The organism is Cupriavidus sp. GW822-FHT03E04 (genome assembly GCF_058801495.1).
The window spans coordinates 283742-341412 of the sequence record NZ_JBXANI010000004.1 but is presented as its reverse complement, the minus strand read 5'-3'; the positions used below and the strand labels follow the sequence as shown (position 1 = coordinate 341412).

Sequence of the window (57671 nt, the reverse complement as noted above, 5' to 3'; positions counted from 1 at the left end):
CGAGCGCACCACCCGCTTCGTCCGCCCTACCCGCGCTGCCATGGTGCTGGCGCGCCACTGGCGCGAGGCGCTGGTCAGCTATCAAGCGGGGCTTGCGGAGATTGGCGCAACGGACGCGGACCTGGCCGGCTCGCTGTTGATTGGCGTTAGCGCCACCTCCCGGTTTGGCGAGTGGCAGAAGTTCAGCGACCTGTTCTTTCAGACCTTTCCCAGCGTGAATGGCCGCATCGAGTCGATGCCTTCGCAAGACGTGGTGTTCTATGTGCGCAACGGCGATCTGGACGTCGGTTTTTGCGGCGGCCCGATCGAGGACGACAGCCTGGGGGTCATCCAGATAGAGCAGATCCGCTACCGCGCGCTCCTGCCTGACGATCATCCGCTGGCACAGCGCGCGTCGCTGGCCATGGCGGACCTGGAGGGGGAGGGGCTGAGCCTGGTGAACGCCAAGACCTGGCCGCGGGTGCGCGAGAACCTGGATGCGTTGCTGGCGCAACGCGGCCTGCTCGGCGCGGTCGCCTACGAGTCCAACTTCATCGATCTGGTCCTGCGGGACATCATCGACAACCGCCGCGTCGGCATCCACCCGCTGGCCGAGAACTACCTGCTGCCCAGAGGCGTGACGTTGCGCGAGATCGATGACCTGACGCTCTGCCTGGAGAATATGTTCGTGTGGCGAAAATCCACCACGTCGCCCCTGGTTCGCAGCATGGTCAGCATGCTCACGCGGTACTGCGACGGCGCTGCGGCGAAGGCGTGAGTGCAGGCCTTCGCCCGCACCCACGGCTCCTATCGTCCTACGAAATTCGCCTTGCGTTTCTCCGTGATGCTGCCCATGCCCTCCTTCAGGTCATCGCTTTCCAGCATGAAGGACAGCTCTTTCTGCAGGCGATAGGCCTGCACGGCTGGGCTGTCTGGCACCACCGCACTGACCAGCCGCCGCAGCCGCGCGATGACCAGCGGCGAGTTGTCCGCCAATGCCCTCGCATACTCGAGCGCTGCGTTCAGCTGTTCGCCTTCGGGCACCAGCCGGTTGACCAGCCCGACCTCATAAGCGCGCCGGGCCGGCAGCACGCCGCCGAGCAGCATCACCTCCATCGCCACCTTGTGCGGAATCCGCGCGGCCAGACCGGCGATCATGCCCATCGACACGCCCAGCTTGGCTTCCGGGTACATAAACCTGGTCGTCTCCGTGGCCACGCACAGATCGCACATCTGGACCAGTGTCATCGCTGCACCGAGGCACCAGCCGTTGACAGCGACCACGAGCGGCTTGCCAGACGGTGCGCCCGCGCCGGGAATGCTGCGAGCGATATCTTTGGGGAAGGCCCGGAGATCGGCGCCCATCGTGAAGTTCTCGCCGTTGGCGCAAATGACGCCTGCCCGCGCACTGCCTTCGTTGAGCCGGCAAAGCGAGTCGTGCAGCCCCTGCACGACCTCATCACTGAACAGGTTCTTGCCTGGACGGTTCAGCGTGATGATCGCGACCCGATCCCGCTCCTCATACAACACGACCTGATCTGACATATGCCTCCTTGGGATGGGTCAAACTAGTAGAACTAGCGTCTCGCGTACCGCTGTTGCAGCGGCAGCTTGTAGAGTTTCCCGTTGGGCTCACGGGGCAGCGCGGGATCGAAATCGATCGTCTTGGGGCATTTGATCGCCGAGAGCTTGCTGCGGCACCATGAGATCAGCTCCCGACCAAGCTCGGGGCCCGCGTCGTGCGGCGTGACGGTCTGCACCACCGCCTTGACCTGCTCGCCGAGGTCCTCGTCCGGAATGCCAAACACCGCGCAGTCCGCAACCGCCGGATGGGCACCCAGCACATCCTCCACTTCCTGTGGATACACGTTGACCCCGCCCGTAATGATCGTGAATGACTTGCGGCCCGTCAGGTACAGATAGCCTTCAGCGTCGACGTAACCCAGGTCGCCATAGGTCCGCCAGCCTTGCGGGCTCGTCACCTTCTCGGTCTTTGCGGCGTCACCGTGATAACTGAAATTGCCCGTGCCCTCGAAGAAGATCATGCCGACCTGCCCCACCGGCAACTCATGCCATTCGTCGTCAAGGATGTGGATGGGTGCCTGCGTGGAGCGCCCGACCGAGCCCTTGTGCAGCAGCCACTCCTCGGACGTGATGCCGCATGCGCCGACGCCTTCGGTGCCCGCATACACCTCGTAGAGAACCGGGCCCCACCACGCGATCATGGCCTCCTTCACGTAGACCGGACAAGGCGCGGCGCCATGGACCGCGAAGGTCATCGACAAGAGCTGGTAGCGCCGTTTCACGGCATCGGGCAGGCGCAACATGCGGGAGAACATGGTTGGCACCCACAAGCTGGCCGTGCATTGGTATCGTTCGATCAGTGCCAGCGCCTGCTCCGGGTCGAAACGCTTCATCACGATCAGCGTTCCCCCCGTTGCCAGGATGGCGCACGCATACCGGAACGGCGCGCTGTGGTAGAGCGGCGACGTGGAGAGGAAGACCGTGTCGCGGGTGCAGGTCTGCATCAGCGCTGCCAGGCGAGGATCGGCGCTGTCGTACGGGCGGGTCATCGTGGCACGCTTGACGCCCTTGGGCTTGCCCGTGGTGCCGGACGAATACAGCAACACCTCCCCGCAGGCCGGGTCGGAGAGTTCGCTGTCGTCAAATCCCGCGGCGGCGCGGTCCCAGTCCAGGTAACCTGCCACTTCTCCCGCGCAGGCAATGCGGTGTACACCGGGATCGAGCAGGCCAGGCAGGCCCGGCATTGCCGCAACCTTGCTGGCCGCGATGACCAGCACGCTGGCACCGCTATCCGCCACGATGTACGCAAGTTCTTCCGCCGTCGCCCGTGTCGAAACCGGCGTGAAGTAGACGCCGATGCGTTGCGCTGCGAGACAGACCGCCAGGAACGCTGCGTCGTTTTCCAGGCAGAAGACCAGCGTATCACCCGCACGAAGTCCCTGGCTCATCAACAAGCGTGCGCCGCGATTGGCTCTGCGCTCCAGCTCGCCATACGTCAACGAAGAATTGTCGTCTGCAAAAATGGCGCACACGTCTTCCGGCGCGGTCTTTCCAAAAAGGGATGGATGCATGATTCAGTTGGCTAGTCGGCTTGGTGCCTTTGCGGATTGCATGGCTTCTATTCTTCGATCGAGATGCCGGAATGGCGAACCGCGTCCGACCAGAATTTCAGCTCCGTCTGGAAGTACCGCGCGGATTCCTCCACGCTGAGGTTGAGCGGCTGGAGGTTGTAAGCCAGCGACTTCGCCTTGATCTCTTCGTCGACCGCTTCGCGAAACGCCAGGTTCAGCTTGCGCAGGACCGCCACCGGCGTACCTGCCGGCGCGTACAGGCCTACGTGGAATTTCAGGGAGAACTTCTCCATGCCCGGTGTTTCGGAGGCCAGTGGTATGTCTGGCATGGAAGGACTGCGGTGCGGGCCCGTTTGCGCGATCACCTTGACCCTGCCGGTAGGCAGCAGCGACGCCATCCCGGTGTAGCCGTCGAAGGTCATGTCGATGACGCCGGAACCCAGGTCGTTGAGCAGGGTCGGCCCACCTTTGTAGGAAACCTGCATCAGCTTGATCCCCGCCATCTGTTCGAGCAGCACCGGGCCCAGGTGCGTCGTGCCGCCTACCGTCGATGTCCCGTAGGTGAGGCCACCCGGCTTGGTCCTGGCCAGGGCGAGAAAGCCCGCGAGGTTCGTCACGGGCAGCGTGCCGCTGACGGCCACCGCGAAGCCGTCTTCGCCCAGGTAGGTGACGGGAACCAGATCGGTTGCCGTGTTGTAGGGCAGCTTGCGGTAGAGCGCGGAGTTGGTCAGCAGCGTGTTGACGGCGATCAACAGGGTGTAGCCATCGGCGGGGCTCTTCGCCAAGGCGCTGGTCGCAATGATCGTGTTGCCGCCCGGCCGGGGCTCGATCACGACGGGCTGGCCCAGGATCCTGGCGACCCGGATGGCAAGCGGGCGAAGAAAATTGTCGGTGGACCCGCCCGCGGGGAACGGCGTGATGACACGGACGGGACGCGATGGAAATGCATCGGGCTGCTGCGCCGACGCACCTGGGCCCAGGGCCGCAAGCCCCAGCAAGACGGCAGGCGCTGCCGCAAGCCGCGCACGGCGCGTCCATGACAAAGCTGGGAACCGGCTATTCGTGATCATATTCATACACTCCTCTTGGGATGCGCGCAGCATCAGAATTTGTGACGGATGCCGACGGCCGCGCCCAGCATGCTGTCCTTGCCCGCGCCCAGGAAGTAGCCATTGGCGAAGCTGATCGCCGAGGTATCGAAATCCAGGCCGGCGTTCTTGGCATAGGCCGTGGTCAGGTACACATCCGTGCGCTTGGACAGGTTGTAGTCCACCATGAATGAGACCTGCCACGGGTTCTTGATGTTCGCGCCGCCCAGGCTCTTTACGTCGTCGTAGTAGTAGGCCAGCGTGAGGCCAAGCGCCGGCGTGGCCTGATAGTTGGTGCCGAGCCAGTAGTAGTCGTCGCGCAGGATCGCAGCGCCGCTGGCGTCGGTGTTCTTGCCCCAGCGGTAGCCGCCCATGAGCTTTGCGGCACCCACGGTATAACTAGCGGCGGCGCCGACCTTCTTGAACGTGCCGGTGCCGCCCGCCGCGTTCAGCGTGGGGTTGAACTGGTCATAGGCAAGGCTCGCGCCGAACGGGCCGGCTGCGTAGGACACGCCCGCCCCGTAGCCGGTATCGCGGCGGAATTGCCCTGGCACCTCGCCACCACCGGCAACGCCGTTGCCGAAGCTCCAGTGCGCGATGGCCGTGACAGGTCCAAAGACACCGTTGTACTTGACCGCGTTGTCCGACCTGACGTTAAGGCCAAGCAACGCCACGAATGGCTCGTACTGGCTCGCGTAGCCCGTGGGGGAGAAATCAGCGAGCATGCTGAACAGCGTGGAGTACTGGCGGCCGAAGGTAACGCGGCCGAAGCGCGCGCTCTCCAGGCCCACGTAGGCCTGCCGCCCGAACAGGCGGCCACCTTGCTGCAGCTTGCCATCGTCGGAGCCAAAGCCGTTCTCCAGCACGAACAAGGCTTTCATGCCGCCGCCGAGCTCCTCCACGCCGCGCAGGCCCCAGCGCGAGCCGGACAACCCACCTGCCGTCATCCGTGCCACGTTGCTGGCCGGGCCGGCGGCAAAGCCATTGGCTGCGGACGGCGTGACGCCGGAAAGATTGGTGACGTACTCGATATTGGTATCCACGACGCCGTACAAGGTCACACTGGAATCGGCCTGCGCCACACCAGCGAACAGGCTGAATGCAGCCAACGCGAAAAGCGATTGCTTCATGCTCGAAATCTCCTCCTGCCATCGTTATTGTTCTGATCCGTGGGAGCATCGCGTCCGGCGAGATGTCCTGCCGCAAACTATTTCATATCGACCCGGGAGCGTCCAATGACGGTTCCGGGTTTATTGATGTGAGAGTGGAATCAATGCGAAAGAGACGGGGCAGACGGCATGGAGCGTTTCATGCGAGGTTCGCATCATTAAAGCCCGAACGCGCATTGGACGCGGCCGGCGCACGGCTCGTATAGTTTTTTGAAGCACGCTCCCCCTCCATCCCACAAGGAAATTCCATGGCCATTCCGTCGGCGCTGAACAATGCGCTTCGCCTGCCAATCATCGGGTCACCCATGTTCATCAGCTCGGGCATCGAACTGGTGGTCCAGCAATGCATAAACGGCATCGTGGGGGCCTTCCCGGCGCTCAACGCGCGCCCGCAGGCGCAGCTTGCCGACTGGATCGCGGAGATTCGCGAGCGCCTGGCTACCGCGCGGCGGGCTGACCCGGCGCGCAAGGTCGCGCCCTTCGCCGTGAACCAGGTCATGAGCAAGCTCAACACACGCTGGGAGCAAGACCTCGTCACCATCGTTGAGCACCAGGTTCCCATTATCATCACCAGCCTGAAGGCCCCCCCAATGGAAGTCATCCAGGAAGTGCATGCCTACGGTGGCCTGGTCTTGCATGACGTGACCAATGTGCGGCATGCCAGGAAAGCCGCGTCGATGGGCGTGGATGGCCTGATCCTGGTGGCCGCCGGCGCCGGCGGCCAGGGCGGGGACCGCAGCCCGTTCGCCCTGATCAACGAGGTGCGGCGCTTCTTCGATGGCGCCGTCGTGCTGGGCGGCGCCATATCCACGGGCGGCGACGTGCTGGCCGCGCAGGCCATGGGCGCTGATCTCGCGTACATGGGCACGCGCTTCCTCGCCGCGCAGGAGTCATGCGTAAGCGATGTCTACAAGGAAGAGCTCATCCAGAGCACGGCGGCCGACATCGTCTACAGCAACACCTTTACCGGGGTGTACGGCAACTACCTGCGGGCAAGCCTGGTCAAGGCAAACCTGGACCCCGACAACCTGCCGCCGTTCAGCGAGGAAACCAGCAAGTACCGCAGTGCCGGGGACGGCAACGTAAAGGTCTGGCGCGATGTTCGCGGCGCCGGCCACGGATGCGGCTCCATCGATGCGAGCGAGCACGTGGCGGACATCATCGCCACGCTTGAGGCCGGGTATCACCGCGCTGCCGATGAGATGCTGCGCAAGCGCTTCGCCCCGGCGGCCAGGGCGGCCGCGTCAATGTCCTGAAGTTTGACATACGGCTGCCGTGGTCCGTATAAAAGAGGGGCGCGCGCAACCCGGCGCGTCCCGACAACCTCCACGGATCCCTATGCGGACGCCTTCCCTTGCCGATGCCTGGCCCACCATCCGCGCGCTGATCGAGCGCGGACAGCGATCCTCCCTTTATTGCGCCCTTGCCACCGTCGGCGCCGACGGCATGCCTACGGTCACGCCCATCGGGACCGTGTTCGCGCGCGCGGACCAGACGGCATTCTTCTTCGACCGCTACACCAGCACGCTGGCCGCCAACCTTGCGCACAACGACCACGTTTGCCTGATGGCCATCGACTCTGGCAAAGGATTCTGGTTGCGTTCGCTGCTGCGCGGCCGCTTTCACCAGCCGCCTGGGGTACGCCTCTATGGCACTGTCGGTCCGCTGCGCCCGGCAACGGCCGCAGAGCTTCAGTTGATCGAAGCCAGGGTTAAGGGGTCTCGCTGGCTCAAGGGGACGCGGCTGTTGTGGTCGAGCTTCACCCACGTGCGGGATATCCAGTTCTCTGCCTTCAGGCCAGTGGCCTACCCGGTCATGATGGAGGGGCTGTGGGAGACCGCGCGCAAGCCCTGACCTCGCCCGCCAGCGAAACCCAGCCTTTGCCATATCCAGATTGACAGCGCTTGCGCTCGGACTTACCCTCGGCCGGGTTATCCGATCGGCCCGCATACCGATATCCCTATCGATATCACTTCACGGCTGCGTGACTTCACGGCTGCCCGTAGTGTGACAATCAGGTCACGACAAAGAAGAAAACAATAACAACAATACAAAGACAGAGACCGTTCCACCGTGCCCCCTCGCCTGTCCGACCTCCGCCCCGTCCTGCCGATCCTGATTGGCGCTTCCGTCATGCTGAGCCTGGCCATGGGCCTGCGCCAGAGCCTTGGCATCTTCATGCCCCCGCTGACCAGGGACATCGGCATCTCGGTGTCGGATTTCACGATTGCGATTGCGGTGCAGAACCTGGCCTGGGGACTGCTCCAGCCCATGGCCGGCGCCTGGGCCACGCGGGTGGGGTTCCGGCCGTTGATGATGAGCGGCTCGCTGCTCTATGTGCTGGGGCTGGCGCTGCTGGCCACGGCGCACGGCATCGCAGGCGTGACGCTCGGCGCGGGCGTGGCGATCGGCGCATCGATGGCTTGCACGGGCAGCGCCATTGCCATGGCGGTGGCCGCGCGGCCGGTGCCGGCGGCGTTGCGCAGCGCGGTGCTTGGCATTGTGTCCGGCGCCGGCTCGCTCGGGGCTCTGGTGGCGGCGCCGATCGGGCAGGTGGTGGCGCAGTCGTTCGGCTGGCGCGTGGGGCTGGCGGCCTTTATCCTGCTTGCGCTGGTCATGCTGCCCGCCGCGTGGTACGCGGGCAAGGTGGATCGCCTGCCGCTGCCCACGTTGCCCGGCGCCGTGCAGCAGAATGCGCGCGAGGCGCTTGGCGCGGCGCTGCGGAACAAGGCGTTCCTGGTGATGGGCGCCGCGTATTTCGTGTGCGGCATGCAACTGGTCTTCCTCACTACGCACCTGCCTTCGTATCTCGACATCTGCGGCATGGACCCGATGCTCAGCGCCAAGGCACTCGGCGTGATCGGCGGCTTCAATGTGCTGGGCAGCCTGTTCTTCGGCTGGGCCGGCGGGCGGGTCAACAAGCTCGTGCTGCTCGGCATCATCTACAGCGTGCGCTCGCTCGCGCTGGCCTGGTACTTCTCATCGGCGCCCACGCCGGGCAGCACGCTGGTGTTTGCCGCCATAATGGGCTTCCTGTGGCTGGGCGTGGCGCCGCTGGTGGCGGGCTGGATCGCGCAGACCTTCGGCCTGCGCTGGCAGGCCATGCTGGGCGGCGTGGCGTTCTTCAGCCACCAGATCGGCAGCTTCGTCGGCGCGTTTGGGGGTGGCCTGGTCTACGATGCGCTGGGTTCCTACACCCTGGCGTGGCAGACCGGAGTGACACTTGGGCTGGCCGCCGGGCTGGCGCAGATTGCCTTTGCGGTGGCCACGCGCCCGCGGCCGCCGCAGCTGATGACCACGTAGGCGGGCGCTACGGCAAGGAGCAACCATCATGGCACTGACTCTCCACTACCATCCGCTGTCTTCGTTCTGCCACAAGGTGCTGATCGCGCTCTACGAAAACCAGACGCCATTTTCCGGCGTTGTGGTGAACCTTGGCGAAAAGGACTCGCGCGCCGCGTTCCTGGCGCTCTGGCCCATCGGCAAGATGCCGGTGCTGCGCGACGACAGCCGCGACGTGACGCTCCCGGAAACCACGATCATCATCGACTACCTCAACCGGCACTACCCCGGCGCGCGCGCGCTGCTGCCGACCGATGATGACGAGCGCCGCGAGGCGCGGCTGTGGGATCGCATCTTCGATCTCTACGTGCACCTGCCGATGCAGAAGATCGTAGGCGACCGGCTGCGGGCGGAGGCAGAGCGCGACCCGCGCGGCGTGGCGGACGCGCAAGCCGCCCTGCGCACCGCCTACGACATGATCGAGCAGCGCATGGCCAGCCGCACCTGGATGGTCGGCGAGCACTTCACGCTGGCGGACTGCGCCGCGGAACCGGCGCTGTTTTACGCGGCAGCGGTAGTGCCTTTCGCGCCGACGCATCCGCGCCTGGCCGCCTATTTCGAACGGCTGGTGGCCCGTCCCGCGGTTGCGCAGGTGCTGGCCGAGGCCCGCCCCTACTTCTCCATGTTCCCGATCAAGGACGCCATCCCGGCGCGCTTTCTCCAGGACCAGCCGCCGGTTGCCTGACCCCTTCACATCATGCAGGCCGTCGCCGCCGGCAACGGCGACACGCCGGACCAATGGGTTGCGCCCGTGGTTGCCCGGCGACAGATCTTCCTGGCCGGCCTGGCAGAGTGAATGACTGCACATTGAAAATGCATGACGGCGATGTGCGCGATGTATCACGAATTGACACTTCATCCCGCTGCCGGGTGATGCACGCGGCAGTTCTTGCGCCCATGGCGGGCCCGCTTCGTTCCTAAAGCCGGGATAAGGCCGCAATGGCCCTGCTCCTCTTCGCATTGATCCCCCTTCCCGCTGCTTAATATTCCGCCGCACCTTACGAAACACGACGAGGTGCGGCTGAACCCGAAACGCTGAGGAATTGAAGATTTGCTGGCCCGGCCGCGCCCATGCGGGTGTTGCCAAGTCGTCCTGGTCGCCCCGCGTGTGCTCCCGCCGCGCGGGGTGCTTTTTTTTGCGCGCCGCGGCAATGCGGCGCGCGGCCCGGGGAGGAACATCAACCGGCCGCGTGCGCGGTCTCGGCGACCAGCGCATCGATCAGCGCCGCCATGGACGCGCGCTTGAGCGACGACTGCCTGACCAGCACGCCGATCTCGCGGAATATGGGTTCGCCGGGCAACGGTATCTCCACAACGTGACGCGCGGCCCGCAGCGGCACCAGCGCGGCCGGAATGATCGCGCAGCCCAGTCCTTCATCGACCATCCGCAGGATCACGGCGGGCTCGTCCAGCTCCATCCCCTCCTCGACCCACAGCCGGTGCCGGCGCAGATAGCGGTCCACCAGTTGCCCGCCCATGGAATGCCGGTTGTAGCGGATGAAGGGCATGGCCGCCAGCACCGCCTTCAAGTCGCGCGGCGAGCCCGCCGGCGCAACGCCGACAAAGCGCTCGCGCATCAGCGGTACCCATTTGAGTTCCTGCGGAATGCCTAGCCTTGGCTTGATCAGCACCGCCACGTCGAGCTCGCGGGCATCGACCTGGGTCAGCAATTGGGTAGATGTGCCGGGGACGATGTTGACGTGTGTCTTGGGAAATCCGGCGCGAAAGCGCTTCATGGCCCCGGGCAGCAGCGCGGCCTGCACGGTGGAGACGGCGCCAAGATCCAGCGGCGTGGTGTCGGAGGCGGAATGCGCGCGGCCCTTCATGGACTCGTATAGCTCGACGAAGCGCATGGCTTCAGGCAGCAGCTTGCGGCCCTCCTGGCTCAGCGCGACCGATTTGCCGGCCCGGTCGAACAACGTGCAGCCAAGGTCTTCCTCCAGCCGGCGTATCTGGGTGCTCACCGCTGACTGGGTGAGGGCAAGGCGTGCGCCGGCGGCGGAAAAGGACGAGGTCTCCGCCGCAACAAGGAAGGTGCGGAAATAACGGATCATGTGGGGGTCATGTGGGGGTCATGTGGGGGTCATTTGGGGGTCATTTGGGGGTCATGTGCGAATCACAGGCGGGATGGCGTGACTCATATTGAAATTTTCGATGCTGAGCACAGAAATCATTCGTTTCATATTACGACTTCTGCTGATTACAATCAAACACGGCAACACACCGACAACCCCCACGCACAAGAGACAAGAGCCCCTTTGATGAGCGCAACCCCGTTGTTCCACCTGGCCTTCCCCGTCAACGACCTGGAAGAAGCCCGCCGCTTCTACGGCGAGCTCCTCGGCTGCCCCGAAGGCCGCAGCTCAAATGCCTGGATCGATTTCAATTTCTATGGCCACCAGGTCGTCGCCCACCTCGCGCCGGAAGAGTGCGGCCACCGTGCCACCAGCGCCGTCGACGGCGACGAGGTGCCGGTGCGCCACTTCGGCGCGATCCTCTCCATGGATGCCTGGGAAGCGCTGGCCGAGAAGCTGCGCGCTGCTAATACGCAGTTTGTGATCGAGCCCCATGTGCGCTTCAAGGGGCAGGTCGGCGAGCAGGCGACGATGTTCTTCCTGGATCCGTCGGGCAACGCGCTGGAGTTCAAGGCTTTTGGCGACATCAGCCAGGTCTTCGCAAAGTAATCCCTCCACGCTTTCGTCACAGAAGGACCCAGACATGACCGAATTCGTAATCCAGCCCGCCGAACAGGCAAGCGTCGCCGTGGCCGGCAGCAGCGCCCGCTTTCCCATCCGCCGCGTGTTTTGCGTGGGCCGCAACTACGCCGCGCACGCCCGCGAGATGGGCAATGACCCGGACCGCGATCCGCCGTTCTTCTTCACCAAGCCGGCCGATGCCGTGGTGGCCGCCGAGGGCACGGTGCCATATCCGCCGCTCACGGAAAACCTGCACCACGAGGTCGAACTGGTGGTGGCGATCGGCAAGGGCGGTGCGAACATCAAGCCCGAACAAGCACTCGACCTGGTGTGGGGCTATGCCGTAGGCGTGGACCTGACCCGCCGCGACCTGCAGGACACCGCCAAGAAGATGAGCCGTCCGTGGGACTGGTCCAAGGGCTTCGACGCCTCCGGCCCTTGCGGCCCGCTGCACCCCGTGGCCAGCATCGGCCATCCCGGCGCAGGCCACGTGTGGCTCAAGGTCAATGGCGAGACGCGCCAGGAAGGCGACCTGAACGAGCTGATCTGGCCCGTGGCCGACGTCATTGCCTATGTGTCGCAAAGCGTGACCCTGGCACCTGGCGACCTGATCTTCACGGGCACGCCGGCCGGCGTCGGCGCGCTGCAGCCCGGCGACGAAGTGACCGCCGGTGTGGCTGGTGTCGGCGAGATCGCTTTCCGCGTGGGCAAGCGTTAAGACGCATTGCACTGGCAAGACATACGATGACATGGCTCACCGCGAGCCATGTCATGGCCTCAGCACGATTCCCGCCTGCCTCGGGCCACGCCGAGCGCACTAACTTTCCTCAAACCGGCCTTAACCTTGCTGCTTCGCTTGACGACGTGCCTGCGCGGGTTATACTTGCCCCATGTTGTACGATAACTTATAAGTCAAGCCACAGGAGACACAATGCGCGAGAACCGGATACGGAACATGTGGGCGAACGGGCAAGCCGTCGTCAATGGCTGGCTGTCCATCCCCAGCAGCTTTGCCGCGGAGACCATGGCCCACCAGGGCTGGGACTCGCTCACGGTGGACCTGCAGCACGGCGCGCTGGACTACCGCGACGCCCTTAGCCTGTTCACGGCGATCTCCACCACCGACACCATGCCGGTGGCGCGCGTGCCCTGGAATGAGCCAGGCATCCTGATGAAGGTGCTCGACGCCGGCGCGTACGGTGTGATCTGCCCGATGATCAACACGCGCGAAGACGCGGAGCGCCTAGTCGCCGCCACCCACTACCCGCCGATGGGCACGCGCAGCTTCGGGCCGATCCGCGGCATGCTGTATGGCGGCCCCGACTATCCCGAGCGCGCCAACGAAACCATCGTCGTCTTCGCGATGATCGAGACGAGGCAGGGGCTGGATAACCTGGACGACATCCTGTCGGTCAAAGGGCTCGATGCGGTTTATATCGGCCCGTCCGACTTGTCGCTCGCGCTCGGCTGCCGCCCGACATTCGACGATGTCGACCCACCCGTCGCGGAGGCGATCGCGCACGTGGTGGCCCGCGCCAAGGCGCACGGCGTGGTCGCCGGCATCCACAACGGTGCGCCGGAAGCGGCATTGCGCAGGATCGAGCAAGGCTTCCAGTTCGTCACCGTTGGCTCCGATGCGCGCCTGATGGCGGCCGGTGCCCGGCAGGTGGTGACGCAGATGCGCGACGGGCAGGCGGCAGGCGGCGAAACATCGGGATACTGAGCCGGTACTGAGCCGGCCCCGTTTCGGGACAAGCATTTCAGACAAGATCGAGACAAGAGATTTGAGGCACCGGCATCGCGGTGCCCGCTGCGCAGGCGTCCGGCGGCAAGCGATGCCATTGAGATCGACTAACGGAGAACGAAAGTGAAGCTTGGATTTATTGGCCTTGGCATCATGGGCACCCCGATGGCCGCCAACCTGATCGCCGGGGGGCACGAAGTGAGCCTGTCCAGCCGCAGCGGCGTGCCGCAATCCCTGCTGGACAGCGGTGGCGTGGCTTGCAGCTCCGGCAAGGAAGTGGCCGAACGCGCGGACGTGATCTTCCTGATGGTGCCGGACACGCCCCATGTGGAGGCCGCGCTGTTCAATGACGGCGGCATTGCCGCCGGGCTGAGCGCCGGCAAGATCGTGGTCGACATGAGCTCGATCTCGCCCATCGCCACCAAGGGCTTCGCCGAGCGCGTGAATGCGCTTGGCTGCCAGTACCTGGATGCGCCGGTGTCCGGCGGCGAGGTCGGCGCGCGCAACGCCACGCTGTCGATCATGGTCGGCGGCCCGCAAGCGACGTTCGAGACCGTGCGCCCGCTGTTCGAGCTAATGGGCAAGAACATCACGCTGGTGGGTGACAACGGCGCGGGGCAGACCGCCAAGGTGGCCAACCAGATCATCGTGGCACTGAACATCGAGGCGGTTGCCGAGGCCCTGCTGTTCGCCTCCAAGGCCGGCGCGGATCCGGCGCGCGTGCGCCAGGCGCTGATGGGCGGCTTTGCGTCGTCCAAGGTGCTGGAAGTGCACGGCGAACGCATGATCAAGCGGACGTTCGACCCGGGCTTTCGCATCGGGCTGCACCAGAAGGACCTGAACCTTGCGCTGTCGAACGCGCGCGAGATGGGCGTGTCGCTGCCGAACACGGCCACCTGCCAGGAGTTGTTCAATGCCTGCGCAAGCCATGGCGGCTCGGACTGGGATCACTCCGCGCTGGTCCGCGCGCTTGAGCTGATGGCCAACTATGAAGTCGCGGCCAAGAAGGATTGAGGGCACGACTTAGCCAGCAGTCTTTGCCATCGGGCAGCACCCGCTGCCGCCCGATGGCCTTTCCCCACTTTTCCCCTTTCCTCGGTATGGCGTTTGCCCTGCGGTGAGCGCCGTTCACCCCCGCCTCGCCCTATGCCTAGCCTTCCCGATCCCCTTATCGTCATTGCCCCCGATTCATTCAAGGGCTCCCTTGCGGCCGACCAGGTCGCCGCCGCCATCGCCGCCGGGATCCAGCGCGCGCTGCCCGGGGCGACGATCCGGCAACGCCCGATGGCGGACGGCGGCGAAGGCACCATCGACGCAATGCTGGCCGCAGGCGGCCAGCGCGCCGGCATCGAGGTACGCGGCGCGGACGGCGCCGCGCGCATCGCCACGGTAGCGCTGCTCGCGGGCGACCGCGCCGTGATCGAATCCGCGGAAATCGTCGGCATCACCGATCCGGCAGGCATGGCATGCCCCGTGGCGCAGCGCTCGACGACCGGTCTCGGCGATGCCATCAAGGCCATGCTCGACCTGGGCATGCGCGAGATCTTCGTCGGCCTTGGCGGCAGCAGCACGAACGATGGCGGCGCCGGCCTGCTGCATGGCCTGGGGCTGCGCTTGCTGGATGCGCAGGGCCGCGACATCCCGCCAACGCCCGCCGCGCTGCCCCAGCTGGCGGCAATCGATGCCAGCCAGCTCGACCCGCGGCTGGCTTCCACCAGGCTGGTAGCGATGTGCGATGTCACCAACCCGCTGACCGGGCCGCAAGGCGCCACTGCCGTGTTCGGCCCGCAAAAGGGCGTGCAAGCGCAGGATGTGCAGGCCATCGATGCCGCGCTCGCCGGCTATGCGAGCTTGCTGGAGCCGGCGCTCGGGCGCCACGCCGTGGACGCCGCGGGTGCGGGCGCGGCCGGTGGCCTGGGCTACGCCTTGCTGATGCTTGGCGCGCAGATGCGCCCGGGCGCCGACATCGTGGCGGACTGCGTAGACCTCGATGGCGCGCTCGCGGGCGCCGACTGGCTGATCACCGGCGAGGGACGCAGCGATGTGCAGACGCTAAGCGGCAAGGCGCCGTTGATCGCCTGCCAGCGCGCCCATGCCTGCGGAGTGCCCGCCTCATTGCTTTGCGGCGCCATCGACCCCGCCGCGCTGCCGGCCCTGGGGACGCATTTCACGGGCTGCTTTTCCCTGGCGCCCGGCCCGATCACTGTCGAGCAAGCCATGGCCAACGCGAGCGCTTTGCTATCGGATGCGGCGGAACAGATGGCAAGACTGCGTTTCACCAGCACTCATCCGCTCGAACATGGGCGCCCCCGCCAGGCGGGCGAGGCCTTGCACTGAGCGCCACGGCGCGCCCTGCCTGAAAATCCAGAAATTTCTTAAAGGTGAGCGACCGCGGAAGCAGTATGCTTTTACGAGTCCGCCACGCTCGCGTTGAAGCAGGCGGCCTGGTCTTGCCCCCATAGCCTCCCCCTCTTTAAGGAGCTTGCATGCATCCTAGCGCCCGAGCCGGCCCCAATTCGATCACGCGCGGCGGCAGTCCCGCCGACCCGCTCCTCGCCATCAGCAGGCAAGGCGATCTCATCGCCGAGCTGATCGGCATGACGCGTCCCGCCAATGCCGAGGAACAGCCCCTCGTATCCGCACTGATCGACCGGATCGAAACGCTGGATCGCGGCCTGCGCGAACGCATCGCCAACGGTTGCGCGGAGTTGCAAAGCGTCAGCGCCGGGATGGATAGCCTGCTGCAACTGGCGGAGCTTCAGAGCGAGAAGACGGAGGCGGCTTACGGCTTGTACTGCTTGCTCAAGCTGCTGAAGCTGCAACTGGATGACGCTGTGGAGGACGTGGCTCGGCTGGTCTGAGACGCCGGCGGCCGGGCTGCGGCCGCGACGGCCGTTACACAAGGCGCGGCCTCAACGTTGAAGACATTGCAAACCGTGCCGCTACGCCGGCGTGTCATGCGAATTGGATTTGATTCAAATAGAATTCTTTAAAGAATTCTGATAGATGGTATTTTCCCGGCGGGAGTTTCCCATAGGCCTTTTGGCGCCGCATCCCATATTCATGGGATAAATCCTTCCCCGCCGTGGAGCCGCAAGCCCCCTTAGCCAGCAGCGGCAAGCCACCTTGGGGATTCAAAGAGCCAACGTCACGGCATCTCTCACCCGTTCGGAGGTGGGCACCTTATTTCCCGGTCGATACAATCGCCATCACGGGAAAAGCCAACGTGTGATGCGTCGGTAGTCAATCAAGAATGCACAAATTATTTCGCACCGCCATCGGCGTGAGCGCGTTGGCACTGGTCCTGCCGGCGCACGCCGTCGTCACCAGCTATCGCATCTCCGGCGATCGCTACATCCTGCGCGTGCTCGCCCAGACCAACGATCCGGTCGACTGCCAGCTCGACTGGCAGGTCCGCACCACGGCAGGCTTTACGCGCCAGGGCTCCGTCTTCATCAACAACGTCCCTGGCAATAGCTGGAACGAGGCACTTGGCCCGTTGGTGCAGGACGCGGACCCGCCGGCTATCGGCGCCCGTTGCCAGCTGTCCGACATCGAGCGAACGCGGCGCGCGCAGGAGCAGGCGCAAGAGCAGGAACGCCAGGCGCGGGCACGCCGGCTCGAAGAGGAACGCCGCCTGGCGGCGCAACGGCAAGCCGAGCTGCGGCAGCAGGCAGCGTTGCAGCAACAGTTGCAACAGCAGCAGGCGCAACAAGCCCGCGAGCGGGAGGCAGAGCGCAAGGCCGAAGCGGCATCGCAGGACCTGAGCCGGGGCAATGCGCAGCAGGCGGCCCGCGAGCGCGAGCAACAGGAGCGCGTCGCCGCGCAGCAGCGCCAAGCGATGCTGGAGGAACAGCGCCGGGTCGAGCTGCAGCGCCGCACCGAACAGCAGCGCCGGGCGGAACAGGAGGCCCAGGAGCGCGAACGCCTCGCCCGCCAGAAGGCGGCGGAGCTGCAGCAGCGCCGCGCCGCGCTAGGGCAATCCGCCATGGCGATGAGCGGGTCCATGAGCCAGCAGGCCGCGACGATGGGCGCGGACATCGCGCAGATCGCCGGGGCAGGGCAGGGGCGCGTTGCCGAGATGGCGCGGGAGGCCCCCCAGGGCGATGCGCTCGCGCCGGTGTCCGGCGAGGCGATGCGCAGCTTCTTGCTGGGCCAGGTCGACCTGCCCGCCGGCGTGCGTGCCGAAGCGGCCGGCGCCGGCATCCCGGGTTGCCGGGCGCGCGCCGCGCAAGCCGCCAGCGCGGCACAGGCGTCTTGCCCACCCATCACCAAATTGCCCGCCACAGAGGCGAACCCAGCCACGACGAGGAAACTGCCTTGAGCCAAACCAACCGAACCCTGCTGCGCGGCGTCGCCGTCGCAGCCGCCGCGCTTTGCCTGGGCGCTTGCAGCACGACAAACTTCTCCAGCATGGATGCCGCGTACAAGCAGCAAGGCACCGTAGCCGCCGTGCAGCCGCTGACGGGCAGCGCGCTAGTGGTCGTACGCTGGCCGCAGGCCATCACGGAGTCCGCGCAGGCGCTCCTCAAGCCGAACTGGGTCAGCCGCTATAACGATCTCGTGTGGAACAACCCGGTGTCCATCATGGGCTTCGACGGCATCCACGACGCCTACCAGGGCATCCCCGCCGGCTCGATCTACTACGCGGCGGAGTTCACCCGCCTGCTTGGCCACTACATCCCGTCCGCCGACATCGCACTGGAGCCGCTGATACTCGATGCCGAGAACGGCAAGCTGGTCTATCGTCCGCTGGTGCGCAATCGCTTCCCGGCGCGCATGGTCGTGGACCTGTGGGATGTCCCGCTGACCCACAAGGGCAGCACGCATGGCTCGGCCCAGGTCATCGCCAGCGTGTCCACGGGCGGGCTAGCGTCGGCCAAGACCTGCGGGGTACTGGCCTACAAGCCGGCGCTGAACATCATGCCGGCCTTCGATGCCGCAGCATGCCCCGCGCTGGAGGCCCGCGACGTGCCCCATCCAGATGTGATCTACGGCTTTGCGGGCGACTCCTGGGACTACAGTACCCCCATCCCGACCAAGGCGGGCGTGCCACTCGCGCCGGATGCAGCCGTGGCGTTCCCGCAGACCTATGAGCCGTTCAGCAAGGCGTACTACGAAGCCTCCGCGGCACCGGATTTCGATGCCGACGGCAAGCTGCGCAACGAAACGCTGGACAACCTGGCGCGCGTGGTGGCCGACGGACTCACGCGGATCGATGCAGCGCAGGCAACCCGCGTGGCATTCGACGCCTATGTCGCGCGCTACGACAAGCCGCTGGCCGAGCGCCTGGCGGCACGCACACCGGCCCCCGGCGATGAGGCCAAGCTGAAGCTGATCTCGCAGCTTGCCGATGCCGAACGCAAATGGGTCGCCGCGCAGGACCGCGCCCTGGTGGCCAAGCTGCTCGACGGCGCCTATGGCAAGAGCTTTCGCGCGATGCGGCTAGCCAAGGAAAAGCAGGGGGCACGCCAACAGATGATGTCCATGGCCGGCGCCTTCGCCATGGCCGGGGCGGGCATGGCCAGCGGCGCGTTCTCGGGCGCGGGCGCGTTCAATGCCCAGATGGGCAACACCATGGCGCTGCAGGCCGCCATGCAGTACTACAGCGTATCGGGCCAGGCCACCACGGCGTTCTACGAGCAGTTCGGCGCGGAGATGGCCGCGCAGGACAGGCTGGTCCAGATCGAGATCGGCGGCAAGCAGATCGGGCTGCAGGCGGACAATCGCGCGCGCTTGTATGAGGAGGCTGGCAAGATCTATCAAACGGCTTTTGGCGGCGCCACCGAGGCGCCAAAGCCCAAGCCGGCCATGGCGCGGCGCGCGGGGGGCGCGGCGAAGTAAGGCGGCGAAGTGAGGCGGCGAAGTGAGGCGGCGAAGCAAGGCGGCGAAGCAAGGCGGCGAAGCAAAGGGGCGAAGCAAAGGGGCGCCGGGGTAGAGCACTTCAGGGATTTGGATGGGCTTGCTGCCCGCCGTCAACGATCGACGATCGTGCCCAGGTTTTGCCGCACGCGCTGGAGCAGGCCGATCAGTTGCTCGCGCTCCGGCTCGCTGAGGCCGGCCAGCGCCTCCGCCGCAACCTCGTCGCCGACCCGCCGGGCCTTGTCCAGTGCGCTTTCCGCCTTGGGCGTCATGCGCACCACGCGCTCGCGGCGGTCTTCCGGGTTGGGCACGCGCTCGATCCAGCCGCCCTCTTCCATCCGGTCAAGCAGGCGTCCCGCCGAAATCGGCGCGACTTCCAGCAGCTCGGCGAGCCGCACCTGGTTGACTTCACCATAGTGCGACAGGTAGGCGAGTGCGCGGCATTGCGCCCGGGTGAGATCGAGGGACGACTTGGCCAGCTCATCGAACCGCTTGCCGTTGAGGCGGCCAACGTCCGAGACCAGGAAGCCAAAGCGCTTTTCCAGTTTCGTTTCCATGGCGCGATTGTACAAAGATCTCCCTCAGGCACGCCGCCACGCCAGCAAGAAGCGGCTTGCCATGCTTTGGCGCGACCGTATAATAAGCATGCTTATTATTCAACCCCACCCCTCCAGGTTGTTCAAACCATGTCCTCCGATGCGGTAGCCGGGCGCGTAGAAATGCCGCTCAACCGGCCCATGATCACCATCGCGATCATGGCCGCGACCTTGATCCAGACACTCGACAGCACCATCGCCAACGTGGCGCTGCCCCACATGCAAGGCAGCCTGTCGGCATCGCAGGACGAGATCACCTGGGTGCTGACCTCGTACATCGTCGCTGCCGCGATCGCCACGCCGCTCACCGGCTGGCTGTCCGACCGGCTCAGCGTCAAGCGCCTGCTGGCCATCTCGATCACCGGCTTCACCATTGCCTCGGCGTTCTGCGGGATGTCCGACACGCTGGCGCAGATCGTGGCGTCGCGGCTGCTGCAGGGCATATTCGGGGCGTCGCTGGTGCCGCTGTCGCAATCCATCCTGCTGGATATCAACCCCCGCGAGAAGCAGGGACAGGCGATGGCGGTGTGGGGCATGGGCGTGATGGTGGGGCCCATCCTGGGCCCGACGCTGGGCGGCTGGCTGACCGATAGCTACAACTGGCGATGGGTGTTTTTCATCAATGTGCCGATTGGCGCATTCGCGTTGTTCGGCGTGCTGTCCTTCCTGCCCAACCGGGCGCCGGCACGGGCCTTGAAGTTCGATGCGTTCGGCTTCATCACGCTTGGCCTGGCCATCGGCGCGCTCCAGGCCATGCTCGACCGCGGCGAACAGCTCGACTGGTTCGGCTCGCTGGAGATCCGCATCGAGGCCATCCTGGCGGGGGTCAGCTTTCTGTATTTCCTGGCGCACACCGCCACGGCCGGGCCCAGGTCATTCTTCCGGTACCAGTTGCTCAAGGACCGCAACTTTGCCACCGGTGCCTGCTTCATCTTCGTGATCGGCGCGGTCATGTACGCCACCCGCGCCTTACTGCCGCCGATGCTGCAAAACCTGATGGGCTATCCGGTGGCCACCACCGGGCTGGTCACCGCGCCAAGCGGCGCCGGCACCATGCTCTCCATGCTGCTGGCCGGGCGCCTGCTCAAGCGCATCGACGCGCGGGTGCTGCTGTTTGCGGGCTTCCTGATTTCCGCTTTCGCGCTGTGGCAGATGATGCAGTACACCGTGGTGCTGTCGGTATCCGATATCGTGTGGCCCGGCATCGTCCAGGGCTTTGGCCTGGGACTGGTGTTCGTGCCGCTGAGCGCGCTGACGTTCTCCACGCTCGCGCCGGAACTGCGCGCGGACGGCACGGCCACCTACAGCCTGATGCGCAATATCGGCAGCAGCATCGGCATCTCCGTGATCCAGACCTTGATGACGCGCAACACGCAGGTGGCCCACGCCGACCTGGCGGCCAATGTGAGCGTGTACAACCCGGCCCTGCAATCCTTGCTGGCAAGCGGCTCGCGCTATGACCTGGCCATGCTCAACCAGTCGATCAACCAGCAGGCCGCGATGATCGCCTACCTCAACGATTTCAAGGTCATGTTCCTTGCGACGCTGCTGGTGGTGCCGCTCATCCTGCTGATCAAGCCCACGCGCCACGTCGAGGACGATGCCGTGGCGCATGCGGCCATGGATTGACGCGCTTTTAGCCGAGATTGTTCATTAGCGATGTGCCTGCGAGAGGTCGACTGGCTCATCGGCATTGCCCCACAAGCCCTCAAACCACGGTCTTCGTTTTCGCGCCACGGCCAGGCGCAAGACTGGCTTGACATTTCCTGCATCGTCATCCCGCAGGGCGCCCACGGCCAGTACCCGATGGTGAAGCGTGCAGAGGGTGTGATGCACCTTCTGACGCATCACTGCATGGCGAAACACGCTCATCAGGTTGTAAGCGAGCATCGCCACGCCCAGCGCTGCCTCCGTGGCCCAAAAGTCGCGTAACACAAAGCGACTCAAACCAAAGTCGGCCTTGAGCTCCTCGATGCGGCTCTCGCAATCGGCCCTGCCCCGGTACAGGCGCCAGACTTCCAGCGCGGGAAGTTGCAGATCGGTGAGCATGGCCTTCTAGCGCCAGCCCTGCAAATCGGCGTCATCGGCAAACAGCGGCAGCGTCTTGCCCCCAACGGTGGCGTTCTCGGCGCCGTCCTTGCGGCCGATGTGCTGGCGAATTTGTTTGTAACCAACCCTGAAATGGCTCTTGGATTTCTGTGCCCACCTCTCATCGCAAAATCATCGATTTTTTGAAATCACACCACTCATGTATTGATTTAAATCGCGCAGATCCTTAATCCTCCAAGGGTACGGCGATAGCTTTACACCATTCTCTTGCAAAGTTTTGGGAATCAAGTCTCCGTTTGGACGAAGTATTATCGAGGATACAATAACACCAGGATAATCATTTAGTCGTTTTTTGAAAGCGGATGTTGTAAGATCAGGTGTAGGAGGATTGCTTTTATTAGCCAATGGTCCCGTTCCTTTGATATCCATTCCGTGGCACATGGCACATCTCTGTAAATAGAGATTTTTCCCATTGAAATTATCCGCGAAGGATAGTGATGTTTGAACTAGCGACAAGATTCCTAGCGAAGCGATGAATAATATTTTCATTTTTCATTTCCAAAAGATGCTGGCGTCGTTGCGCAGCCTTGGCCGATCCACTTGTACTGTCTGCGGCCGCGCGCCTAGCCAGAACCGCTTCGCTTCATTTTGAAACAACCTCTTAGCTAATCTTTAGCTGGCGGCCCCGGCGATTCGCTGCCGGACATCAAGGTACTCCGCCACGGCGCGCTGGAACACCGGCAACTTGCCGGTGAAAAAATGGTTAGCGCCGGGCACCACCACGACCGGCAGCTCCTGCGGGCGCGCCCAGTCGAACACCGCTTGCAGCGGCACATTGGCGTCGTTCTCGCCATGGATGACAAAAGCTTCGGCCGGCACCGTGGGCGTGTCGTAGGTGCGCCCGCCGGCCGCTGGCCCGGCCGGCATGCCGGCCAGGATCAGGTACGCGACGGGCTCGCCGCTCTGCAGCAAGCGCTGCGCCACGCGCGTCTGCACATAGGCGCCGAACGAGAATCCCGCCAGCGCCAGCGGCAGGCCCGGGTGCGCTGCCTGGATCTGCCGGACCACGGCAAGCACATCGTCCGTCTCGCCCGCCCCCGCATCGTGGCCGCCTTGCGTGCCGCCCACGCCCCGGAAATTCGGCCGCACGGCAAGGAAGCCTCGCGCCTGGAAGATCCTGGCCAGCGCCACCGGGATCTTGTGTTCCGCGCTGCCGCCCAGCAGCGGATGCGGGTGCGCCACGACAGCGATCGCGCGGATCGGGCCTTGCGGCGCATCCGCCAGGGCTTCGATGCTACCGGCAGCGCCATCGAACCAGATGCGATTGCCTGAGGGGGGAAGCGAGGACATAAGGAGGTAGGGGATTAGGCGTAGGAAAAAACAGACCGGCCAGCCTTGCGGGCAACGCGGCGGCTTTGCAGCCGCATTGTAATGCCCGCAAGGGTGGATGACAGCAACGGATGGTCGGATACAGAGGTCAGGCGGGAGCGTTCGCGCCGCGACCCGCGCCCGGCCGGTGCCTATACTCGTTGCATCACTTCCATGGCCTTGCGGCACCAATCAGGAGGACAGCCCATGACCGCCTCGCAAGCCGATCCCGATCCTGGCCCCGCGGCCCCGCCGCCGCCCGTCCCCAAGGCGGCAGGCGCACCGCCGCAGGTCGTGCCGGCCGGCTACCGGCAAGGCATCATCACCGCTATCACGGTCCTGCTGGGCTTCTCGCTGGCGTTCTGGCGCTTCTGGGGCTTCGAGAGTCCCGGCCACTGGAGTGTCCAGGCGCTGTTCGCCGCCACCTCCCTGGTGGCGGCGGTGTGCCTGCAGATCGTCGCCCTGTTCCGCTCGCTGCGGGTGGAGGACGACCAGGTGCCCGAGTACCGCAAGACGGTGCGCTGGTTCATCGCCTCGGCCATCGCGCTGCTGATCGGGTTGTTCGGCGCCATGCTGGATGCGGCCGTGGCGGGATAGGCGCCCGGAGGGCACGCCCTGCAGCCTGCATCGCAGCCAAGTAGAATGCACCCCGCCATTCAGGAAACACAAACAACAGGAGATAACGCCTATGCAGATTCCCGCTACGTTGGAGTGCCTTTGCGGCCAGGTGCAGCTGCGCATCGCCGGAGAACCGGTGGCGAGAGCCAATTGCCATTGCCAGGCCTGCCGGGATTTCTATGCCACGCCGGTGTTCGCCGCCACGGCCTGGGAGCCGGCCAACGTGGTGGTGGCGCGCGGCGCGCAGCACCTGGCCACCTATCATCATGCGACCCGGCAGCTCCAACGCCAGTTTTGCCCGCAGTGCGGCGAGACGCTCTTTGGCATCAACCGGCTGGGCATGTCGGTGATCCCGAACACCCTCTTCGCGCGGGCCTGCGGCGGTGCGCTGCCGGATGCGCTGCAGCCGGCCATGCACCTGTTCTATCGCCATCGCGTGCTGGAAGTCGACGACGCCCTGCCCAAGTACCTCGACGGCTGGGATGGCCCGGTGCACAAGGCCGGGTTCTGAGCCAAGGGCCGCGGCCCGGATGCCATCGGCAGCGCCAGGCGCCCTAAGCGGGTTCAAGCATGCGGGTGCGGGTGCGAATGCCGGTGCGTGTGGCCGGCGTCAGCCTCGACCATCATGAAATGGTGAAGCGTTCCATGCTGTGGGCAAGAGTGCCGGGCGGAGTGCCTGGCTGGCGCGAACCACAATATACCTTGGCCGCGGCTTATTCCCGTTGCGCGACTGGCCGGTGCCGCGCAGGCATTGTCATGGCGGCTACGCCCGCGACGACACACGCCAGGCCGGCCCAAGCCCCCGCGGCCAGCGATTCCCCAAGAAACACGATGCCAATGGCCACGCCGATCGGCACGCGCAGATAGGCTTGCGCCGTGGTGCCCACCGGCCCCAGCGTACGTACCAGGCGAAAGTAGATGACAAAGGCCAGCGCGGTCGAGAACACGGATAACGCCAGCAGCGCCGCAAGCGATGACAGCGACGGATGTAGCGTCCAGGGCCGGTCGATGGCCAAGCTTGCCGGCACCAGCACCACCGCCCCGACGATCATCGAGCCCGCGGCGGGCGCGGCGGCGGGCAGGTCCTTGAACGAGCGCCCGTAGATAGCCGCGCCGGCGTAGCAGACGGTCGCGGCAACGATGGCCAGTTGCGCAAGCAGTTGCTGCCCAAGCCCGCCCAGCACGCTGGTGCCGACGATCAGGCAGATGCCCGCAAGCCCCGCCACCACGCCGAACAGCTTGCGCGCCGTGATGCGCTCATGGCGCGTGACCAGCCACGTGCCCAGTACGGCGATCACCGGCGACGCGGAGTTCAGGATCGTCGCCAGCCCCGCCGGGACCGATTGCTCGGCCCACGCAATGAGCGTGAACGGCACTACGCTGTTGAGCATGGCCTGCACCGCAAAGCGGCGCCAGACTGCCGCACCGCGCGGGATCTGCATGCCTCTTGCCGCCATCCACGCCACCAGCAGCGCACCGGCGATCAACGTCCTGGCCGCAATCAGCGTGACGGGGGGAATCGTGGCCACCCCAAGCCGGATGAATGTGTAAGACGCGCCCCAGAGCGTGGACAAAGCCAGCAGCAGGACCATGTCCAGCGCGCGGCCGCTGGCGCCTTGGGCGTGGTTGGCGCGTGCATCCGCGCTGGGCAGGGCTGGCATGGCGTTCTCTCTGAAAGGGCTCATCGCCATTGTGGGCGCGTGCCGCGGGAGAACGTTTCAGCTTGTGGCGAAGCATGGATTGCAGGCCAAGCCAGCCCACATCAGGGCATCAGGGCGCCCTGCTGGAATCCCCACCCAGCGGATCCAGGGTGATCTGCACCTGCCTCAGGATGCCCTGCTTGTCGAAGTAGCAATTGAACAGCGAGGATAGGTTGCCCTCCTGGCGGAAGCGATAGGACCAGACGTCGCGCTGCATCAGCGGGTAGTACTGCACCGGCTCGAGCGGCTTGCCGAAATGCTCTTCCACGTCGCGCTTGGTCCAGCTATCGACCTTGGCCTGGTAGATCTCGGAAGTGACCAGCATCTGCCGGAAGTTCGTGAGTTTTCCGCTGGCATCGAAATCGGCCGCGTAGGCCTCATAGCCCAGCGGTTGCTTGGAGTAGATCCAGCGCCCGGAACCGTCGGCCAGCCGGTAGATATTGGTGGGCTCACCGAAGGTCGCGCGCACCGCGCTTTCCGGGGCGCCGATCAGTTTCTGGCCTTCCTGCACCGGTTGCAGGATGGCGCAGGCTGGCAGCATCAGCAGCGCAGCCGCACAGATCAGCCAGCCGCCCACGTATTGCGAGGTGGTTTTCATAGCATTCCAGAGGGGAAACCGCCATGCCCGGCATGGCGTCCAAGGCTGAAATATATAGCATCCCCCGCCACCACGCCGTGGCGCGACAATACGGCATTGCCACGCCTTGCTGCCTTGCCCATGACCATCCGAACCGCCGCCCCCGCCCTGGCCGCCGCCCTGCTGTTTGGGGCAAGTACGCCACTTGCAAAGGCCCTGGCCGGGTCGATCCCGCCATTGCTGCTGGCCGGCCTGCTTTACCTGGGCAGCGGGCTGGGGCTTGGCATCCTGCTGGCGCTGCGGCGCAGCATGAGCGGCGCCGCAGCAAGCCCGCTCAGCGTGCCGCGCCAGGAGGCGCCATGGCTGCTGGGTGCCATCCTGGCCGGCGGCGTGGCGGGGCCGGCCCTGCTGATGACCGGCCTGGCCAGCACCAGCGCGGCATCGGCCTCCCTACTGCTGAACGTGGAAGGGGTATTCACCGCGCTGATCGCCTGGGTGGTCTTCAGGGAAAACGCCAGCCGCCACATCGTCCTTGGCATGCTTGCCATCGTGGCGGGCGGCTTGCTGTTGTCCTGGCAGCCGGGCAGCCTGCGGTTGTCCGCTGGCGCCTTGCTGATCGTCGGCGCGTGCCTGTGCTGGGCCATCGACAACAACCTGACGCGTAAGGTGTCAAGCAACGACGCCATGTTGATCGCCTGTATCAAGGGGCTGGTTGCCGGCGTGTGCAACACCGGGCTGGCACTGGCCGGCGGTAACCACCTGCCGGCGCTGCCCGCGCTGGGCGCGGCCATGATCATCGGGTTCCTCGGCTACGGCGTGAGCCTGGCTCTGTTCGTCATCGCGCTGCGGCTGCTGGGGACCGCCCGCACCGGCGCGTATTTCTCCGTGGCGCCGCTGTTCGGCGTGGCGATCGCGTTCGGCATGTGGCCGCAGGCTCCGCAGCCGGTGTTCTACGTGGCGGCGCTGCTGATGGCGCTGGGCGTGTGGTTGCACCTGCGCGAGCATCATGAGCACGAGCACAGCCACGAGGCGACCGAGCACAGCCACGCGCATCGCCACGATGCGCACCACCAGCACGAGCACGCCTTCGACTGGGACGGGCAGGAGCCGCACCGGCACCTGCATCGGCACGAGCCGCTGGTGCACAAGCACCCGCACTATCCGGATACGCATCACCGGCACTCGCACTGAGGCATTGAGGCACTGAGGCAAGGGCTCGGTATCCACACGGTTTTCTTGAAGCCGTGCACGTAGTTGCGTTTTTTCTCCAACACTGCCCTGAGCGAGGCTGCCGTTGTTGAAATCGGTGGCCGGCGGCTGTCGTGTCTTTCCATTTCGCCTGAATTCGATGCCAAGAAACGGAGTTCTTGCGCCTCGACAGGCGAGCAGACTGACGGCTGATCAATTTGAACATCGGAAAGAAGAATGAACACGCTTGCAAACAAAGTCGCCATCGTCACCGGCGCTAGTTCCGGGATTGGACGCGCGACCGCGCTACTTTTCGCTCGTGAGGGCGCAGCGGTGATCGTTGCCGCTCGTCGCAAGGCTGAGCTGGAAGACCTTGTGAGGGAAATCACTGAAAATGGCGGAACGGCTACATATGTCGCAGGCGACGTCAGGGAGGAGGCATATGCTCGGACTCTCGTTCAGACGGCTGTTGAGCGTTTCGGTGGATTGGACATCGCGTTCAACAACGCGGGGACACTCGGCGAAATGGGGCCTACACCGGTCGTCTCGGCGACGGGTTGGAGCGAGACCATTGACACCAACCTCACCAGCGCGTTCTTTGGCGCGAAGTATCAGATCCCCGCGATGGTGCTTCGTGGCGCCGGAAGCCTCATCTTCACTTCGACGTTTGTTGGGTACACCGTCGGCTTCCCCGGCGTCGCAGCCTACGCCGCCAGCAAGGCAGGATTGATTGGGTTGACACAATCACTCGCCGCAGAGTTTGGGCCGAAGGCCATTCGCGTCAATGCAATCCTTCCTGGCGGAGTAGACACGCCCATGGGGCGCACAATGAGTGCGTCGCCCGAAGCCATGGCTCATGTAGCAGGACTACACGCTCTCAAACGCATCGCTACACCGGAGGAACTTGCGCAGTCGGTCCTCTACATGGCATCCGGCGCCTCGTCATTCATGACCGGCGCAGCGCTGCTGGTTGACGGAGGCGTGTCGATCAATCGCACCTGATGTTGTTGGGACTTGGGCTGGGGCTGGGGCTGGGGCTGGGGCTGGGGCTGGGGCTGCTAGAGGAAATGCTGGCCTGACGCGATCTACCACCTGTTCAGTCGTTTCGACCTTCAATGCCTGCCGAACCGCCGGACGTTCTCCTATCGCCTTCGAATCGGGAGCGATGGATGGCGGTATAGTACGGTCGGACGCTGACGGCTGCGATCGGGCCAAGTGCGGACATTCAACCTATCAACGAACGTCGTAACCACGCCTGGTTCTTCGGCATCAACCCATGAAGTTCAGACACCTATTGCTCGCTATCACCCTGACGTGCGTTGCGCTGCCGGCAACCACGCTTGCCGTCATCAAGCCATTGCGAGTGGTCGCCCCCACGCTGATGCCCGATGTCGCCTGCCCGCTCCCAGGCATCTGCATCGACGACCTGGCCAGACTCGCCGACGCGCAGGCGCTGTATCGGGAGGGGTATGCGAAGGCGGCCAGCGCAGTTGGCCCGTTCCGGCAATCGCCGCGTGTGGTGTTTTGCTCGACGCAGGCATGCGCCGATACCTTCGGGCTGGGGCGGCGTGCAGCGGTGGCGATCGGGAACTTCGGCACAGTGGTAGCCCCGCGGGGGTGGCAGGCGTTCTATGTCGCGCACGAGCTGATTCACCATCGGCAGGCAGAGATGCTGGGCAATATCGCCGTGGCGTCGCAACCCGGGTGGCTGATCGAAGGCATGGCGTACGCGTTGAGCGGCGACCCAAGGCATCCGCTGGGCGAGCCGTTCGAACAGTGGCGATCGCAGTTTGAGGCTTGGTATGCCGGCGTGGGTGCGAGCGACCTATGGGCGTCGGCGCGCGAGGTCCGCTGAGGTCTTTACGTCTCCCTACGTCTTCTTACGTCGTCAGACACAGAGCCTCGTTGTTCGCAGTCCGTCAATCGTGATGCTGACGCCAGCAAGCGCTGGCATATCCCTCTTGGTCGCGTTCGGCGCTCAAGCGTGGCCAATCCAAGCCGGCTATCGCTTTCGCGTTCGTGGTTCGGCTTTGGCGTTGCGGGACTATGCCTCGCGCTTCAGCAATTCCCGCTTACGCTCAACGCCCCATCGATATCCAGAGATGTCGCCATCTCGCCGGATAACGCGATGGCAAGGAATGGCCACCGCGATATGATTTGCGCCGCAAGCCTGGGCAACTGCCCGCACGGCCTTCGGTGAACCTATACGCGCTGCGATCTCGGCGTAGCTGGCCGTTGCACCTGGCGGAATCTCGCGAAGCGCTTGCCAGACCCTCTCCTGGAACGCGGTACCTCGGACGTCGAGCGGAAGATTCAACCCGATTGCCGGCGCCTCGATGAAGCCGACAACGTTCGCGACCAGTCGCTCGAAATCCGCGTCCCCGCCGACGAGACTTGCTTTGCGGAACAGATCCTGCAGATCACGCACGAGAAGGTCGGGGTCATCTCCCAACAAGATCGCGCAGATGCCCCGTTGGCTTTGCGCCACCAGGATGGCACCCAGTGAGCACTGGCCGACAGCAAAGCGGATTACCGCGTTTTTGCCGCCACCCCGATAGTCACGTGCGCACATGCCGAGCATGCCGGCGGATGCCTCGTAGAAGCGACTGTTCGAATTGAACCCGGCCTCGTAGATCGCATTCGTAATGGTCTCGGCACCGGCGAGTTCCTCGCGCAGCCGCCGAGCACGGGACGCGCTCGCGTACGCTTTCGGAGTCAAACCAGTCTCGGCTTTGAATATCCGGTGGAAGTGAAACATGCTCATGCCAGCTTGCAGAGCTAGCGCTTCGAGATTGGGTTGGACCTCCGAGACGTCGATAAGCCGGCAAGCTTCGGCGACCAGGGCGGCACGCTGGGCAGCCGCAGCACTTCGGTCCGAAGAGACACGTCGACTGGATCGGTAACCGGCGGCTTCCGCGGCTTCGGCGGAATCGAAGAACTCGACGTTCTCCCGTTTCGGGAGACGGGCCGAGGAACTCGGGCGACAATAAATCCCCGTCGTCCTGACTCCGTAGACAAATTTTTCGTCTGCCGAAGGATCTCGCGCTTCCACGGCCGCCCATCGCTCGTCATCAAGCGAAGGAGCCCCTGGCATATTGGCATCTATATTCATGATCGCGTCCAAGAACGGCTTGGTGTGAGGACACTATAATCCTCGATTCGATCGCAAGAACTCCGTTTCTTGCGATCGAAACGCCTCACGGCGTACACCGCCACAAGTACCCGAAGCGATTCCCGCTATCCGGGGATGCCGAGGCCGCCCCTAGGGCGCGACGCCGCCATCCAGCGTGGCCAGCGCCGCCAGGTAGTCGTAGCGCTCGACTTGCGCGTGCAGGCGCTGGCAGCCATCGGCGGACAGCAGGCGGGTAAAGACGTCCCGGTAGCGGGCGAAGGTGTGATTGGCCGCGCTGTCGCCCTCTTCCAGCTGTTCGCGCAGGAGCTTGAGCACAGCCTCCTGCGTGACATCGGGATCCGCAAGGGGGCCGGACGTATCCGGCGCGCCGCCATCCAACGCTGCGGGCCCGGTTGGCAGGTGCGTGCGCAAGGTCGCCAGCAATGGCGGGAAGGTGGTGCGCAAGGCCGCCAGCAGCGTGACGGGGTCGGGGCGCCCGGGCGCATGAGGAAGTTGCAGGCTCGCCTCCAGCGTAGCCGCCGCGCACGAGATCGACATGGCACCGAGATTGGCGGCCAAGCCCTTGAGCGAGTGCGCGAGCGACAACGCGCCGTCGCGGTCGCCGCGGGACAGCCGCTCGCCGATCCGGTCCGGCATGTCTGCGTAACCGCTGGCAAAGCGCTCAAGCAGCTGCCGGTAGACTTCCGCGCGGCCGCTGACGCGGCCCAGGCCGCCGCCGACGTCAAGATACGCAGAGGTTGCCAGCGCGTCCACCCAGGCCGGCCGGGACCCGGCTGACGGGGCCGCGTCGTCGCCGCCCGGGACCGCCAGCCACTGGCGCAGCATGGCATAGAAGGCCGGCGGGCTGATCGGCTTGGCGATATGGTCGTTCATGCCGGCTGCCAGGCAGCGCGCCCGGTCTTCCGGCAACGCGTTGGCCGTCATCGCCACCACCGGCAGGCTTGCGAACTTCTCTTGCTCGCGGATGTGCCGGGTGGCTTCAAACCCGTCCATCACGGGCATCTGCACGTCCATCAGGACCAGGTCGTAAGCGCCGGCCTGGAGCAGGTGCAGCGCCACGGCGCCGTTCTCGGCCGTATCGGGGTAGATGCCCGCGGCCTGCAGCAAGTGGACCGCGACCTCGCGGTTGATGTCGTTGTCTTCTACCAGCAGCACGCGCGCGCTCGGCAACTCCGGCATGGCATCGAGCGCCGCCGAATGCGGCTCCGCCGCCTCCGGTGGCGCGTCATTGTCCGGGGACAGCGTGCGCACCGTCGCCTCCAGCAGCAGCGATGCGCTCACCGGCTTGATCAACGTCGCGTCAAAGCCCGATCGCTCGCCCTCGCGCAAGACTTCCTCGCGGCCATGGGCGGTAATCATGACGCGGCGCGGGCGCGGGTGGCACAGGCGCATGGCGTCGATGTGGCGAGCGGTCTCGATGCCGTCAAGACCAGGCATCTTCCAGTCGATGAACACGGCCTGGTAGGGATCGGCGGCTTCGTCGGCCTGGGCAATCCTTGCCAGAGCGGCACGGCCTGAGGCGGCCTCGTCCACGCGGAAGCCAAAGTTGCGCAGCATGGCAATGATGACCTGGCGGGCGTAGTCGTGATCGTCCGCCACCAGCAGGCGGCAGCCCGCCAGCTGTGGCGCGACCAAGGCGCTGGCAGGCCGCTTCTTGCCCGCCAGCAGGTCCAGCTCGAACCAGAAGTTGCTGCCCTTGCCCGGCGTGCTTTCGACCCCGAGGGTGCCGCCCATCAACTCCACCAAACGGCGGCAGATGGCCAGGCCCAGGCCGCTGCCGCCGTAGCGCCGGGTAGTCGAGGCGTCGGCCTGCTCGAAACTCTGGAACAGGCGCGAGCAGGTAGCCGCGTCAATGCCGATGCCGGTGTCGCGCACCTCGAAGCGCAAGCGGATGCGGGGCTGGCATTGCCCGTCGCCGTGGTGCTCGACGCGTATGACGATTTCACCCTGGTGCGTGAACTTCACCGCGTTGTTGGCGAAGTTGATCAGGATCTGGCGCAGGCGCAGCGGATCGCCGCGCAGCGAGTCCGGCACGTCCGGGGCGACTTCGACGATCAGCTCGAGGTGCTTGGCATCGGCCCGCTCGGCCACCAGGTCGCACACCGTGCGCAGCATCCGCTCCAGCGAAAAATCGACCCGCTCGATCTCCAGCTTGCCGGCCTCGATCTTCGACAGGTCGAGGATGTCATCGATGATCTCGAGCAGATGCTGGCCGGAATGCTGGATCTTTTCCAGGTAGCCGCGCTGCTTGTCGTCGAGCCGCGTGCGCAGCGCCAGATGTGCCATGCCGATCACCGCATTCATCGGGGTACGGATCTCATGGCTCATGTTGGCCAGGAAGCTGGCCTTGGCATGCGCCGCGCTCTCCGCGGCCTGCTTGGCCACGACCAGTTCGGCATTGGTCTCGGCAAGCTCGCGCGTACGTACCTCGACGCGGCGCTCCAGCGTCTGGGACAGCGAGGTCAGCCGGTGGTTGGCCTCGACCTGCTCCGTGATATCGATGCCCACCGCGCCGACCCCCACCACCTCATGGGTAGCCGGGTTGCGCACCGGGAAGCGCGTCACCTGGAGATGGCGCTCGCCATGGGGCGTCTGAAGCGCATAGACATGCTCCTCGGCCTTGCCCGAGGACATCACGCGCGCCTCCATGTCCCGGCGTACCCGCGCGACTTCAGGGTTGGAGCCGGAATCCCAGTCGGACCTGCCCAGGACTTCGCCCTCGCTCGCGCCGAGCAGCGCCTGCATGGCCGGGTTAAGGGCCAGCATGGCGTGATCGCGGTCCTTGAGCGACATGATGGCGGGCGAGTGCTCGAGCATCGCGCGCATCCTTTCCTGGCTCTCCGCCAGGCGCCTGCCGTCCCGCCGCGCGATCCACGTGGCGGTGCCGATCAGCAGCAGGATGATGGCCGTCAGTGCCGCCAGCACGTCGCGGGTAAACAGGTACGGGGCGAACGCTTCGCCCATGTTCTGCTCCACGATCAAGCCCATCTCCAGGCCGGGGACCCAGATCCCTGCGCCCGCGGCCCGCTGGCCACGGTAGTCGGCATAGTCGTAGGCAAGCACAGAGGCATGGTCGCGCAGCAAGCGCTCGGCAACCAGGGTCAGCGGGCCGCCCGGCTGGGCGCTGCCCCCGTCCTTGCCGCTTTGGCCGGGGACCCGGGCCCATACGTTGAGCATGGACGCGGTGCCCGGCGCCAGCCGGCCCTTGGCCTCCAGCTCCGGGCCGAAGCGGCTGGGAGACACCAGCCGGCCCCGGGCGTCGATGGCGTAGAGCTCACCGGTGCGGCCGAACTGGCCGGCCGCGATGATCGGCAGCATCACGGCACCGGGATCCAGCCGCAGGCATAGCACGCCAATGGCGCGTCCCGCGTCCAGCAGCCGGGCGCACACCACCTGGAACGGCAGGTCCACCAGCGTGCCCCATGGGTCCCGGGTTCGCTCCGGGGCAGGATAAGGCGGCGAGGCCGCGCTGCCCTCTTCCAGCGCCCGCCGGGCCGTCCGGGCAGGTTCCGGCAAGAGCAGGCGGCCGGTGCGGCCGGGCAGCTCCGACGCCACGATCTTGAGGTCCGGCGTAGCCAGGACATAACCGAGGTAGCCGCTGCTCTGGAAGACCGGGGTCACCCAGCGTTCGAACCTGGCCACCGCCTCGCCATCCGGCAACGGCTGGCCTGGCGCCAAGAGCAGCGGGCGCGCAAGCCTGAGCGCCTCCGGCAGGCGCGCAATCCGCTCGGCGCGCCGCTGTTGCTCGCCACTCCAGAGTCCCAGCAGCCGCGCGTTCGTCGCCAGCATCGACTCTACCCGCGCGCCCAGGTTGGCCCGGTCGTTCTCGTACACCAGCTGGGCGGCGCCGCCGGCCAGCAGGCAGACTGTCACCACCAGCAGCACGGGATAGACGTAGCGCCGCAGACCGGCGCGCGTGGCCACCCGCCTGCGCCAGGCAGCCAGCCATCCAGAGGCGGATGCGCCCATCATGCCTGCGGCGTGGTGACGGGATAGCCGTTGGCGGCCACTAATGCCGCCTCGCGTGCATGGTCCGCGTCGGTGTCCGCGTAGCGTTGCGAAATGGCCAGGAACTCCGGCGCGATGGCCAGGAACGCGTCCACCATGTCCGGATCGAAATGGCTGCCGCGTCCTTCGCTGATCATCCTTACCGCCTGCTCGTGCGGAAATGCGGGCTTGTAGACGCGCCGGCTGATAAGCGCATCGTAGACATCGGCGATCGCCATCAGGCGCGCGGAGACAGGAATCGCATCGCCCGACAACCCGTCGGGGTAGCCGCTGCCGTTCCATTTCTCCTGGTGATAGTGCGCAATCTCGCGAGCGTAGCGCAGGAAGGAGTTAGGGGTGCCGCACTGGGCCTCGGCGTGCGCAATGGCATCACGCCCCAGCGTGGTGTGGGTCTTCATGACCTCGAACTCTTCGGCGGTCAGCTTGCCGGGCTTGAGCAGGATGCGATCGGGGATGCCGACCTTGCCGATGTCGTGCAGCGGGGCCGACTTGAACAGCAGCTCGATGGTCTCGTCGTTGAGCTCGTCGCAAAAGCGCGGATGGTGGCGCAGCGCCTGCGCCAGGCGGCGCACGTAGTGCTGGGTGCGCCGCAGGTGGTTGCCGGTTTCATTGTCGCGCGTCTCCGCCAGGGATGCCATGGCCATGATGGTGACGTCCTGGATCACGGAGATCTCCCGCAGCCGGCGCTGCACCTCCTGCTCCAGGTAGGCCGACTTGTCCCGGAGAAAATCCCTGGCGTTCTTGAGGGTGAGATGGGTGGCGATGCGCGCGTGCATCACCAACGGGCTGAGCGGCTTCATGATGTAGTCCACCGCGCCCACCTGGAACCCGCGCGTCTCGTCGTGCTCGCCGGTACGGGATGTCAGGAAGATCACCGGCACGTCCATGGTGGCCGGGTTCGCCTTGAGCTGGCGGCACGCTTCGTAGCCGTCCATGTCAGGCATCATCACGTCAAGCAAGATCAGGCTTGGCGCCGCCGCCGTGGCGATGCGCACCGCCGCACTGCCCGAGGTCGCCACCTTCACCCGATAGCGATCCTGAAGCAATGCGGCCATCATCGCGATGTTTTCTGGAAGATCATCCACCACAAGAATCGTGGGCAGGGCGTCGGAATTATCAGAGCGCATGGGGAGATTCAGGTCGGGATACTTGCCGGGCAGGCAAGATGACGGCGTTTCCGGCGCGCTTCGAAAGACATACCGTCATATTGCGTTGACATAGCGGATTACTCGCACCGGTTCGCTTTTCGCCCGGGCCAGGCCACAGATTGCACGGGACGCAACAACCCCAGGCGCATCCCGGCCCCTGCCTTGCCATAACGGCCATCTTGCGTCGCAATTCAGCCCCCTCTTGCGGAGGGCATAAAGGTTTGGCATCCGCTGCCGTTAACCCCGCTCCGGGCGGGCATGGCAAAAAAAAAAGCCCACCGAAGTGGGCTTTCGCAAGAGCAACGGACATCGGTCACATGGCATTGACACTGACACCCCGCGATCGCTTCAATGCACGCCGACTACGTCAAAAAAAAGACGCGTCCGCATTGCCGGCACCGCCACACACCACGCACCGCACCGGCTGTTGCCCGACCAACAGCGAGTCCATGCAGGCATCAAGGCCCGTCTTTCGCTGAATCGAAGCAACGGCGGCATTGTCATTGGCTCTCGCAAGATCGGAAAGAGTAAGAATACTCTCCCCCTCCCCCAATTTTCCCCTGGCAACGGATGCGGATACGGGGTGTGCAACCTGAGTAATTCCACTCTTTCGCGGCGGCCATCGCCGAGCCATCATGAGGCATGGAATCTCATCAGCAAACGGTTCGCCATACCTTGCGCATCGACCAGTGGATAACGGCGGTGGGCGGCGGGGAAACGTCGCTGGCGTATGACGACTGGTTAAGCCACGTTCTCAATGGCCTGGCGCCCGGACTGAAGGAGCATGCCATATCGATAGCAACCCGGGAAGGCAAGTGCGAGTTCCGGCTCCAGCATCGCGCACGCTATGAAGTCCGGCATCCGAGGATCGGCATCCGGCGCTTCGTGTGCGCCGTCGACAGCGATGCGACATTGATCGCCTTCGAGAATACGATCTCCGGTGTCCGCTACCCATGGGTGACGATCGACGGCGCACTCACCCACGTCGAACTGTTCACACTCAGGTTGCTATCCGCCGGACTCGACCTGTGTGCCGCCCCGGTCGGTGTGGAGAGCCGCTGAAACGTTGATGGGTCCTGGCGACCGACGCGATGGCGCGATGGCCGCCCCCCCTTTTTTCCGGTCCAGAGCCCGCTTTGCGTGTGAGGATTGCCAGCATGGCCGATTCTGCAGGGAAACAGCACTCCCCTGTGTCCCCCCCTTGCAGATGAAGCGCCAGATTCACGCGCAGGGCTGGCTCTGGACCCTTTTTATACCGCGCCCACGGCGCACGCCGAGCGCATGTTGGCGATCAGCGCCGGGAAGTCCCGGCCCAGCGTGGAGAGCGCCGCGGCATCCGCACGGCCATCCTGCAAGCCGCGCTCCAGCGCCGCGCAGGCCTGCGCGAGCTGCGCCGCCCCAAGCATGCCCAGGATGGCCTTCATGCCATGGGCATGCAGGCCAGCCTGGCGAACATCGCCGGCCCCGATGGCCTCATGGATCCGCGTTGCCATGTCCGCGCGTTCTGCGCATACGCGCCTGGCCAGATTGATGTAAAGATCCTCGCGACCGAACAAGAGCTTGATCCCCGAGGCGGCGTCCAGGCCCGGTATGGCCTTCAGGGCCTGCGTCACCGCTGACGCCGGTGGCGTCGCCTGCGCCGTCACCGCCACCGTAGTCCCTGCGCCTGCCAAGCCACGAGTCGCGCCCCACGGCGCGGCAACGGGCGGCAGCCATGCCGCAATGGTGCGGAACATCGCCTCTGCGTCGATCGGCTTTGAAATATGATCGTTCATCCCGCCCTCGATGCAGCGGATGCGGTCCGCCGACATCGCGTCTGCCGTCAGTGCCAGCACCGGCAGGGCATAAAGGCCCAGGTCGTGGCGAATCGCGCCAGTGGTCTCTATGCCATCCATGCCCGGCATATGGATGTCCATCAGCACGATATCGAATGCGTGTTCCTTGAGCGCCGCCAGCGCCTGCTGACCGTCGCCGGCAACGTGCACGTCCATGCCCACCAGTACGAGAAGATCGTGCGCGACCTCCTGATTGATCGGGTTGTCCTCGACCAGCAAGACCTTGCGCCCGTGCAATGCCTGCCACGCCGGCCCGGCGATCGAGCGGCAATCCGATGGCACCATCGCCGCATGCGAAAGGCCGGAGCCCGGACCGGCCGCCCGGTCTGCCCGCCCAATCTCCAGCGACACCTCGAACGAGAAGATGCTTCCCACACCGGCCTGGCTCCGCGCGAGGACGCGCCCACCCATGAGTTCCGCCAGCTTCTTGCTGATCACAAGCCCTAGGCCCGTGCCTTCAAAGCGGCGGTTCAGCGCGCCGTCCAATTGCTGGAACGGCGTGAAAAGCTCCGGCAACGCTTCCGCAGCAATGCCTACGCCCGTGTCCTCGACCTCGAAGGACAAGCCGATATGGCTGTCGCGCACGAGTGTCTCCCTGACTCGCAGGCAGACCTCGCCACGATCCGTGAACTTCAGCGCATTGCTCAGGAAATTGATCAGGATCTGCCCGACCCGCAGCGGATCGCCGACAAGCCGAGGCGGAATCGCGGGGGACGTGAAAATAGACATCATGATGCCTTTTGCTTCCGCCGTTTCCCAGAACAGGCCAGTGACACGATCCAGCAGTTCAGACAAGTCGAACTCGCGCGCGTCGATGGTGAGTTTGTCCGCCTCGATCTTCGAGAAATCCAGGATATCGTTGACGATCCCCAGCAAGTGCGCCGCGGATGCGCCGATGCGCTCCAGATAGCGGTCCAGCTTGTCCGCGCGCTCGCGCTTGAGCGCCAGATGCGACATGCCGATGATGGCATTCAGCGGCGTCCTGATCTCGTGGCTCATGTTGGCCAGGAACTTCGCCTTGGCGCGCGCTGCCGACTCAGCCGCCTCGCGCGCTGCCGTCAGCTGCAGGGTGCGCTCTTCGACGCGTGCTTCCAGCGTGTTGGTCAGCGCCTCCAGGGCCTGCCGGGTGCGTTCCTGCTCGGTGATATCGGCGACCACCGTACCGACGCCGATGATGCCGGCATCGTCCGGCCCGGGCACCGGGAACTTGACCACGCGGAAAATGCGTTCATAGCCGTAACGAGGACTGATCGCATGCACCTGGCTTTGGGATGTCCCGCTGGCCAGTACCAGCTCGTGCATATCGCGGCTGATCTGGGCGATATGGCGATTCGGGATGATGTCCCAGTCGCAGCATCCCACGGCAGCGCCCTGGGGCACCCCGATGGCTTGCTCGTAGGCGTGATTGGCCATGATGCCCACACCCTTGGGGTTCTTGTAAGCCAGCCCGGTCGGCACGTTCTCGCGGAATGCGCGCATGCGTTCCTCGTTCTCGGACACGCCGCGGCGCGCGCGCCACTGGAACACCGCCAACGCAAGGATCAGCCCGATCGCGATCGCGCTAAGGCTCACGATCGCCGTGCGGACCAGGAAGTACGACTGATAGGCTTCGTCAACGGGTAGCTCGACGACCAGCCCCATGTCCTGGTCACCCAACCATCGGCCAGCCCCGATGACCTTGCGCCCGTCATTGCCGTCATAGCCCTCGGCGGCGACCGCCTCCGCGCCTCTATCCATCAGCAGTTGCAACGCAAGTTCCGTCGGGGCATCGCCAATGCGGCCACGCACCAGCGAATCGGCCGCAAGCCGCTTGCCGGGCACTCTCGCCCACAGCGCCTCGGAAACGTCCCGCCGCGCACGATCTGGCGCCGCATCGCGCTCCGAGGCGCGGGTCGGGGAGAGAATGCGCGCGGAGGAGTCAATCACGTAAGCCTCGCCCGTTTCGCCTATCCGGCCCGCCTTGAGAATCTTGAACAGCTTCACATAGGGATCGATGCGCAGGCACAAGAAGCCCACGATCAATCCATCCGCGTTGATGCGTGCGCACGCCAGCTGATAGAACATCCCGGCCGGCTGCTCAATGCCCTGGACCATGAGCGGCTGCGTCGAGACGGTGGGGCGCGAAATGGCAAATCCGAGCTCCTGCGCCCCCCGCAACGTGCGTAAGGTCGGCTCGGTCAGGTCCGAGGCGTTGACATAGCGCGGGCTGCTCGCCGCGACTATGGTGTGGTCCGGCCGGATCAGGGCATAGCCATCGAAGCCCCGGCTCCTGTAGATCGGCAGGATCCACTGATCGAGTTCAGTCCGCAGATCGGCGCTGCCGGGATCGGCCAGTATACGTTTCGCCAGTTTTATCAGGGCAGGGTTCTCGGCAATGGTCCCGACTCGCCCCGCCGAATCCTCTCCCATCGTCCGGTTCAGGTCCGATATGGCCTGCAGCACGGATTTCAGGCGGCTTTCGGCACTCCGATGAAATTGCTTTTCAAGGCCCCGGAGCACCTCATGGCTCAAGACCAGCAGCAAGGCAACGGCGACCGCCGTCATGATGAAATTCAGGCGGGTTTCTCTACCGGCTGCCCCTCGCAGACTCCTGAAGTAACGCTTGAGCATGATTTCCTGCGACGGTTCTCGGCTTATAAAACGGCGGCGGCATTCCGGACCAGTGCCAATAGCTAACGCGACCGAAATTTCTGGCTTTCATCACCGTTTATGGCGACCAAACGGGATGACTCAATCGAGAAGCAGCGTTGTCAATTCAATCGCTGATTTGACTTGCAGTTTCTCCATCAAGTGCGCCCGGTGATTTTCCACGGTGCGAACGCTGATCCCCAGTTCCCTGGCAATCGCCTTGCTGGTCTTGCCAGTCGTGACGTGCCAGGCAACGACTCGCTCCTTCGGGGTCAGGCGTGCAAGCCGCGTGCTTTTGTCGGCGCAAGCCAGCTTCTGCTCGTGCATCTGGCGGCTGCGTTCCAGCGCGCCCCGCACTTTTTGCACCAGCATGGCGCCATCGACGGGCTTCTCCAGAAAATCGAGCGCGCCCGCCTTGATCGCCTTGACCACCGAAGGGACCTCGGAGTAAGCGGAAACAAAGATGGTAGGAGGAAGAATGCCCATGCCCGCCAGCGCTCCCTGCACCTGCAGGCCGCACATCCCCGGCATGCGCAGATCGCAGACCAGGCATTCAACTGGCGCCGGCCGGTACGATTCAACAAACTCGCGAGAGGAAACAAACGTCCTTATGTCAGCGCCAAGACCACGGAGCAACTCGTGGTACGCCCAAAGCACAATTTCATCGTCGTCGACTAGATAGATGACGGATCGTTCAGTTGCCACAACCTACGCCTCCAGTTCCTGGCTCCCTGCGACCGAATTTCGGCCTGCCCGTACGCTCACCTACTGCGCAATGCAGTCGATAGGGCCATTCGGACACCTGACACGCTCTACATCCACCGGCACAGTAAACCATCATGATGGCTAAGTTGAAATTGGGCAATCCCCGTAGTAGTTGGCAAAGAACGAAACCGAAAATATTTCGATTTCTGGACTTATATTTATTAAGAAGAAACTTAATAGCGCAACGTACCCCGGCGTGCCGCGACGTGGAATGTGCTGCTTTGTCCTCCAGCATATGAGAATCCGTAATTACCATATAATTTAATTACCGTAATCCAGGATAAAAATCATTTTTCCCAATGTGCCAGCGGCACCCGGGATGACTCCGGGGCGCTGGCCCACGCCAGCCATGCCGGGAACGCAAGTGCGCGATCAGGCCACTGCGGCGGCGCGCTGGAGGCGTGCGTCCCGTTCGCTCGCCGGCGCATGCGGCCGCCCGGCGCCGCCGGCGCCCGGCAGGCGGAAGAACGCCACCACCTCGTTGAGCTCCTGGCCCTGTTCCTGCAGCGCCCGGGATGCGCTGGCGGCCTGTTCCACCATGGCAGCGTTTTGCTGGGTCACCTGGTCCATCTGCGAGATCGCCAGGTTCACCTGCTCGATGCCGCGGCTTTGTTCCATCGATGCGCTGGCAATGTCTTCCACGATGCTGCTCACGCGCGCGACCGCCTTGGTCACCGAGCTCATGGTCTGCCCGGCTTCGCCCGCCAGCGTGGAGCCGTCCTGGATCTGCTGGAGCGAGCCCGCGATCAGTTCCTTGATCTCCTTGGCGGCGCTTGACGAGCGTTGCGCGAGGCTGCGCACCTCGCTGGCCACCACGGCAAAGCCGCGGCCTTGCTCGCCGGCGCGGGCAGCTTCCACCGCGGCGTTGAGCGCGAGGATATTGGTCTGGAAGGCGATGCCTTCGATCATGCCGGTGATGTCGGCAATCTTGGTGGAGCTGGCGCTGATGCCCTGCATCGTATCGACCACGCGGCCAACCGCCGTGCTGCCGCTCTGCGCGATATCGGCGGCCTCGCGGGCCAGTTCGTTGGCTTGCCGGGCGTTCTCGCTGCTCAGGCGTACCGTAGTGGTCAGCTCTTCCATGCTGGCGGCGGTTTCCTCAAGCGATGCCGCTTGCTCTTCGGTGCGCTGGCTCAGGTCCGCATTGCCCGCGGCGATCTGCGCCGATGCCCCGGCGATGCTTGCGCTGCTCTCGCGCACGCGGGAAACGATCTCCGTCAGGCGCGCGTTCATGTCGCGCAGGGCCGACAGAAGGCGGCCGGTCTCGTCCCGCGCTACTACGGCAATCTGGCTGCCCAGATCACCGCGCGCTACCGTTTGCGCCACGTCCACGGCCGTTTGCATGGGCCGGGTGATGGAGCGCGTGATCAGCAGGCCGCTCACCGCGGCGAGCACCATGGTGCAAATGGACATGACGATCAGCAGGTTGCGCTGCGCGGCATAGTCCTCCTCCAGCCTGCGCACCGTATCGACCTGGCGGCCTTTGGTGAACTCGGTATAGGCATCGGTCGCCTTGACCAGCGCCCCTAGCAAGGGGCGGCATTCGTCGTTCATCTTGAGGATGGCCTCGTCGCGCTTGGCGGCGAGCGCGAGGTCGACGATGGCGATGGCCACGGGACCATAGCGCGACTCCACGCGATCGATCTCGCGCACCAGGTTGCGCGCGGTGTCACTGGCGTCGCTGTCGCGCGACACCATGTCCTTGAGCTTTGCCAGCTGCGCCTGCACATCGTCATGTGCGCGTAACGCGGCTGCCTTCTCCAGGGTCAGGTCCTCGGGCCTGGTGACGAGAGCCAGGTTGCGCGCCGCGATGGCACGCCGGTCGACAGCGGTCCGCACCTGCGCGGCGACTTCGGCGCGCGCGTTGATGCCATGCAGGTAGCGGGAAAAGCCGTCCGTGGTCTGGCTCAGCGCGCGTAGCGACAAAGCGGAAATGGATAGCGCGATGGCGGCTAGCAGGCTAAAGCTCAGCACGAGCTTGCCCTTGATGGTCAGGCTGTTGAAATTCACGATTTAATCCCCTTGTCCCGTTGGGACGTTGGTGCTGCGGAATGGTCCATGAGTCATGGCTTGAATCGCCAATGCGAACCGTTGCGCTGCAATCCCGTTCCCGCTTTTCCTATTTGTGATGATCTGGGCGATCGTCTTCGCGTCGCGCCGTCTTGTTATGGCCTAAACAGCACAATTCCAAATGCATACGGAAGCACGCTGCAGAATGGCTAACGGCAAGAAATCGGAAGATATCCCCCCTCCTGGAGAGGGGCAGGCTTTATGGAATTCGGCCAAGTAGCGCCGGGGCCGCTTTGCGTTGCGCAAGCGGGCGTTAATGGGGAGCGTTAAGGTCTCAACCAGCAAGCGGCGTGGTGTCACCCACTGGTCGAATCCGCAGGCTCAAGCCGGCAATGGGTCCGGCATGGTCTCCTGGGCGGCCTCGGTGACACGGGGACGGTTGTGGCGCCACGCCGCCAACTCCCCCGCCCCCAACGGCGCAGCGAACAGATAGCCTTGCGCCCAATGCACACCGTGCTGTCGCAGGTAGGCGGCCTGCACCTCGTTCTCGATCCCCTCGGCAGTCAGCTCCAGATGCAGCCGCTGGCCCAGGCCGATGATGGTGTCGAGCACCACGGCGTTGACGGAGTCCGTGCCGATGCCCATGACGAACGAGCGATCGATCTTGAGGAAATCGGCATGGAGCTGTTCAAGGTAGGACAGCGAACTCTGCCCCGTGCCGAAGTCGTCGAGCGCCAAGAGCACACCCTGCGCGCGCAGGTGCGCGATGTTGCGTTGCACCTGCTCGTCGTTCGGCAGTGCTTCGCGCTCGGTCACCTCCAGGACCAGCAGTGGCCCGTCGGGGCCGAGCTTGCCCAGGAGCCGCTGCACATCAGCGACGAATCCGGGCGTCGCCAGGTGGGAAGCGCTGACATTGACACCGATGTGGTCACGCGGCCCCAGCCCCAGGCCTGGCAAGTCGGCGGCCACCAGATCAAAGATATGCCGAGTCAGGTCGCCGATGAGGCCATTGTCTTCGGCCAGCGGGATGAAGATGTCCGGCCGGATATTGCCCCGGCCGGGCCGGTGCCAGCGGACCAGGGCCTCGAGCCCGCTGCACTCCCCCGTGGCCAACCGGATGACCGGCTGGTAGACCATGTGGAACTCGCGCTGGCGCATGCCTCGGTAGATCTCGTTGACCAGCGACAAGCGCCGCCTGCAGAACAGATGCGCCAGGTATCCCGAGAGCAGCGCCGCCAGTACCAGGAAAGGCGCGTAGTGACGCCACAGCTCATGGCGGTAGGCAGTGATCAGCGCCGGTGCGACCGCGACGCGCACCTCGATGGGAAAGGCGGCGGACTTGGCCAGCTTCATGCTGTTCCGGTAGCGCGGGCCGGTTGTCGTCGCCAACGGCGCACCGGTCGGCAACTGGCGCAGCGAGTCGCTGAGCAGGATCTGGACCTGGAACTGGCCGCTGTACGAGGCGGCTGCCTGAATGTCCAGCAGGTACTGCCCGTCGATCACGGCCAGCACGCCCGAGCCGTTGCCGATGCCTCGCGAGACGATGACCGCGGGCCGGTCCGGGACCAGGGAGGTGCCCGCGCTCGGGGTGATCCGCGGCCCCAATGGCAAGCTGGTCATCGCGTCGAATGCCAGGGTGAGCGGGATATCGTTGACCTTGCCCAGGACCGGCGAGCAGTAGAGCTTCTCTTCATGAACCAGGATGAGCGAGCGGAAATACGGACTCAGGGTGCTCGCCCGCGTGAGTTCGCCGATCACCTCCTGGCATGGCTTGCCGAGCAGCGCCATGGATTTGTCGACATTGGCGGTGACCACGCCGAGGATGTTGTCCATCTGCTTCTGGATCGACACCGCCGTGACCAACGCTTCGCCGTCGGCGCGTTGCCTTCCCTGCAGGAATACCAGCGGCACCATGACGAGTGCGGGGATCAGCATGGCTGCCAGCACGATTGCCGGGTGCCAGTATTGCTCACGCCGAAGCTTGATGATCTGCACGTTCGATGCTCCTGCGCGTGACGTGCAGTCGGGAGGCCAAGTTTAGGTACCCCATCCCTGCTGACGTGCTCGCGCTACGGTGTGATTGATGTGTACTCGTCCGGGCCCGCCATGCGTCCAGGCCCCACCTTCAGCACGACAACCGCTGCAATCCAGGTCGACTTCCCGATGATCTTGTGTTTGTCTCGCGAGCGTTCCCTTTACCTTGCTGCATCCTGGCCGGGGCCCTCATTTTTAGTAAAAATCCTAAATTTAGAAGATGGATCTTACAATAAGGCATCGCTTAGGCGGCGAATTCCATAATCACCGCAACCTCTCTCGCATTGATGTCGGTGCAGTGACCGGCCCGGGCATAGCGATCGATTCCGCTCGAAGGGATCGGTTGCGGCCGACGCTTGCATTTTAGGACTTGTCCTATTCTCTTGACGGCATGCCGCCAGTAAGCTTGCGCCTTGCCTTACCGAGAAGCGAAATGAAGCACAACGAAACGCGCCGTACCTTGACGCTCGGGCTCGCCGCCATTTCCATGGCCGCGGGCAGCGCCTGGGCTGGCGAGGCCCAGGACCTGTACGCGGCGATGATCAGTGGCAAGTGCGTGCCCGCCGCCGCCACCTTGCAAGCGCGCGCCAAGGCTGGCGTGGCCGCGGCCCAGGGCCATCTGGGCATTGCCTATGTCCGCGGCGCCTGCGTCAAGAAGGACATGCAGGCAGGCGTGGCCTGGCTGCGCAAGGCCGCCGCGCAGGGCGACGCGGATTCGCGCAATGAGCTTGGTAGTCTCTATTCGACGGGCGATGGCGTGCCCAAGGACTATGCGCAGGCGAGGCGCTGGACCCGCCTGGCGGCCGAGCAAGGCTACGGGCCGGCCCAATACAACCTGGCACTCCAGTACCACTTCGGAGAAGGCGGGCCGGTGGATGATCGCGAGGCGGTCATATGGCTGCGCAAGGCGGCCGTGCAGGGCCTTGCGGACGCGCAGGCGAACCTGGGCGCCATGTTGATCAAAGGCGAAGGCATGGTCCTGAGCAACAAGCGCGAAGGCGTGCATTGGCTGCGCAAGTCCGCCATGCAAGGCCATCCCACCGGCCAGAACAACCTGGCGGCAGCCTACGAGAATGGCTGGGGCGTGGCGCGCAACCTGGTACTGGCCTACGCCTGGGTGCTGCTGTCGACCCGCGAGGCCAAGCCGGGTTCGGAGGACATGACGCTGCGCACCGGAATGGCCGCGGAACTGACCGCCAAACAGCGCGCCGAGTCCGAGCGGCTGGCGCGCGAGTGGAGGGCGGGACAAGACCTCACGACGACGATGCCATGAGCGGAGGATGAGCCGCGGCAGATCATCGACCCTCGTTGAATAGTTCCTGCATCAACGTCTTGGCAAGCGCGCCGGGTTCGCCGCCGAGGCCTGCCTGCGGCTCCGACTCACTCGCACGGCCGACTATCCGTTCAATCGCGCCGATGAACGACTGTCTTGGGCCATAGCCGATCGGCTTTTGACCCCTGTAACGCCGACTCAAAAGATGTGCCTGCTTCGGCTATCGCTATCCCTGGTTGCACTTCACTCGCGCCTGAATCAGCCGGTCATCCACCGATGATCACTTATTGCGTTTCACTTCGCATCAGATTGGGAGCATTCATGCGAAATAGCATTACCCCGGCCGTTCGTTCCATACGCCGCGCGCTGGGAAAACAAGCAATGAAATGCGGCAAGAACTTAACGGCCGCACGCACTTCGCGCAGGCCCGCATGGCAACGCCATCTCGACACCGTTCGATTGAACCCATCGGCCGCGGCGTTGTTGTTTGGCCTGCTGCCTGGTATTGCAGCTGCCGATGGCGCGCGGGACTGGATGAATCTCCCGATCGACACGAATCTGGTCTATCTCTACTACAACCATGTTCAGTCCAACACGCAACTGGACACGACCCTTCCAGTGCAGGGGGTCAACGCCACCATGAACATGGCGTTGGCCCGCTATGCATATTCCTTTCCGGTGGCAGGCAAGACCGGTGGCATCCAGTTCCTGCTGCCCTACAGCTGGGCGAGCGCCAACGTCGATAGTTCCATGGCCCCGCTGGCGTCGCGCGAGTTCAGCAAGAACGGCGCGGGCGACCTGACCGTTGTGCTCGCGGCCAACCTGTTTGGCGCGCCGGCACTGACTCAGGAAGCATTTGCAAAGGCCACACCGCAGACGCTTCTTACCTCGGCCGTCTTCCTTACCGTCCCCACCGGGCAGTATGACCGGAACAAGCCCGTCAATTTCGGTGGAAATCGTTGGGTGATCAAGCCACAGCTTGCATTCAACTACCCTTTTGGCAAGTCGATGCTGTCCGTCAATGGCAATGTCTCGTTCTACACCGAGAACGGCGAGTACTTCCAGCCGGATGGTCACGGAAAGCTACAGCAAGCGCCGTTAGGAACGCTGGAAGCGCACTACAGCTACAGCTTCAACCGCGCGCTGTGGGCGGCGGTGGACATGGTCTACAGCAACGGGGGGCAGACCAGAATCAACGGCATCAAGCAAGACAATGCGCAGAACACGCTCAAGCTTGGCGTCAGCGGAAGTTTCAATTTCACCCCTACGGATGCCGTGGCGGCTTCCTTCCTCAAGACCGTCAGCACGCCAGCAGGGGCCGCTAATGTGAAGGTCTTTTCCATCAGCTACAACCACGCGTGGTAGTAGTCGACATCCTTGCAGTGAATACCCATAACAAGAAGAAGCGTTAAACATGAAGAACAGACTTGGTCCCCGGCGACGCCTGCTGGCAATGGCGTTCGCCCTGGCGAGCACCCCGGCACTCCTCTGCGCGCAATCCGCCCCGGCGCCTGGCAAACCTGCCACTGACCTGACCCGGCAAGCCAACGCCGCGGTGCTCAAGGCGCTTCCGTTCAACGACCGGACCGACTTCGAATCGGCCCAACGCGGGTTTATCGGCACCACACCTGACCTTGTCATTCAGGCGGGCAATGGCAAGCACGCGGCCTGGAACCTGCCGGCATACGATTTTCTCAAGGCCGAGACGGCGCCCGACACCATCAATCCCAGCCTGTACCGTATGGCCCAGCTCAATATGTTCAACGGGCTGTTCGCCGTTGTCGACCGCGTCTACCAGGTACGCGGCTTTGATCTGTCAAACATGACGATGATCGAAGGCGACACCGGACTGATCCTGATCGATCCGTTAATGAGCAGGGAAACCGCGAAAGCCGCGCTTGACCTGTATTACCAGCACCGGCCGCGCAAGCCGGTCGTGGCAGTGATCTACACCCACAGCCACGTGGATCACTATGGCGGCGTCAAGGGCGTCGTGAACGAGGCGGATGTCAAGGCTGGCAAGGTAAGGATCCTGGCGCCCGAGGGCTTCCTGGAAGAAGCGGTCAGCGAGAATATCTACGCCGGTACCGCCATGAGCCGCAGGGCCACGTATATGTATGGGTCGCTATTGCCGCGCGGGCCGCAAGGCCAGGTCGATGGTGGACTCGGCAAGAGTACCTCGCTTGGCGAGGTCACCTTGATCTCCCCCACCGATTCGGTGACAAAGACCGGCGAGACCCGCACGATTGACGGCGTGCAGATGGAGTTCCTGATGGCGCCCAATACCGAAGCGCCCGCGGAAATGCTGATCTGGCTGCCTCAGTTCCAGGTGCTCAACATGGCCGAGGATGCCACGCACACGCTCCACAACCTCTATACGCTGCGCGGCGCCCAGGTGCGCGATGCCAGGGAGTGGTGGAAGACCGTCAACGAAGCGGCCAATCGCTATGGCGTGCGCGCCAAGGCCGTGATCGCCCAGCACCATTGGCCGACCTGGGGCGACGCCATCGTGCCATTCCTGGAGAACCAGCGTGACATGTTCAAGTACCTTCACGACCAGACGCTGAATCTTGCCAACCAGGGCTACACGCCGGTGGAAATTGCGGAGATGCTGAAACTCCCCGACAGCATTGGCAAGCAATGGTACAACCGGGACTACTATGGCTCGGTCAATCACAACGCCAAGGCGGTCTACCAGCGTTACCTCGGCTGGTATGACTCCAACCCCGCAAACCTGTACAAGCTGCCGCCCACCGAGGCAGCCGTGCGTTACGTGGCGTTCATGGGCGGCGCGAAGCGCGTCATCGACAAGGCCCGGCAATCGTTCAAGGAAGGCGACTATCGCTGGGTGGCGGAAGTGATGAACCACGTTGTCTTTGCCGATCCGGATAACAAGGAGGCGCGCGAACTGGGCGCCGATGCGCTGGAGCAGCTCGCCTACCAGACCGAGAGTCCCACATGGCGTAACGAATTCCTGATGGGCGCCCTGGAATTGCGGTGCGGCACCGTCAAGCTACCGGGCGCCGGCGTGGCCTCGGCGGATACGGTGAATGCGATGACCGCCGACATGATCCTGGACTACGCCGGCATCCGCCTGAATGGGAAGAAGGCAGCCGGGAAGACGCTCAATGTCAACTGGATCAATCCGCAGACCAACGAGCAGTACGCGATCGAGTTGCGCAATTCGGTCCTGATCTATACCGTCGGGAAACAGCTCCCCAAGGCGGATGTCACGATCACAACCAACAAGCTCGGCCTGGCCAGCGTGCTGGGCGGGGCGACCACACTGAGCAAACTGTCGCAGGCGGGAGGGGCAAAGGTGGAAGGCGCTGGCGAGAAATTCGACGAACTCGCGGGCATGCTCGACACATTCAAGCCTGACTTCAATATCGTGACGCCGTAGTCCGCGAGAAAACGCGAGTGTATTTATGAAAAGGCGGTATCCAGCACTGGCGCAACGCCAACGTCGCGCGTGGGGGTATGCACAAGGGCGGAGACCATATCCAGGCATGCCAGGGCCTGGCCGATGAGGTGCCGCTCCTGATCCGGGTCTCGCGCCGCCTGGACTACCAGCCTGGCGCTCATGCACAGCCGCAAGGCGCTGACCGGGACACCTGCCCTGTGGCCGCTGTCCACGGGCTGGCCAAGCTGGTAGGCCACGCCTGCGTCGGCGCTCCCCGGCGCCTGGACCCGGCGAAAGATGGCGGCCGTCTCCTCCCGGCTGAGCGCGGCCCTGCCGCCTCCCGGCTGGCATCGGTACAGCAGGAAGGGGTGAATGGTCTGGATCTCGTCCCAGTGGGATGGCGCGTTCAGCGCGGTGCGGTCCAGCGCCGGCACCGCCAGCGCGGCAAAGGCGGGATCGCTGCCCAGCCTTTGCTGGATGGCACTGGCAAAACGCCGCAGAATGCCAGCGGCTTGCCCGGCCGGCACCGCGAGGAATTCGCGCAGCTCGTGGATCGCAGCCTGCCAGCGCAGCAGCAGGCCGAAGTTCGCATAACTGCCGAGCGCCTGCGCGCTTGCCCAGCCTTGCGGCCATTCCTCGCGCGCGGAGTACAGGCGCAGCTCCGCCGGGACGCCGCGCTCGCGTAGTGTCTTGCCCATGGCCGCTGGCAGCAGCAAGGCGCCGGAAAACGAAGGCCCGGTCACAAACTTGGAGCCGGTCAGCGCCACCATGCAGCCGTTGCGCAGGTAGGCCTGGAGCGTACCCGGCTCAATGCGGAACTGGCAGGCGTCGACCAGGACCTGCACCGCCGAGGGCCAGCGGCGATGCAGCGCCGTCACGCACGCAATGCTCGGCGCGATGCATCCGGTCTTGGAGATGTCGATCTGCACCAGCAACACCTGGCGTCCGTCTTGCACGGCCTGGCTGACGAGCGCATCGATTTGCGCATCGACCACGCTCGCATCCCGCAAGCTGCCGTCCGCATTGCGGATCGGCACATCGAGGATGTCGCTGGCGCAGGCCTGGCTCAGCGACTCGCCCGGGATGGTGGTACGGCCCAGTGCGTTGTACGTGCTGAAGTGGCGCCCGGCGAGCGCGGCGGCCACGCCGCTGCCGCTCTCGGCCTCGCCGGCCAGGATCACCAGCGGCCGGCCCTGAACGCCAAGAACACCCGCATCGCCCGCATCGCTGCCGGCCCCATCGGCCGCCACCCGCGCGGCAACGCGCGCCGCGAGCAGGTGCACATCGGTGCCGGAAGCCGAGAAGACAAGCCCGGTGCCAAGCGCATCGCCAATGCCGCACAGCGCCAGCAACTCGCCGCGCAGCCGGTCCAGCTCGCGGCGATACAGCTCGGCCGCGCTCTGGTGCGGCAGCGCCGCGGCAAGCCGGTTGCGCAGCACGTCCACCTCGGCGAACGCGGCGGGAGAAATCCCCGAGGACGTGGAGGAGCCAAAGGGAACCAGCCCCGTCGAGGCGAGCGGCTGGCAACCGTACTTGTTACGGCCGGTCTCCGGATCCAGCGCGATGCGGTGGTCCCCGCCGCTGACCAGCAGGTCAGCCGTCGATGGCAGCGGCATCGTGCGCGTCCACGCGGTCGGCATGGGCCTGGCTGGCGTTGATCAGCATGGCGCGGAACGCCGCGAAGATCTTGTGCATCTGCGGCTGCTTGTACGGGAAGAGGTCAACCGGATCGATATCGTGCACCACCATCGCCGTATCGGCCTCGAACACCAGCAACGCACCATCCGGCGTCTCGGCGCAATCCAGGCCCACGTAGTCAAGGCCCAGCCGCTCCTGGATCCGTGCGAGGGCATCCTTGTGGCGCAGCGCGAAGGTGTGGTCGAAGTCGCGCATGATGGCGGCTTCTTCATCCCGCTTGGCCGCGCTCTCGGCCATGCCGGCATTGAGATAGTGGATCATCCAGTGCTCCGAGATGCCGACGTGGCACACATAGGCGCGCCCTTCGATCAGCACCAGCCGGTATTTGCGGAACTGGCCGTCATCGTTCCGGTAATCGATGAAGTAAGAGACATAGAAAGCCGGCTCGTCCGTCTGCGCCAGGTAGCCGGCGAGTTCGGCCGCGTCGCCGATCTTCTCCAGGCCCTTGCCCGCATGCGAGCCAAGCGGCCTGACGATGATCGGGAAAGCGCCCTCGCCCAGCACCGACGAGATCGCTGCCTGCCCGCTGGCGATGCCTGCCAGCACCTGGCGATCCACCCGCAGCGTCGGCGGCATGCACACGCCCGGCGCCGAGGCCAGCAACGACGCCGCCCGGTCCCGCGAGAGCTGTTGCAGGCGATCCGGCTGGTTCAGCACCGGGCGCGGCCAGATTGCCGCGAGCGCGCGCAGGTGCTCCAGCACGGGCTGGGTACGGTCGGATTCGCCAACCGCGATGAACAGCAAGTCGTGCTCCGGCACGGCCTGCGGCAGCGGGTTCTCCGGCGTGACGTAGAGCGCATCGAGCGCCACGTCGGAGTTGCCCAGCAGGCACTCCAGCGGCGTGTTGGCCATCAGGTCGCCCGACACCATGATGGCCAGCACGCGCAGGCGGGCTTCGCCATTGCGCAGGGTCGGCAAGTGATAGAGCTGGCGCGCCTGCAGCGCCTCGGCCTGCATGGTCATGGCCAACGCGTGATCGCCGATGAGCTGCAGGACCAGCGAGAGATCCATCAACGCATTGGCATCGTCCGGCTGCGCCTGCAGGTGGTTGATCAGCTCGGCGCCGAGCGGGCGCAGGTCCTCGTTCTGATGGGCCGCCCGCAGCAGGTGGCGCAGGCCGATCAGGGTGTCAGGGGCCGGCGTCATGTTGGCGGAATCAAGAATTGCGTTCATTGTGGTAGGCCGCTGGCTTCGCGAACGGGTACGGGTGATATGGCGCTCAGCGACCGGCCAAGCGCGAGAGTGGCGTTCAGCAAGACATCGATATCCTGCGGCGCGCTGCGATGATTGAAGAGCGCAACCCGGATCGCAAAGCGAGCGTCGAGCACGGTCGACGAAGGCGCGGCGAGGCCGGATTCCTGCAGGGCGACAACAAGATCGCGGTTGAGCTGTTCGATGACGCCGTTCGCATCGGCATCAACATTGGCGCTGGCATTCGCGCCGATAAAGCGGAAGCAAACGATGTTGAGCGATACCGGCGCCAGCAACTCAAGCTCCGGCTCGGACTCGATGCGCCGCGCGAGTTCCTGCGCCAGGGTGCAGGTGTGGGCGATCATGCCGCCCAGCCGCTCGGTGCCGTAGACCTTGATCGTGAACCAGGTCTTCAGCGCACGGAAGCCGCGCGACAGGTCCGGCCCGAAATCGCAAGGCCAGGGGGAGCCGGCCGCCATGCCGCGCTCGCCGCGGCTGAGGTACGTGCCCTCGTGCGTGGCAAAGGTGCGCAGGTGCAATTGCCGGTCGCGGACCACAAAGAAGCCGGCGTCATAGGGGACCTGCAGCCACTTGTGAAAATCGAAGGCGATCGAATCCGCCTGCTCGATGCCGCGCAGGCGCGGCGCCAGTTGGGGGCACAGCATGGCCAGGGCGCCAAAGGCACCATCGACATGAAAATGCAGTTGCTCCCGGCGGGCAATGCGCGCGATCTCGGCCAGGTCGTCGATGGCGCCCGTATCCACGGTGCCGGCGGTGCCCACCACAAGAAATGGCTGCAAGCCGGCAGCGCGATCGACGGCAATAGCGGCGGCAAGGCACGCCATATCCATGCGCCCCATCTCGTCAACGGGAATCGAGCGCAGATTGTCCTTGCCGAGGCCGGCCAGGTCCATGCCCTGGGCGATGCAGCCATGCGCCCGGGTGGAGGTGTACGCCGTCAGGGGCCGCGATGTCTGCCCCATGCCGGTTGACCGTACCTCGGCCCCGAGCGCCCGGGTCCGGGCGACCAGCACGCCGGACAGGTTGGCCATGGAGGAGCCGGTCAGGAACAGGCCGCTGGCATCCTCGGGAAAGCCGAACAGCTCGATCACCCAGCGCAGCACCTGCCACTCCACCTCCACCGGGATATGGTCGCGCCCACCCAGGTTGGCATTGAGCCCGGCCGCCAGCATTTCCGCCAGCATCCCGACCGGCGTGCCCCCGCCGTGCACCCAGCCCATGAAGCCGGGATGCGCGTTGCCCACGGCAAATGGCAGGATGCTGTCCATGAAGGTCTCATGCACCTGATCCAGCCCGCTGCCCTCCCGCGGCAGGGACTCGCGGAAGCGTGCGCGCACCGCGTCGGGAATCGGCTGCCAGACCGGGCGGGCACGGATGCCCTGGAGGTGGTCCAGCATATCGTCGAGCATGCTGTGCCCCTGCGCCCTCAGCGCGCTCCAGTCGACGGGATCGAGACTAGTGGTGACTGGCTGCCAGCAGCCCTGGGTGGTTGGTGTTGACATGGCTAATGGCGGTCCGGAAAACGCTGCGTCCCCATGGGAGGTGCGGTTCGCGACCTGGTTTCCGGGACATCGTGCCGGGGATCATAGCGCTGGGCCAGCAGGGCATTTGGTGGAGTACGGCCGGTTTTCCGCCCTATTTCTCTGCGACCGAAAAACAACACTGCCGGCGCTGCCTTACCACATTCCAATCATTTGCGAGTGCCGCTCCGCGAGACGATAATTGTGTCGTCAAGCATCTAATGTATTGCTCGCGCCACTCCTTCAGCAGCCGCCCTCCCTCATGCAGCCACACCAAGGCTTACCCTATCCCCAACGCTCCTGGGCCATCCTCACCGTGTTTTGCGGCCTGATCATGGCCGTGCTCGATGGCTCGATCGCCAATATCGCGCTGCCCTCGATCTCGCGCGAGCTGGCGGCCGACCCGTCCAGCACCATCTGGGTGGTCAACGCCTACCAGCTCACCGTCACGGTGTGCCTGCTGCCGCTATCCTCGCTGGGCGACATCCTTGGCTACAAGCGCGTGTACCGCGGCGGCCTGGCGATATTCCTGGCGGGCTCGCTGTTGTGCGCGCTGTCGCCCAACCTGCCGGTGCTGGTGGCCGCGCGGGTGCTGCAGGGCATCGGCGGCGCCGGCATCATGAGCGTGAACACGGCGCTGGTGCGCTTTATCTATCCGCCCACCAAGCTGGGCCGGGGCATCGGGCTGAACGCGCTGGTGGTGGGCATCACCATTGCCGTGGGGCCCTCGGTGGGCGCGCTGATCCTGTCGGTGGCGAGCTGGCCGTGGCTGTTCGCCATCAACGTGCCGGTGGCAATCTTTGCGCTCGCGCTGGCCCGCACCGCACTGCCGGCGACGCCGCCCCAGCCGCGCAGCTTCGACTATCGCAGCGCGCTGCTCTCGGCCGTGGTCTTTGCCTTGTTCATCCTGGGCGTGGACGGCGCGGGCCACGCGCAATGGCGCCCCGCCGCCGCCGCCGGCCTGGTGGTGGCAGCGTTGCTGGGATGGTGGCTGGTACGCATGCAGCGCGGCAAGCATGCGCCGCTGGTGCCGGTGGACCTGTTCGCCAGCCGCGCCTTCACGCTGGCGGTGGGCACGTCGTTCTGCTCCTTCATGGCGCAGATGCTGGCCTTCGTGGCGCTGCCCTTCTACCTCGAATACCAGCTTGGCCGCACGCTGCACGAGACGGGGCTGCTGATCACGCCGTGGCCGCTGATGGTGGCCATCATGGCGCCCATCTCGGGACGCCTGTCCGATCGCTATCCCGCCAGCATCCTGGCCGGCATCGGGCTGGCCTTGCTCGGGAGCGGGCTGATCGGCCTGGCGACACTTGGGCCGGAAGCGTCCAGCTTTGCCGTGTGCTGGCGCATGGCCATGTGCGGATTGGGATTCGGGCTATTCCAGTCGCCGAACAACCGCGCGATGATTGGCGCCACGCCGCCGGCGCGCAGTGGCGGCGCTAGCGGGGCGCAGGCGACAACGCGGTTGCTGGGGCAGACCACCGGGACAGCTGTTGTGGCGTTGTTGTTTAGTGTTGATGCCAGCGGGGCGGCTCGGGTGGCGCTTTTTGTTGCCGCGGGGGTGGCGCTTGTGGGGGCAGTGGTTAGTTTTAGCCGGTTGCGGAGTGGGAGTGGGAGTGGGCCTGCGGTGCGGGTGGGGGTGGGCGTGGCCGCTGAGGCGGATTTGTGATTTTCTTGTTGGTGTTGGATTTTGGGGCCATACGACATCGCCCAGCAGGGGGTTTCGCTGTTTATTTCATCGGCGATGGCGCTTGCACCCAAGAGCCATACGACATCCCCCTGCGGGGGCTGCCGGTCACTCTTCTTTGCGTCGGCAAAGAAGACTAACGAGAAGAAAGCCGACCCTGCCGGGAGCAGAGCAATAAGGCTGTTCAGCCTCGGTGGTTGCGTCGTACGGCCCGGAGTGTTGGCTGGCCTTTGCCATACCGGCTTGGAGGGCATCGAAAATGCATGACCCAATGGTCACGTGGTGGTGCCCCTGATCGCTTTGCTCGGTGCGCGTTCGGGCATCTGCCGTTCGCGGTGCGCAGCACCACGATCCTGCCTGCCTTGGTGGTTTCGTGGTTTTGTCTCTGACGGCGGGCTCTCCCGGGTATTTGATGCCCTGCCGTACGGGCGCTACCGGCGCCTTACTCTCGGCCCCCCTGGTTTCGTGGTGAGCACCGTGGCCCGTGCGCGAGGGCCGCGCTCGCACCCACGGCGCTCGTCCTCCGAGACAAAACCACGAAACCAGCCACACCCGAAACGGCGCAGCCCCTCGCACCGCGAACGGCAGATGTGTGAATGGTCACCGCGCACGAGGTCAGGGGCATCACCACGTAACCCATGGGTCATGCAGAAATGATGTCCTTGGGGCCGGTAGGATCGGCTAGCCAACACTCAGGGCCGTACGACGAAACCACCGAGGCTGAACAGCCTTATTGCTCTGCTCCCGGCAGGGTCGGCTTTCTTCTCGTTAGTCTTCTTTGCCGACGCAAAGAAGAGTGACCGGCAGCCCCCGCAGGGGGATGTCGTATGGCCCTTGGGTGCAAAAACCAACGCTGCTAAAAGAAACAACGACCAACCCTAAAGACCGATGTCGTACGGCCCACGGGTCCAAAAACCATCGCCGCCAAAAGAAACAGCGACCAACCCCGCAGAGCGACGTCGTATAGCCCCTAGCCCCAAAATCCAACACCTTTACTCCGCCTTAGCCCCCGAATCCCTCACCACCTTCGCCCACTTGGCAATCTCAACCTTCTGATAACCCGCCAACTTCTCCGGCGTACCAAGAATAGGATCCAGCCCCAAGGTCTTGAGCTTGGCTTGCACATCGGGAAGCTGGTAAATCCGGTTGAGCTCGGTGTTCAGCTTGGCGATCACATCCTTGGGCGTATTCGCCGGTGCAAAGATCGCAAACCACGAGTCCGCATCAAACCCGGGCAGCCCCTGCTCTGCCAGCGTGGGAATATCCGGCGCCGAATGCGAGCGTTTCGCGCTGGTCACGCCAAGCGCCCGCACCTTGCCCTCCTTGATCACCGGCAGCGCCGACGGCAGGTTGTCGAACATCATGCTGATATGGCCGCCGAGCAGATCGGGAATGGCCATGGCGCGGCCCTTGTAGGGCACGTGGGTGAGCTTGACCCCAGCCAGGGAGTTGAACATCTCGCCCGCCACATGCGGCGAGGTGCCGATGCCCGGCGTGCCGAAAGTCAGGGCGCCCGGCTTGGCCTTGGCCAGCGCGATCAGCTCCGCCACGTTCTTGGCCGGCACGGAAGGGTTGACCACCAGCACGTTGGGCGTGGAGGCGACCAGGATCACCGGGGTGAAATCCTTGACCATGTCGTACGGCATCTTGCTGTAGAGCGCGCCGTTGATGGAGTGCGTGCCGACCGTGCCCAGCGCCAACGTGTAGCCATCCGGCGCGGCATGCGCGACGGCCTCGGCGCCGATGTTGCCGCCTGCGCCCGGCTTGTTGTCCACCACCACGGGCTGGCCCCACGAGGGTGAGATTTTTTCGGAGAAGATGCGCGCCAGGATGTCGGGCGCGCCACCGCTGGGAAAGCCCACCACCATCCGGATGGGCTTGGAAGGATAGGTGTCGGCATGGGCCGAGGGCACGGCGAAGGTGGCGCAGGCGGCCAGGACGGCAGCTGCGAAAGGTTTGCAACGCATGGTGTGTCTCCCGATGTTCGGTTTTATTCTGGTGTCGGACTGATCTTGCACGCGGCCAGCGCAAAGGGGCGAAGGGGCGAAGCCTTGCACCCGTGCGCCGGCAGCGGTAACTCAACTGACTGTTCTGACTGTTCTGAACGTTGCGCGGGGTTTCACGCCACGCTTAAACCACCGTGCCGCCGAACTCCGCCATCACTTTATCGTGCAGCCGGCGCATTCCCTTTAGCCAACGATCGTAATCTTGTCCTTTGCGCTGGTAATACTCGAGCACTTCCGGAT

General features: G+C 64.8%; 48 protein-coding genes (2 of these 48 running past the window's edge). 25 read left to right on the top strand and 23 right to left on the bottom strand.

Features of this window, described 5'->3' with window-relative positions:
• Positions 1–757, top strand: partial view of a LysR family transcriptional regulator gene (locus AC1RQC_RS07300; RefSeq protein WP_492812991.1) — the 3' portion only. 146 nt of this gene lie to the left of the window's left edge; only the last 757 of its 903 coding nucleotides appear in the window; the start codon falls outside the window, past its left edge; it ends in the stop codon at positions 755–757.
• Between the two features lie 29 nt (positions 758–786).
• Here AC1RQC_RS07300 and AC1RQC_RS07295 read toward each other — a convergent pair whose 3' ends face one another.
• From AC1RQC_RS07295 to AC1RQC_RS07280, 4 genes are read right to left on the bottom strand one after another with little or no spacing between them, the layout of a single operon-like run.
• Positions 787–1524: an enoyl-CoA hydratase/isomerase family protein gene (locus AC1RQC_RS07295; RefSeq protein WP_492882815.1), complete on the bottom strand. Its 738-nt coding sequence runs from the start codon at positions 1522–1524 to the stop codon at positions 787–789.
• A gap of 32 nt (positions 1525–1556) precedes the next feature.
• Positions 1557–3074, bottom strand: a complete 1518-nt coding sequence (locus AC1RQC_RS07290; RefSeq protein ID WP_492828854.1) for an AMP-binding protein — start codon at positions 3072–3074, stop codon at positions 1557–1559.
• Between the two features lie 47 nt (positions 3075–3121).
• Complete coding sequence (locus AC1RQC_RS07285; RefSeq protein WP_492882813.1) at positions 3122–4144, bottom strand: Bug family tripartite tricarboxylate transporter substrate binding protein; 1023 nt, start codon at positions 4142–4144, stop codon at positions 3122–3124.
• Between the two features lie 32 nt (positions 4145–4176).
• Entirely contained in the window at positions 4177–5292 is a 1116-nt protein-coding gene (locus AC1RQC_RS07280; protein ID WP_492882811.1) for a porin, read from the bottom strand.
• Positions 5293–5579: 287 nt separating this feature from the next.
• Here AC1RQC_RS07280 and AC1RQC_RS07275 point away from each other — a divergent pair, with 287 nt between their 5' ends.
• The 4 genes from AC1RQC_RS07275 to AC1RQC_RS07260 all read left to right on the top strand — a co-directional run bounded on the left by AC1RQC_RS07275 (position 5580) and on the right by AC1RQC_RS07260 (position 9358).
• The gene (locus AC1RQC_RS07275) at positions 5580–6587 is read left to right on the top strand and encodes an NAD(P)H-dependent flavin oxidoreductase (protein ID WP_492882809.1); all 1008 of its coding nucleotides are present in this window, start codon (positions 5580–5582) and stop codon (positions 6585–6587) included.
• Between the two features lie 82 nt (positions 6588–6669).
• Complete coding sequence (locus AC1RQC_RS07270; RefSeq protein ID WP_492813003.1) at positions 6670–7185, top strand: pyridoxamine 5'-phosphate oxidase family protein; 516 nt, start codon at positions 6670–6672, stop codon at positions 7183–7185.
• 279 nt (positions 7186–7464) lie between these two features.
• Positions 7465–8634 (top strand): MFS transporter, encoded by a 1170-nt coding sequence (locus tag AC1RQC_RS07265; RefSeq protein WP_492373438.1) that lies wholly within the window; start codon positions 7465–7467, stop codon positions 8632–8634.
• Between the two features lie 28 nt (positions 8635–8662).
• Complete coding sequence (locus AC1RQC_RS07260; RefSeq protein WP_492813005.1) at positions 8663–9358, top strand: glutathione S-transferase family protein; 696 nt, start codon at positions 8663–8665, stop codon at positions 9356–9358.
• Between the two features lie 493 nt (positions 9359–9851).
• Here AC1RQC_RS07260 and AC1RQC_RS07255 read toward each other — a convergent pair whose 3' ends face one another.
• Positions 9852–10727 (bottom strand): LysR family transcriptional regulator, encoded by an 876-nt coding sequence (locus AC1RQC_RS07255; RefSeq protein WP_492813007.1) that lies wholly within the window; start codon positions 10725–10727, stop codon positions 9852–9854.
• A 207-nt stretch (positions 10728–10934) separates the two neighbouring features.
• Here AC1RQC_RS07255 and AC1RQC_RS07250 point away from each other — a divergent pair, with 207 nt between their 5' ends.
• From AC1RQC_RS07250 to AC1RQC_RS07215, 8 genes are all read left to right on the top strand, one after another.
• Complete coding sequence (locus tag AC1RQC_RS07250; protein WP_150990449.1) at positions 10935–11357, top strand: VOC family protein; 423 nt, start codon at positions 10935–10937, stop codon at positions 11355–11357.
• Between the two features lie 34 nt (positions 11358–11391).
• A complete protein-coding gene (locus tag AC1RQC_RS07245) occupies positions 11392–12087 on the top strand; it encodes a fumarylacetoacetate hydrolase family protein (protein ID WP_492882807.1) in 696 nt (231 codons plus the stop codon).
• Positions 12088–12300: 213 nt separating this feature from the next.
• On the top strand, positions 12301–13092 hold the full coding sequence (locus AC1RQC_RS07240) for an HpcH/HpaI aldolase family protein (protein WP_492813011.1): 792 nt from the start codon (positions 12301–12303) through the stop codon (positions 13090–13092).
• Positions 13093–13236: 144 nt separating this feature from the next.
• Entirely contained in the window at positions 13237–14127 is an 891-nt protein-coding gene (glxR, locus tag AC1RQC_RS07235) for a 2-hydroxy-3-oxopropionate reductase (protein ID WP_492882805.1), read from the top strand.
• 132 nt (positions 14128–14259) lie between these two features.
• Positions 14260–15450 (top strand): glycerate kinase, encoded by a 1191-nt coding sequence (locus tag AC1RQC_RS07230; RefSeq protein ID WP_492882803.1) that lies wholly within the window; start codon positions 14260–14262, stop codon positions 15448–15450.
• 149 nt (positions 15451–15599) lie between these two features.
• Positions 15600–15974 (top strand): DUF1484 family protein, encoded by a 375-nt coding sequence (locus AC1RQC_RS07225; RefSeq protein ID WP_492813015.1) that lies wholly within the window; start codon positions 15600–15602, stop codon positions 15972–15974.
• 392 nt (positions 15975–16366) lie between these two features.
• Entirely contained in the window at positions 16367–17437 is a 1071-nt protein-coding gene (locus AC1RQC_RS07220) for a hypothetical protein (protein WP_492882801.1), read from the top strand.
• Complete coding sequence (locus AC1RQC_RS07215; protein ID WP_492882799.1) at positions 17434–18957, top strand: hypothetical protein; 1524 nt, start codon at positions 17434–17436, stop codon at positions 18955–18957. Before AC1RQC_RS07220 ends, AC1RQC_RS07215 begins: the two co-directional genes overlap by 4 nt.
• 131 nt (positions 18958–19088) lie before the next feature.
• On the opposite strand, the gene AC1RQC_RS07210 is transcribed toward AC1RQC_RS07215, so the two are convergent.
• Positions 19089–19532, bottom strand: coding sequence for a MarR family winged helix-turn-helix transcriptional regulator (locus tag AC1RQC_RS07210; RefSeq protein ID WP_174425270.1), 444 nt, complete (start codon positions 19530–19532; stop codon positions 19089–19091).
• Positions 19533–19661: 129 nt separating this feature from the next.
• Between AC1RQC_RS07210 and AC1RQC_RS07205 the strand changes: the two genes are divergently transcribed.
• Positions 19662–21200 carry a DHA2 family efflux MFS transporter permease subunit gene (locus AC1RQC_RS07205; RefSeq protein ID WP_492373410.1) on the top strand — a complete coding sequence of 513 codons (1539 nt, stop codon included), beginning with the start codon at positions 19662–19664 and terminating at the stop codon, positions 21198–21200.
• Positions 21201–21224: 24 nt separating this feature from the next.
• Here the strand turns inward: AC1RQC_RS07205 and AC1RQC_RS07200 are convergent, their stop codons facing one another.
• From AC1RQC_RS07200 to AC1RQC_RS07190, 3 genes are all read right to left on the bottom strand, one after another.
• Positions 21225–21620 (bottom strand): transposase, encoded by a 396-nt coding sequence (locus tag AC1RQC_RS07200; protein WP_492882797.1) that lies wholly within the window; start codon positions 21618–21620, stop codon positions 21225–21227.
• Between the two features lie 171 nt (positions 21621–21791).
• A complete protein-coding gene (locus tag AC1RQC_RS07195; RefSeq protein WP_492813024.1) occupies positions 21792–22169 on the bottom strand; it encodes a c-type cytochrome in 378 nt (125 codons plus the stop codon).
• Between the two features lie 123 nt (positions 22170–22292).
• The gene (locus AC1RQC_RS07190; RefSeq protein WP_492373412.1) at positions 22293–22970 is read right to left on the bottom strand and encodes an alpha/beta hydrolase; all 678 of its coding nucleotides are present in this window, start codon (positions 22968–22970) and stop codon (positions 22293–22295) included.
• Positions 22971–23195: 225 nt separating this feature from the next.
• Here AC1RQC_RS07190 and AC1RQC_RS07185 point away from each other — a divergent pair, with 225 nt between their 5' ends.
• Positions 23196–23585: a hypothetical protein gene (locus AC1RQC_RS07185; protein ID WP_492882795.1), complete on the top strand. Its 390-nt coding sequence runs from the start codon at positions 23196–23198 to the stop codon at positions 23583–23585.
• A gap of 91 nt (positions 23586–23676) precedes the next feature.
• The gene (locus tag AC1RQC_RS07180; protein WP_492373414.1) at positions 23677–24117 is read left to right on the top strand and encodes a GFA family protein; all 441 of its coding nucleotides are present in this window, start codon (positions 23677–23679) and stop codon (positions 24115–24117) included.
• Between the two features lie 202 nt (positions 24118–24319).
• On the opposite strand, the gene AC1RQC_RS07175 is transcribed toward AC1RQC_RS07180, so the two are convergent.
• Together AC1RQC_RS07175 and AC1RQC_RS07170 are read right to left on the bottom strand one after the other, a co-directional pair.
• The gene (locus AC1RQC_RS07175) at positions 24320–25267 is read right to left on the bottom strand and encodes a DMT family transporter (protein WP_492882794.1); all 948 of its coding nucleotides are present in this window, start codon (positions 25265–25267) and stop codon (positions 24320–24322) included.
• Between the two features lie 109 nt (positions 25268–25376).
• The gene (locus tag AC1RQC_RS07170) at positions 25377–25904 is read right to left on the bottom strand and encodes a hypothetical protein (protein WP_492882792.1); all 528 of its coding nucleotides are present in this window, start codon (positions 25902–25904) and stop codon (positions 25377–25379) included.
• Positions 25905–26024: 120 nt separating this feature from the next.
• Here AC1RQC_RS07170 and AC1RQC_RS07165 point away from each other — a divergent pair, with 120 nt between their 5' ends.
• From AC1RQC_RS07165 to AC1RQC_RS07155, 3 genes are all read left to right on the top strand, one after another.
• Entirely contained in the window at positions 26025–27074 is a 1050-nt protein-coding gene (locus tag AC1RQC_RS07165; protein WP_492813031.1) for a DMT family transporter, read from the top strand.
• A 234-nt stretch (positions 27075–27308) separates the two neighbouring features.
• The gene (locus AC1RQC_RS07160) at positions 27309–28073 is read left to right on the top strand and encodes an SDR family oxidoreductase (protein ID WP_492882790.1); all 765 of its coding nucleotides are present in this window, start codon (positions 27309–27311) and stop codon (positions 28071–28073) included.
• 274 nt (positions 28074–28347) lie between these two features.
• Positions 28348–28926, top strand: a complete 579-nt coding sequence (locus tag AC1RQC_RS07155) for a hypothetical protein (RefSeq protein WP_492828879.1) — start codon at positions 28348–28350, stop codon at positions 28924–28926.
• A 189-nt stretch (positions 28927–29115) separates the two neighbouring features.
• Here the strand turns inward: AC1RQC_RS07155 and ada are convergent, their stop codons facing one another.
• The 3 genes from ada to AC1RQC_RS07140 form a co-directional block, all read right to left on the bottom strand.
• Positions 29116–30183: a bifunctional DNA-binding transcriptional regulator/O6-methylguanine-DNA methyltransferase Ada gene (ada, locus tag AC1RQC_RS07150; protein ID WP_492373420.1), complete on the bottom strand. Its 1068-nt coding sequence runs from the start codon at positions 30181–30183 to the stop codon at positions 29116–29118.
• Between the two features lie 150 nt (positions 30184–30333).
• Positions 30334–34176, bottom strand: a complete 3843-nt coding sequence (locus tag AC1RQC_RS07145) for a response regulator (protein ID WP_492813034.1) — start codon at positions 34174–34176, stop codon at positions 30334–30336.
• Positions 34173–35339, bottom strand: a complete 1167-nt coding sequence (locus AC1RQC_RS07140; RefSeq protein WP_492373422.1) for an HD domain-containing phosphohydrolase — start codon at positions 35337–35339, stop codon at positions 34173–34175. The genes AC1RQC_RS07145 and AC1RQC_RS07140 overlap by 4 nt, the downstream gene beginning before the upstream one ends.
• Positions 35340–36002: 663 nt before the next feature.
• Here AC1RQC_RS07140 and AC1RQC_RS07135 point away from each other — a divergent pair.
• Positions 36003–36422 (top strand): hypothetical protein, encoded by a 420-nt coding sequence (locus AC1RQC_RS07135; RefSeq protein WP_492373423.1) that lies wholly within the window; start codon positions 36003–36005, stop codon positions 36420–36422.
• 188 nt (positions 36423–36610) lie between these two features.
• Here the strand turns inward: AC1RQC_RS07135 and AC1RQC_RS07130 are convergent, their stop codons facing one another.
• Positions 36611–39637 (bottom strand): hybrid sensor histidine kinase/response regulator, encoded by a 3027-nt coding sequence (locus tag AC1RQC_RS07130; protein ID WP_492882788.1) that lies wholly within the window; start codon positions 39635–39637, stop codon positions 36611–36613.
• A gap of 60 nt (positions 39638–39697) precedes the next feature.
• Between AC1RQC_RS07130 and AC1RQC_RS07125 the strand changes: the two genes are divergently transcribed.
• Positions 39698–39871 (top strand): hypothetical protein, encoded by a 174-nt coding sequence (locus tag AC1RQC_RS07125; RefSeq protein WP_492813040.1) that lies wholly within the window; start codon positions 39698–39700, stop codon positions 39869–39871.
• A gap of 54 nt (positions 39872–39925) precedes the next feature.
• On the opposite strand, the gene AC1RQC_RS07120 is transcribed toward AC1RQC_RS07125, so the two are convergent.
• The 3 genes from AC1RQC_RS07120 to AC1RQC_RS07110 form a co-directional block, all read right to left on the bottom strand.
• Positions 39926–40528 carry a response regulator transcription factor gene (locus AC1RQC_RS07120; RefSeq protein WP_492373425.1) on the bottom strand — a complete coding sequence of 201 codons (603 nt, stop codon included), beginning with the start codon at positions 40526–40528 and terminating at the stop codon, positions 39926–39928.
• A gap of 432 nt (positions 40529–40960) precedes the next feature.
• The gene (locus AC1RQC_RS07115; protein WP_492882786.1) at positions 40961–42598 is read right to left on the bottom strand and encodes a methyl-accepting chemotaxis protein; all 1638 of its coding nucleotides are present in this window, start codon (positions 42596–42598) and stop codon (positions 40961–40963) included.
• A gap of 381 nt (positions 42599–42979) precedes the next feature.
• A complete protein-coding gene (locus AC1RQC_RS07110) occupies positions 42980–44593 on the bottom strand; it encodes an EAL domain-containing protein (RefSeq protein WP_492373427.1) in 1614 nt (537 codons plus the stop codon).
• A gap of 472 nt (positions 44594–45065) precedes the next feature.
• On the opposite strand from AC1RQC_RS07110, the gene AC1RQC_RS07105 reads away from it, so the two are divergent.
• The 3 genes from AC1RQC_RS07105 to AC1RQC_RS07095 all read left to right on the top strand — a co-directional run bounded on the left by AC1RQC_RS07105 (position 45066) and on the right by AC1RQC_RS07095 (position 49308).
• Positions 45066–45905 (top strand): tetratricopeptide repeat protein, encoded by an 840-nt coding sequence (locus AC1RQC_RS07105; protein ID WP_492882785.1) that lies wholly within the window; start codon positions 45066–45068, stop codon positions 45903–45905.
• A 321-nt stretch (positions 45906–46226) separates the two neighbouring features.
• Entirely contained in the window at positions 46227–47270 is a 1044-nt protein-coding gene (locus AC1RQC_RS07100) for a transporter (protein ID WP_492882783.1), read from the top strand.
• 49 nt (positions 47271–47319) lie between these two features.
• Entirely contained in the window at positions 47320–49308 is a 1989-nt protein-coding gene (locus AC1RQC_RS07095) for an alkyl/aryl-sulfatase (protein ID WP_492882781.1), read from the top strand.
• Between the two features lie 23 nt (positions 49309–49331).
• Here AC1RQC_RS07095 and AC1RQC_RS07090 read toward each other — a convergent pair whose 3' ends face one another.
• Genes AC1RQC_RS07090 through AC1RQC_RS07080 form a run of 3 tightly spaced genes read right to left on the bottom strand, consistent with a single transcriptional unit; the run spans position 49332 to position 53720 of the window.
• Entirely contained in the window at positions 49332–50924 is a 1593-nt protein-coding gene (locus AC1RQC_RS07090; protein WP_492882780.1) for a hypothetical protein, read from the bottom strand.
• On the bottom strand, positions 50902–52179 hold the full coding sequence (locus tag AC1RQC_RS07085; protein ID WP_492882778.1) for an ATP-grasp domain-containing protein: 1278 nt from the start codon (positions 52177–52179) through the stop codon (positions 50902–50904). Before AC1RQC_RS07085 ends, AC1RQC_RS07090 begins: the two co-directional genes overlap by 23 nt.
• Positions 52176–53720, bottom strand: a complete 1545-nt coding sequence (locus AC1RQC_RS07080; RefSeq protein ID WP_492882776.1) for a pyridoxal phosphate-dependent decarboxylase family protein — start codon at positions 53718–53720, stop codon at positions 52176–52178. Before AC1RQC_RS07080 ends, AC1RQC_RS07085 begins: the two co-directional genes overlap by 4 nt.
• 280 nt (positions 53721–54000) lie before the next feature.
• On the opposite strand from AC1RQC_RS07080, the gene AC1RQC_RS07075 reads away from it, so the two are divergent.
• Complete coding sequence (locus AC1RQC_RS07075; RefSeq protein WP_492828895.1) at positions 54001–55407, top strand: MFS transporter; 1407 nt, start codon at positions 54001–54003, stop codon at positions 55405–55407.
• A gap of 1010 nt (positions 55408–56417) precedes the next feature.
• Here the strand turns inward: AC1RQC_RS07075 and AC1RQC_RS07070 are convergent.
• Positions 56418–57392 carry a Bug family tripartite tricarboxylate transporter substrate binding protein gene (locus tag AC1RQC_RS07070; RefSeq protein WP_492828897.1) on the bottom strand — a complete coding sequence of 325 codons (975 nt, stop codon included), beginning with the start codon at positions 57390–57392 and terminating at the stop codon, positions 56418–56420.
• Positions 57393–57555: 163 nt separating this feature from the next.
• On the bottom strand, positions 57556–57671 hold the end of the coding sequence (locus AC1RQC_RS07065) for an SDR family oxidoreductase (protein ID WP_150993598.1). 697 nt of this gene lie beyond the right edge of the window; 116 of the gene's 813 nt are visible here — the last part of the coding sequence; its start codon lies beyond the right edge, outside the window; the stop codon is at positions 57556–57558.

What these genes read in the sequence shown, in the direction of transcription:
- AC1RQC_RS07140 (WP_492373422.1), bottom strand. Translation starts at nt 35,339, where the DNA reads ATGCGCTCTGATAATTCCGACGCCCTGCCCACGATTCTTGTGGTGGAT.
- AC1RQC_RS07105 (WP_492882785.1), top strand. Translation starts at nt 45,066, where the DNA reads ATGAAGCACAACGAAACGCGCCGTACCTTGACGCTCGGGCTCGCCGCC.
- AC1RQC_RS07260 (WP_492813005.1), top strand. Translation starts at nt 8,663, where the DNA reads ATGGCACTGACTCTCCACTACCATCCGCTGTCTTCGTTCTGCCACAAG.
- AC1RQC_RS07185 (WP_492882795.1), top strand. Translation starts at nt 23,196, where the DNA reads ATGACCGCCTCGCAAGCCGATCCCGATCCTGGCCCCGCGGCCCCGCCG.
- AC1RQC_RS07160 (WP_492882790.1), top strand. Translation starts at nt 27,309, where the DNA reads ATGAACACGCTTGCAAACAAAGTCGCCATCGTCACCGGCGCTAGTTCC.
- AC1RQC_RS07265 (WP_492373438.1), top strand. Translation starts at nt 7,465, where the DNA reads ATGCTGAGCCTGGCCATGGGCCTGCGCCAGAGCCTTGGCATCTTCATG.
- AC1RQC_RS07295 (WP_492882815.1), bottom strand. Translation starts at nt 1,524, where the DNA reads ATGTCAGATCAGGTCGTGTTGTATGAGGAGCGGGATCGGGTCGCGATC.
- AC1RQC_RS07250 (WP_150990449.1), top strand. Translation starts at nt 10,935, where the DNA reads ATGAGCGCAACCCCGTTGTTCCACCTGGCCTTCCCCGTCAACGACCTG.
- AC1RQC_RS07220 (WP_492882801.1), top strand. Translation starts at nt 16,367, where the DNA reads ATGCACAAATTATTTCGCACCGCCATCGGCGTGAGCGCGTTGGCACTG.
- AC1RQC_RS07205 (WP_492373410.1), top strand. Translation starts at nt 19,662, where the DNA reads ATGTCCTCCGATGCGGTAGCCGGGCGCGTAGAAATGCCGCTCAACCGG.
- AC1RQC_RS07155 (WP_492828879.1), top strand. Translation starts at nt 28,348, where the DNA reads ATGAAGTTCAGACACCTATTGCTCGCTATCACCCTGACGTGCGTTGCG.
- AC1RQC_RS07125 (WP_492813040.1), top strand. Translation starts at nt 39,698, where the DNA reads ATGGCTCAAGACCAGCAGCAAGGCAACGGCGACCGCCGTCATGATGAA.
- AC1RQC_RS07225 (WP_492813015.1), top strand. Translation starts at nt 15,600, where the DNA reads ATGCATCCTAGCGCCCGAGCCGGCCCCAATTCGATCACGCGCGGCGGC.
- AC1RQC_RS07240 (WP_492813011.1), top strand. Translation starts at nt 12,301, where the DNA reads ATGCGCGAGAACCGGATACGGAACATGTGGGCGAACGGGCAAGCCGTC.
- AC1RQC_RS07165 (WP_492813031.1), top strand. Translation starts at nt 26,025, where the DNA reads ATGACCATCCGAACCGCCGCCCCCGCCCTGGCCGCCGCCCTGCTGTTT.
- AC1RQC_RS07230 (WP_492882803.1), top strand. Translation starts at nt 14,260, where the DNA reads ATGCCTAGCCTTCCCGATCCCCTTATCGTCATTGCCCCCGATTCATTC.
- AC1RQC_RS07255 (WP_492813007.1), bottom strand. Translation starts at nt 10,727, where the DNA reads ATGATCCGTTATTTCCGCACCTTCCTTGTTGCGGCGGAGACCTCGTCC.
- AC1RQC_RS07100 (WP_492882783.1), top strand. Translation starts at nt 46,227, where the DNA reads ATGCGAAATAGCATTACCCCGGCCGTTCGTTCCATACGCCGCGCGCTG.
- AC1RQC_RS07290 (WP_492828854.1), bottom strand. Translation starts at nt 3,074, where the DNA reads ATGCATCCATCCCTTTTTGGAAAGACCGCGCCGGAAGACGTGTGCGCC.
- AC1RQC_RS07275 (WP_492882809.1), top strand. Translation starts at nt 5,580, where the DNA reads ATGGCCATTCCGTCGGCGCTGAACAATGCGCTTCGCCTGCCAATCATC.
- AC1RQC_RS07285 (WP_492882813.1), bottom strand. Translation starts at nt 4,144, where the DNA reads ATGATCACGAATAGCCGGTTCCCAGCTTTGTCATGGACGCGCCGTGCG.
- AC1RQC_RS07080 (WP_492882776.1), bottom strand. Translation starts at nt 53,720, where the DNA reads ATGTCAACACCAACCACCCAGGGCTGCTGGCAGCCAGTCACCACTAGT.
- ada (WP_492373420.1), bottom strand. Translation starts at nt 30,183, where the DNA reads ATGAATATAGATGCCAATATGCCAGGGGCTCCTTCGCTTGATGACGAG.
- AC1RQC_RS07095 (WP_492882781.1), top strand. Translation starts at nt 47,320, where the DNA reads ATGAAGAACAGACTTGGTCCCCGGCGACGCCTGCTGGCAATGGCGTTC.
- AC1RQC_RS07280 (WP_492882811.1), bottom strand. Translation starts at nt 5,292, where the DNA reads ATGAAGCAATCGCTTTTCGCGTTGGCTGCATTCAGCCTGTTCGCTGGT.
- AC1RQC_RS07210 (WP_174425270.1), bottom strand. Translation starts at nt 19,532, where the DNA reads ATGGAAACGAAACTGGAAAAGCGCTTTGGCTTCCTGGTCTCGGACGTT.
- AC1RQC_RS07200 (WP_492882797.1), bottom strand. Translation starts at nt 21,620, where the DNA reads ATGCTCACCGATCTGCAACTTCCCGCGCTGGAAGTCTGGCGCCTGTAC.
- AC1RQC_RS07145 (WP_492813034.1), bottom strand. Translation starts at nt 34,176, where the DNA reads ATGATGGGCGCATCCGCCTCTGGATGGCTGGCTGCCTGGCGCAGGCGG.
- AC1RQC_RS07085 (WP_492882778.1), bottom strand. Translation starts at nt 52,179, where the DNA reads ATGAACGCAATTCTTGATTCCGCCAACATGACGCCGGCCCCTGACACC.
- AC1RQC_RS07135 (WP_492373423.1), top strand. Translation starts at nt 36,003, where the DNA reads ATGGAATCTCATCAGCAAACGGTTCGCCATACCTTGCGCATCGACCAG.
- AC1RQC_RS07270 (WP_492813003.1), top strand. Translation starts at nt 6,670, where the DNA reads ATGCGGACGCCTTCCCTTGCCGATGCCTGGCCCACCATCCGCGCGCTG.
- AC1RQC_RS07245 (WP_492882807.1), top strand. Translation starts at nt 11,392, where the DNA reads ATGACCGAATTCGTAATCCAGCCCGCCGAACAGGCAAGCGTCGCCGTG.
- AC1RQC_RS07075 (WP_492828895.1), top strand. Translation starts at nt 54,001, where the DNA reads ATGCAGCCACACCAAGGCTTACCCTATCCCCAACGCTCCTGGGCCATC.
- AC1RQC_RS07180 (WP_492373414.1), top strand. Translation starts at nt 23,677, where the DNA reads ATGCAGATTCCCGCTACGTTGGAGTGCCTTTGCGGCCAGGTGCAGCTG.
- AC1RQC_RS07195 (WP_492813024.1), bottom strand. Translation starts at nt 22,169, where the DNA reads ATGAAAATATTATTCATCGCTTCGCTAGGAATCTTGTCGCTAGTTCAA.
- AC1RQC_RS07190 (WP_492373412.1), bottom strand. Translation starts at nt 22,970, where the DNA reads ATGTCCTCGCTTCCCCCCTCAGGCAATCGCATCTGGTTCGATGGCGCT.
- AC1RQC_RS07170 (WP_492882792.1), bottom strand. Translation starts at nt 25,904, where the DNA reads ATGAAAACCACCTCGCAATACGTGGGCGGCTGGCTGATCTGTGCGGCT.
- AC1RQC_RS07070 (WP_492828897.1), bottom strand. Translation starts at nt 57,392, where the DNA reads ATGCGTTGCAAACCTTTCGCAGCTGCCGTCCTGGCCGCCTGCGCCACC.
- AC1RQC_RS07090 (WP_492882780.1), bottom strand. Translation starts at nt 50,924, where the DNA reads ATGCCGCTGCCATCGACGGCTGACCTGCTGGTCAGCGGCGGGGACCAC.
- AC1RQC_RS07175 (WP_492882794.1), bottom strand. Translation starts at nt 25,267, where the DNA reads ATGCCAGCCCTGCCCAGCGCGGATGCACGCGCCAACCACGCCCAAGGC.